Source organism: Telluria sp. LT2P80, assembly GCF_059685955.1.
Window position 1 is genome coordinate 230,228 of the sequence record NZ_JCASIO010000004.1, and the last position, 56,655, is coordinate 286,882.

The window sequence follows — 56,655 nt, forward strand, 5'->3', positions numbered from 1 at the left end:
TGAACGAACGGGAATGCGTCTGCATGAGCACACGCGTTAAAGCGCGCCGCCAATTTGAATCTTATTCAATATAATCAGACTGCTGAAGCCAGACTATATTAGCATCGCGACGAACGTTATTCCATTTCCTCCGCATATCAGCCAAATATATAAATTACATGCTTCGAGCATTATTTAATATTATGAGAGATTATATTCAGCAAGAATCAAGCGTCCAGAGTCGAATGCCGCACCCGTGCTGCAACGGCGGTCTTTGATAACGAGAGCAAAGCAAGGAACGGGGACATACGAGCCGGCACAGAGGATCGTCGCGCAGGGAGCACGACGGCTGCGGGGTCAAGGGAGGGGTTCCGCCGACATTGCTGCGGCGGTGTATGAGACGATGCGACCTGCCTTCGCCGGCACGTGATGGCCGGCTGAAGGCAGTTTGGGGCAGCTTACGCCGCCACGCCCGCGTTGTGCGCCTGCTGGTCGGCGTGATACGACGAACGCACCATCGCACCGACCGCTGCGTGCACGAAGCCCATCTCGTAGGCTTTTTCTTCGAACATCTTGAAGACATCCGGGTGCACGTAGCGGCGCACCGGCAGGTGCGAATTGGTCGGCGCCAGGTACTGGCCGATCGTGAGCATGTCGATGTCGTGATCGCGCATGTCCTGCATCACCTGCAGGATTTCTTCATCGGTCTCGCCCAGGCCGACCATGATGCCCGACTTGGTGACCGCGCTCTGGTACATCTTCTTGAAGTCGCGCAGCAGCACCAGCGAGTGCGTGTAGTCGGCGCCCGGACGGGCTTCCTTGTACAGACGCGGCACGGTTTCCAGGTTGTGGTTCATCACGTCGGGCAGGCCGTCGGCGAAGATGTTCAGCGCTTTCTCGAGGCGGCCGCGGAAGTCGGGCACCAGCACTTCGATCTTGGTGCCCGGGCTCGAGGCGCGCGTTTTCTGGATGCACTCGACAAAGTGGCCGGCGCCGCCGTCACGCAGGTCGTCGCGGTCGACCGACGTGATCACGACGTACGACAGGCGCAGCGCGGCGATGGTCTTGGCCAGGTTGGCCGGCTCGTTGATGTCCAGTGGGTCCGGACGGCCGTGGCCGACGTCGCAGAACGGGCAGCGGCGGGTGCACTTGTCGCCCATGATCATGAACGTCGCGGTGCCCTTTCCGAAGCATTCGCCGATGTTCGGGCAGCTCGCTTCTTCGCACACGGTCACCAGGTTGTTGGCGCGCAGGATGTCCTTGATTTCGTAGAAGCGCGACGAGGCGGTGGCCGCCTTGACGCGGATCCAGTCGGGCTTTTTCAGGCGTTCCATCTCGGCGATCGGCACGATCTTGATCGGGATGCGCGAGGTCTTGCTGGCGCCTTTTTGCTTTTCGCTGGCGTTGTAGGCGGCTGCGGCGGCGACGCCGGTATCGATTTCGGAAGTCATAGGCTCGTTGCCCTCGCGGGGCTGTCAGTTGGTTTGTTCGGGTCTGGCTGGACGCCCTCGGGTGCCAGCTGATCGACCAGGGCCTGGGCCAGCGCCCGCTGTACATCGTGCAGCGGCGCCTCGACGCCCATCGTGCGCATATCGACTGTGACCAGTCCGGAGTAACCGCACGGATTGATCCAGGTGAACGGGGCCAGGTCCATCGCCACGTTCAGCGATACGCCATGGTAGGTGCAACCATTGCCGCGTACTTTCAGGCCCAGCGCAGCGATCTTGGCGCCTTTGCGCGGACCGTCTGCGATATAGATGCCGGGTGCACCGGCAACGCGCTCACCGCCAAGATTATACGCCCCTAACACATCGATCACCGCCTGTTCGATTTTTTCCACAAACTGGCGCGCGTACAGCTTGCCGCCCGGCTTGTTGCGGCGCAGGTCCATTAACAGATAGATCACGACCTGGCCCGGGCCATGGAAGGTCACTTCGCCGCCACGGTCGGTCTGGATGACCGGGATGTCGTGCGGGGCCAGCACGTGTTCGCGGTCGGCGCCCAGGCCCAGCGTGAACACCGGCGGATGCTCGACGATCCACAGCTCGTCGCGCGATTCGGGCGTGCGCGCATCGGTGAAGGCGCGCATCGCGGCGAAGGTGGGCTCGTAATCGGCCTGGCCGAGGTCACGAATCAGGGGGGAGGTCGCTGACATCGAGGCGAACGCCGTTACAGGACCATCTTGACCATCGGATGCGTCGACAGCGTGCGGTACACCTCGTCGAGCATTTCGCGGCTGGTGGCGCGGATGGTCACGGTCAGGCCCGTGTAGTTGCCCTTGGCCGACGGCCGTGTTTCCAGCTTGCTCTCGTCGAAGGTGGGATCGAGCTGGGTCACCAGCGCCACGATGGTCGGGGCGAAGTCGATGTGGCTCGCGCCCATCACCTTGATCGGGAAGTCGCTCGGGTATTCGATGAGGGAATCTTTGGGGTCCATGGCTGTAATCCTGTGCAAAAGCGCATTGTAGCCAATACCGGCGGTTTCGCCCTGAGGGTTGGCTGAAAACCGCCGGTTTTGGTCAGCGCTCCACGCGCGACACGCCGCGCGCGTCAGTGTTGGCGCGCTGGTCGTTATTGCGCTGCGCCGGGGTAAAGGCGGGCGCCGACGGCTGCGGACGCGGCGCCGGCGGGGCCACCATCTGCGGCGGCGCGGCGGGCCGCTGCGGTGCGTTCAGCATCGGAGCAGGCTCGGGACGCGGCTGTGGGCGGGGTTCGGGACGCGATTCCGGCCGCGGGTCTGGTCGTGGCTCCGGCCGCGCAAACGCTGGCGCATTGGTCGACATGACCGGTTGCCGCTGAATGCGTTCGGCCTGCTCGCGCATGCGCTCGCGCCCTAACCGCTCACGGTCGTTGCGCTCGACCTGAAAGCGCATGCGGTCCATCTGGTTGCGGTTCTCGAATTCACGGCCCATGCGTTCGCGTTCGCCCTGCTCACGCAGCGCCCGCTCTTGCCCCTCCATGCGTTCACGCGCCAGCCGCTCGCCGTTATTGCGTTCGCGCGTGAGCCGCTCCTGCTCGCCGCGTTCGCGCGCCTGCTGCTCGAACTGCATGCGCTCGAGGGCTGGACGCTCGAGGCCTGGGCGCTCGACGCCGGTACGCCCGACGCCGGTCTGCCCGACATTTGCACGCTCGAGCAGGTCGCGCCGGTCGCGGTTCCAGCCGGCGCGCGCCACCAGCGGTGGCGGCGGCGCGCTGCCCGGCGTGCCCGGCGCCAGCTGCTCCGGACGATTCGGGCGCGGCGCGCGCGGGACGATCACCGGACCGCGCCCGCCGAACTGCTCGCGCGGCACGACGGTCAGGCCATTGTAGCGACCTGGCTGCTGTTGCTCGCGGCGGGTAGCGTGGCGCCAGTCGTTCAGGCGGCGCAGGCGCTCGCTCGACAGGCGATAGCCCGGCACGTAGCGGTCATACGGGCTGAGTGGATACCAGCCATGCGCCGCCAGGTTGTGCGACTGGAAGCCCACATTCCAGTTGCTGCCGCCGACCCAGCCGACCAGCGCCGGCGACCACACGGGCCGCCGCTCGAGACGGCCCGGCGCCCAGGCCCAGCGATTGCGCACCTGCACCCAGCGCCCGTAGTGGAAGGGCGCGTAACCCCACGGCGCATTGTCGACCCAGGTCCAGCCCCACGGGGCGATGAAGGTCCAGCTGCCGTCGCGGTAGGGCGTCCAGTCGGCGGCCACCTGCGGGGTCCACAGGCTGCCGTAGTCCGAACTCGTGCTCCAGCTGCCGTAGCGGTCGAGTTCTTCGTAGCCGGTCATCTCCGTGCCGATATGGCGCGAGGATTGCGCTGCCACGAGGGCCTGGTCGCGCGTGAGCGACCAGTCGTCGAAGTTGTCGCGCTGCGCCTGCAGCGTGCGCACGTCCTCATCGCGCACCTGGGCCGCGCGCCCGCCACGCACGGTCAGGCTGGCGCCGGCGCCGTCAACCTGTGCTTCGCCATCGAGCACACTGACCAGGCTCGTATCGCGTTCACGCTCGGCGTCCACGCGCAGGCGTCCCGGCTGCGTCAGGCGCACGGTGGCCTGCGCCGTGCGCAGTTCGAATTCGGGCACGACGTCGACGTTCATCACGCGCACGCTGACGCTGCCGTAATGCAGACGCAGGCGCAGGCTGTCGTCGTCCAGTTCCGTGACCTCGAGCGAGCTGTCGCTGTCGAGCCGGATGGCGGTGGAACCGATCCGCAGCTCGGTGCGCGCGCCGGGCGCGGTGGAGATCAGGTTGCGCGACGTGATCGGCCAGTTCAGTTGCGCCGGGGACGATTCGGCGCCGACGTCGCCACCGATGTCGACCTTGCCCTGGACCAGCGAGATGCGCCCGGCCCGGCCCGGAGCCTCGGCCAGTTGCGTGTCGTCCAGCACCTGGCCCTGTTCGAGCGCGTCGGTCTGCAGCACCGTTTGCGCGGGCACAGACGTGGAAAACGCCGCCAGTACGAGCAATGCGGCGGTCGGGGCGAAACGATGGGTCATGGTGGTGCTCCGGAGGGGGAACGCAGACGGAAGGGTACAAACGCATTACAACGCGCGCCCGCTGACGGGGCAACGCGGCTTACAAACAGTTGCATCTGCCGACAGACGAAGAAACAAGCCGGCAGACCGGCGCGTCAGCCCGGCTGGCGCTTGACGAAAAACAGCATCGAGCCGATCACCACCAGCACCGCACCGAACACGCGGTTCTGCAGTTTCATGTGGCGCGGATCGCGCATGTAGCGCTGCATCGAGGCGGCCAGCGCCGCGTAGCAATGCATGACGACCGAATCGATGACGACCATCGTCACACCCAGGATCGCCAGTTGCGTGAGCAGCGGGGCGTCTTTCGAGATGAACTGCGGCAGCACCGCGACCATGAAGATGATGCCCTTCGGGTTGGTGGTGTTGGTCAGGAAGCCCGTCAGCACGCGGCGGCCGAACGGCGGGTGTGCTTCCAGGCCGACGGTCGATGCGGCGGGGCCGGGCGCAGGCGCGGCGCGCCACTGGCTCACGCCCAGGTAGATCAGGTACAGCGCGCCGACCACCTTGACGATCGTGAAGGCGACCGAGGACGCCAGCAGCAGCGAGCCGACACCGGCGCCGGCGATGATCAACACCAGCACCAGGCCGAGTTGCAGGCCCAGCACCGTGGCGCTGGCTTTCTTGAGGCCATAGGCCAGGCCGTGCGACATCGACAGCACCGCGCCGGAACCGGGCGAAATGGCGATCAGGGAACCGGCGATGACGAAAGCGATCCAGGTGGCGAAGCTCATGGTGGCGGGTAGAAAATGGGGAACAGCGGGGAGGGTGGACGACGGGACGTTACTGCATCAGCCTCGCGCGCGCGACCCGCACAGGGGCCGCGGCACAAGGCCGTGGAATGGTGCTTACTTCTTTTTGGTCGGGTTGACCGATGCTTTCAGGGTCGCGCCAGCCGAGAAACGCGGGCTCTTCGACGCCGCGATCTTGATCACTTCGCCGGTGGCAGGATTGCGGCCCTTGCGTGCAGCGCGCTTCGTCACCGAGAAGGTGCCAAAGCCGGTGATGCCGACCGTGTCGCCTTTTTTGAGGCGCTCGGTGATGATCTCGATGATCGTGTTCACGGCCACGCCAGCGGCAGCACCGGACATCTCGGTACGCTTCGCGAATTCTGCGATCAGTTCGCCTTTTTTCATAAATCCCTCCGGGGTTAAAAGAGCGGGAAGATTAGCATAAATATTGCCAAGTGCAATGCCGCGCCAGGAGGGAAATCTGAAAGGAAGCCTTATGCGACGCCGGTTTCGCCGATCGGGCCGTTCAAACGGTTGCGCAGCGCGGCGTTGATCAGGGTCTGGTATCCGGTGCCGCAACGCTCGGACAGGGTGCGAAATTCGTTGAGTACTTCGTCGTCGAGATAGATGGTGATGCGGGTCTTGCGCTTGGGAGGACGGACACGGCGAACGGGAGCGGCGGCCTGGATCGAATCGGTGTTCATGGGATCTCCTTCGTGATGGGGGACGAGGCTGCAGCACCGCAACCTTCAGCATGGACGATACGTACAACGCATCCGCTCCGCGCGGCAAAAGCGACGAGATGCAGATTGGCGGGGTTGAAACGCAAAAACCGGCGCTGAACCGTGTAGGTACTTTACGGCGCCTCGGTTACTATCATTGCAACTTAATTTTGAAGGAGCACGACCCATGGCTGGAGCAAGTTTACTGACCTTACTGGACGATATCGCCGCCGTCCTCGACGACGTTGCCGTGATGAGCAAGGTCGCCGCAAAAAAAACCGCTGGCGTCCTGGGCGACGACCTGGCGCTCAATGCGCAGCAGGTCACGGGTGTGCGCGCCGATCGCGAACTGCCCGTGGTGTGGGCGGTGGCCAAAGGCTCGTTCGTCAACAAGGCAATCCTGGTGCCGGCCGCGCTGGCGATCTCGGTGTTCCTGCCGTGGCTCATCACGCCGCTGCTGATGATCGGCGGTGCGTTCCTGTGCTTCGAGGGCGCCGAAAAACTCGCGCACAAATTCCTGCACAGCCCTGAGGAAGATGCGCAGCACAAGGCCGCGCACGTGGCGGCGGTGGCCAATACCGAGGTCGATCTGGTCGCGCTGGAAAAGGAAAAGATCAAGGGCGCCGTGCGCACCGACTTCATCCTGTCGGCCGAGATCATCGTGATCTCGCTGGGCACCCTGGTAGGCGTCGCCTTCGGCCAGCAGGTTGCCGTGCTGGTGGCGATCGCCATCCTGATGACGATCGGCGTGTACGGCCTGGTGGCGGCGATCGTCAAGATGGATGACGCCGGTCTGCACCTCAGCAAGAGCCAGAACGGCGCCGCGCGCGGCCTGGGCAAGGGCTTGCTGGCGTTTGCGCCGCGCCTGATGAAGGTGCTGTCGGTGGTCGGTACCGCCGCGATGTTCATGGTCGGCGGCGGCATCATCGCCCACGCCATCCCTGCCGTGCACCACTTCGCGCAAAGCATGGCCGCCAGCGTGGCCGACATACCGGCGGTCGGCGGCGTGCTGGCGTTCCTGGTCCCGACCCTGATCGACGCGCTCGTTGGCGTGCTCGTGGGCGCGATCATCGTCGCCGTGGTGACGCTGATCCAGCGCATGCGGGGCAAGAAAGGCTGACGTGCTGGCGCAGCTGCGGGCATTGATGCAACCGCCGGCCGGCATGGCGTTCGACTTCAGCCAGCCGGCCGGCGAACCGGCGCTCGCACCGGCCGGCGGCATCACCTGGCAGGTGTTCGCCAACCCGGTCGCGCTGTTCGTCGGCGGGGTGACGGCGGTGCTGCTCGAACTGGCCGAACCATCGGTGCGTACCGGCGTCTGGGACCACAGCAGCTTCCGGCGCGACCCGGGCCTGCGCCTGCGCCGCACCGGTTTTGCCGCGATGATGACGGTGTACGGCCCCCGCTCGGCGGCCGAACAACTGATCGCGAACGTGGTGCGCATCCACCGCCACGTGCAGGGCACCACGCCAGCCGGCGTGCCGTACCACGCGAACGATCCGCGCCTGCTCGACTGGGTCCAGGCCACGGCCACCTTCGGCTTTACCGAAGCGTTTCACCGCTACGCGCGCCGTTTGTCGGCGCTTGAGAAGGATGCGGCGTTCGCCGAAGCGCAGGCTGCGGCGCGCTTGTATGGCGCGACGGGTGCGCCGCGCTCGTGGCGCGAGTGGGAAGGTACGCTCGCCAGCACTGCGCCTGGCCTGGAGGGGTCGGCCATCCTGGCCGATTTCATTCGGATCATGGGCGAGGCGCCGATCCTGCCGGCGCCCCTGCGGCCGCTCCAGCGTTTGCTGGTACGCGCCGCCATCGAGATCACACCGGAGCCGGTGCGCTCATTGCCGCAACTTCGCGGCCACGGCCTGCGCCTGGGCGAGGCCACGCTGGTGCGGGCCCTGGCGCGCGGCGCCGGCTTGCTGCCACTGGGCGACACGCCACCGGCGCAGGCCACCCGGCGGCTGGCGACAGCCAGGCCGCACCACTAACACACCATTACTTCGGTGGCTGATTGCGCCGCAGGAACATCGAGCCCAGGGCCATGCCGACGGCAATCGACGTGTAGACCACACCCAGCGACTTGTTCGACAGGCGTTTCTGGTACCCCGGCTGCAATGGCCGTGGCGTGAGCTTGTGATCGGTGAAGGCGGCGAAGGCCGACGTTGCCGCTGCCGAGGCCAGGACGGCCGACGGGTTCTTCTGATCGAGCACGCCGCCCATCACACGCTCGAACACCAGTGCCCAGACCGTGGCGCTGGCATGGTGAATCAACAGACCAGGCACCGTGTAGCGCAGCGAGAAGCGGTCACGGAAGCTGGCCTTGCGACCGTGTACATAGTGACTGACAGCATTGGTTGCGGCATAGGGGCTGCCGGTTTCTTTCTTTGCGACCAGCGCCATGGCGACCGTCGAGACAATACTCGAGGCCGCACCGGAGACGAGTGCGCGCTGTATTACCGTATATTTCATACAATCCTCTTTTCGATCGCGTAAAGGGAACATCGGATGCGGATTCTGCTGACGGGTGCAAGCGGGTTTGTTGGGCAACACTTGTTGCAAGCGTTGCTGACCGAAGGCCACCACGTCGTCTGCGCGGTGCGTCATCCCGAAACGAGCGACGACCCGCGCCTCAGCTATATCCATGCTGATTTCACTAACGATAACAATAAATCAACCTGGCTGTCGCGCCTCTCGGGAATCGACGCCGTGATCAACACGGTCGGCATTTTTCGCGAGAGCGGCCGCCAGACGTTTGTCCGTCTGCACAAGGAAACGCCGCGCGCCCTGTTTGCCGCCTGCGCCGAATCGCACGACGTGCAGATGGTGGTCCAGCTGTCCGCGCTGGGCGCCGATGGCGAAGGCACCACGCCGTATCACGTGTCCAAGCGCGAGGCCGACGACTACCTCGCTTCGCTGCCGCTACGCTCCTACATCGTCCAGCCGTCGCTCGTGTATGGCCGCGACGGCGGCAGCGCGCGCGCCATGCGCACGCTGGCCAGCATGCCATTCACGCTGCGCTTCGGCAGCAAGCCGCAGCTGGTGCAGCCGATCCACATCGACGATCTGGTAGCGGCCATCATCGGCCTGTTCAAGCACCGGCTGCCGATGGCGCCGGACGGCGGCGCGACGATGCGCGTGCCGCTGGTGGGGCCGCAGGCGATGCCCTTCACCGAATACCTGGCCACGCTGCGCCGCGCGATGGCGATGGGCCGCCAGCCGGTACTGCACTTGCCCGGGCCGGTGGCCCGCTTCGCGGCCGGCGTCGCGGGGCTGCTGCCAGGCTCGCTCCTGGATCGCGACGCCCTGAAAATGCTCGATCACGACAACAGCGCCGACGCGACGCTCACGGCCAACCTGATCGGCCATCCGCCACGGCCCGTCAGTGCCTTCATCCAGGACGCCGAGTGCGAGCGCGCGCGCGCCAAGCTTGGCTGGCTGCTGCCGGTCCTGCGCTACAGCATTGCCGCGGTCTGGATCATCACGGCGATCGTTTCGCTCGGCCTGTACCCGATCGAGGACAGTCTCGCGCTACTGGCGCAGGCGGGCGTGCCGCCAGAGCTGCAGCTGCCAGCGCTGTACGGCGCAGGGGGCCTGGATCTGCTGCTGGGACTGGGCACGCTGTTCCTGCCGCGGCGCCGCTGGCTGTGGGTGACGCAACTGGGCGTGGTGGCACTGTGCAGCGCCGTGATCGCTTTCACGCTGCCCCAGTTTCTGGTGCAGCCGTTCGGCCCCTTGCTCAAGAACCTGCCGCTGTTAGCGGCGCTCTGGCTGCTGTACCACCTCGACGAAAAATAACGATTTCAACTGACACAGGAGCACCCATGCAGGCTTACCAAATTCTTCACGGCGCCACCATCGACGGCTTGCAAGCCATCGAGTATCCGGTGCGCGACCTTGGCCTGGGCGAAGTGCGCATTCGCGTGCACGCCGTTGCGCTTAACTATCGCGACCTGATGGTCGCGGCCGGGAACTACCTGGTCTCGGTCGACGATCCGATCATCCCATGCTCGGACGGCGCCGGCGAAGTGCTGGCCGTCGGGCCGGGCGTCACGCGCGTGCAGGTGGGCGATCGCGTGGCCGGTTCGTTCTTTCCGTTCTGGCACGAGGGCGGCCCCACGCCCGCCAAGATCCGCAATGGTCTGGGCGGCGACATCGACGGCATGCTGGCCGAAGAAGTCGTGCTGCACGAGGATGCGCTGGCGATTGTCCCGGCGGGCCTGAGCTTCATCGAGGCGGCCACGATGCCCTGCGCAGCCGTCACCGCGTGGAATGCCATCTTCGTCTCGGGCAATCACGTCAAACCCGGCGACACCGTGCTGCTGCTGGGGACGGGCGGCGTGTCGATCCTCGGTCTGCAACTCGCGCGCGCCGCCGGCCTGCGCACGATCGTGACGTCGTCGAGCGACGAAAAACTGGCGCGCGCACGCGAACTGGGCGCGCATCACACGATCAACTACACCACGATCCCGGAATGGCAGGACGAAGTGCTGCACCTGACTCATGGCGTGGGCGCGCAGGTGGTGCTGGAAGTGGGCGGCCAGGGCACGGTGAACCGGTCGGTGGCGGCGGTGGCGATGGGCGGCACGGTGGCCGTCATCGGTGGCGTGAGCGGCTTTGGCGGTGAAGTCAATCCGGCGACGTTGCTGGCCAGCGCCAAGCGCCTGGTGGGCGTGCACGTGGGCAGCCGCGCGATGCTGGAAGACGTGATGCGCTTCGCCGACGCCAGCGGCGTCAAGCCGGTGATCGACCGCGTGTTCCCGTTCGGCCAGGCGCAGGACGCGTACCGCTATCTTGAATCCGGTGCGCACTTCGGCAAGGTCGTGATCGACGTGACCAACGCCGCGTGATCAGCGGCGCAGGCGTGGCACCAGCTCGATCTCAAACAGCTTGGGCCACAGCTTGCCGGTGACGAACAGGCGCTTGCCTTTGTCGTCCCAGGCGATGCCGTTCAGGACGGCGTCGACGGAGGTCGTGCCGCGCGCTTCCGGCGGCAACAGGCCGGTCAGGTCGATCAGGCCGAGGACCTTGCCGCTGTCGGGATCGATGCGCAGGATAAGGTCGGTGCCCCAGACATTCGAATACAGCTCGCCGTTGACGAATTCGAGCTCGTTCAGGCGCGGCACCGGCTGGCCTTCGGCCGTGACCTGGATGCGGCGCAGCTCTTTCATCGTCTTCGGATCGAGGATGCGGATGGCGGCGCTGCCATCGCTCATGTACAGCTGCTTCGCATCGCCCGCCAGGCCCCAGCCTTCGCCTTCGTACTTGAATTGCTGTTTGAGCTTGAAGGTCTTGAGGTCAAACACATAGCCGACCTGCGACTGCCAGGTCAGGCCGACCAGGGTATTGCCCACTGCGGTGGAGCCTTCGCCGAACACGTTGGCCGGCAGATCGGCCTTCTGCACCACCTTGCCCGTCTTGATGTCGACCTTGCGGATCGTCGAGTGGCCGATCTGGCCCGTGCTTTCGTACAGGTAGCCGTCGCGGTAGGACAGGCCCTGCGTGAACGCCTGCGGATCGTGGGGGTAGGTGTTCTTGACAACGAAGCCGTAGACCGGCGGCGCAGCGTGGGCGCTGCTGGCGACGACGAGGGCGGCGATGGCAAAGGTGGTGAGCTGTTTCAGCATGGCGGGTCGGGAAGAAAGCGGCAGGAGACTGTAGCACGAAGGCCGGGTGGCTGTTCGACAGGCTTGCTACACATACGCCAGCAGCCGTCCGCAGGCGATGACGCCGATCCAGAGCAGCAGCGACAGCGCCGCATGCAATCGGGCGCGCAGCGGCGCTTTGGCAGGCCAGCATGCGGCCGTGCGCCAGGGCCCGACGTGGAACGCCAGCGCATTGCCACCCGCCGCACCGATCAGCGCCAGCTTGAGGAGAAAGGCCTGGTTATCCAGCAGCTCGGGCTGGGTCGCGAACAGCAGCACGCCACTGGGTACGATCAGCAGCAGCGCGGCCCACGTCCAGGGCAGCAGGTGGCGCGCCAGCGCCTGTACGGGCAGCGCCTCAGCCGGCCGCGTACGCCCAACGCCGAGCAGGCGCAGGTCGAACATGGCCACCGCGCCCACCAGCACCGTGAAACCCACGATGTGGACGATCTCGACGAGCGGGTACAACCAGGCGCCGTCGCGCAGCGCTTGCGCCGGTGGGGTCGATGCGAGCCACTCCGCCGCCGCGTGCGCGGCGCTCAGCGCAGCTCCGTGACCTTGTCGCCCACCGTGATGCGTTCGGCGCGCAGTTCGGCGGGCTTGGTGCGGTTGGGATAACCGACGACGGTGACGGTGCCGCCGACGGCCAGCATGGCCCTGGCCAGGCCACGGTTTTCCATCCGGCTGGGTGGCGCCAGCACGACGAGCCAGGTTTTGTCCGGCGTCTTGAGGCGGACGTAGCCGTGAGGCTGGCGGTAACCCGATTCCTCGATGGTCCCGGTCAGCTGCTGCGGGCGGTTGGCGTCGTACTCGCTCCAGCCGTGGTGGGCGGCGGCGCTGGCGGACATGGCGAGCAGCAGGGCGGCCAAAGCAGGTGTGCGTTTCATGGGCGACTCCGGTGAAGGTAACTCGACGAATGCAGTGCCAGCATATGCCTGCGACGGGGATTCGGGCGCACGGTTTCTGCACGCGGGTGCGTGTACGATGTGCTGACACCACCGCATCAGGAGTGGGTCATGCTGATATGCCGTGCGGCCACCGCAGCCGATCTTGCGGTCTTGTGGCCGCTGCGCACACGGGCCGTGCGCGCCAGTTGCGCGGCGCACTATCCGGCGGCCGTGATCGAGACCTGGTCCGCCAGCGCCGCGCCGGCATCGTTGGCGGTACTGGTGAATCTTGGGAGCGCCGTGGTGGCGGAAAAAGACGGCGCGCTGGCAGGCTTCGCGGTGCTCGACCTGGCCAGCGGCGAAGTCGATGCGGTGTTTGTCGATCCGGCGCATCAGGGACGCGGGATCGCGCTGGACTTGCTGCGCTGGCTCGAGGGACTGGCGCAGGGGCGCGGCGTGCGACGCCTGTTCCTGTCGGCCTCGCTCAATGCGGTGGCGTTCTACGAGCGCGCCGGATTCTTACGGGTGCGCGACGAGGTGTATGCGCATCGCAGCGGGATCGGCATCGCGTCCGTATTTATGGAAAGGATGCTGTCACCCGCATGCGATGGCGCAGCACCGCTCAAGTGAACGTGAACGTCGCCTCCTGAGCTGTTCCAGCAGGACTGGTCGGGAGGAAGGCACCATCAGATCATGCAGGATGCGTGGACCTAGCCAGGTAGCGGTCTTACACTGGCCTGGTGATTACTGCCATCGAGGATATGGATGCAGAATTTTTTGAAGGCTCTGGGCGTCGCCATTGCTGCTACCCTGCCTTGCGCCGCGGCGCAGGCGGCCTGCGAAGACTACACAAAGGAACTGCGCACGATGGTCAGCGCCGATCAGGCCCTGCGCTCCCGTCTCGACTTCAGCAAGATCAACACCCCGGCCCAGCAGAAAATCGGGGCGCACATGGCCGTGATCGACCGTGCCAACACGGCACGTCTGAAAGTCCTGTTTGCACAGTGCGGTTTTCCTGACGCCGAAAAGCACGGCGAGCGCGCCGGGCGCGATGCCTGGCTGCTGGTGCAGCATGCCGATCACGACAGGGCATTCCAGAAGCAGACGTTGGCCTTGCTCGAGAAGATCGCCGCAGAGCGGGGCGAACCGGTAGGGCGCAACTTTGCCTATCTGTCCGACCGCGTGGCGGTGGCCGAGCGCAGGCCGCAGCTGTATGGCACCCAACTGATGTCGCTGCCAGAGAAGCCGTGTGATGTTGACTTCGATCCGCTGGACGATCGCCAGAAAGTCGAAGCGCGCCGTGCCGCCCTGGGAATGCCGCCGCTCGATATCTACAAGAAGATGATCATCAAAAACGCAAACTGCCAGGTAGATGTGCCGGAGACCAGGCCAGCGTCGCCATCGCCACAGTGATTGGTGCACAGGCCGCAGTGCACGCAGGGGCGACGCAAGACAAAAAAAAGGCCCACCGAAGTGGGCCAGTCTTGCGCTCGCATCAATCGATGAAGGTGAACGTCGCTTCCTGCGTCAGGCGCGACTTCGGCAAGCCCGCATTGAAGTCGGCTGGCGACGAGTAACCGAAGCTCACCAGCACCAGGCTGGTCAAGCCCTTCTCGTTCAGGTCGAATTCGGCGTCGAGGATCTTCTGGTCGAAGCCTTCCATCGGCGTCGCATCGATCTCCAGTGTGGCCGCGCCGAGCAGCGCGGTGCCCAGCGCCAGATACACCTGTTTCTCGAGCCACTGGGCCACGTCCTTGGTACCGTAGCGGTGCTGGTTGACATAGCCGCGGCGGGTGGCGTCCTGGCCGGCACGCGCCTGCGCATCGCGGAAGCGCCCGTCGCGCTCTTCCTGCTCCAGCAGCGCGTCCATGTGCGCTTCGTCCATGTCGACGCGGGCGCACAGCACGATCACGTGTGACGCGTCGTTGACCTTGGCGGCGTTGTAGACGTAGCCGCCCTGGGTTGCCTTGGCAATGCGCGCGCGGCCTTCGGGCGTGTTGGCGACGATGAAGTGCCATGGCTGCGAATTGACCGACGACGCGCTGTTACGCAGCAGGTCATATACTTTCTGCATCACGTCTTCAGGGATCCGACGCGCGCTATCGTAGGCTTTGGCGGTATGGCGCTTTTTGGCGGCCGACAGAATGTCCATGGTGTTCCTTTCGCTTTCGCTGGGTGATCGTGGGATTTTTCAACCCCACGATGGTAAGCGATTCCGGCGTCAGAAGTTTTCGAGGACGATTTTTCCGACCGCCTTGCCGCTTTCGATCAGCGCATGCGCGCGGCGCAGGTTATCGGCGGTGATCGCGCCGAAATGCTCGCCCAGGGTCGTCGTCAGGCGGCCATCGTCGACCATGTCGGCCACGCGGTTCAGCAGCTCGTGCTGACGCACCATGTCGGGTGTGCCGAACAGCGAGCGCGTGAACATCAGCTCCCAGTGCAGCGAGATCGACTTGCGCTTGAGCGGCACTGCGTCGAGCGTGGCCGGATCGTCGATCAGCGCCAGCTGGCCCTGCGGCGCGAGCGCCTCGATGATGTCGGCATAGTGATGATCGGTGTGCGTCAGGCTGATGACGATGTCGACCTGGTCGAAGCCCAGTTCGGCCAGCTGCGGCTGCATCGGGCGCGTGTGGTCGACGGTATGGTGCGCACCCAGTTTGGTGACCCACTCGCGCGTGGCATCGCGCGAGGCGCTGCCGATGACGGTGAGCCCCGTGAGCTGGCGCGCGAGCTGAATCAGGATCGAGCCAACACCGCCGGCCGCGCCGATGACCAGCAGCGACTTGCCAGCCCCGCCGCCTTCGGGCACGCGCAGGCGGTCGAACAGCAGCTCCCAGGCCGTGATCGACGTCAGGGGCAGGGCAGCCGCTTCGGCAAAGCCGAGCGTACGGGGCTTCTTGCCAACGATGCGCTCATCGACCGCCTGGAATTGGCTGTTGGAGCCGGGGCGAATAAGCGATCCGGCATAAAACACCTCATCGCCCGGCGCGAACAGCGTGACACTGTCGCCAACCGACTGCACGACACCACTGGCATCCCACCCAAGCACACGCGGCTCAGTCACCGCCACGCCAAGGCGGATCTTGGTATCGACCGGATTGACCGACACCGCGCGCACCTCAACCACTACATCATGCGGCCCCGCCACCGGCATCCCCAATTCCATTTCGACAAGCGCCTTCGGATCATCGATCGGCAACCCATTCTGCGTATAAACAATTGCTTTCATTTCTTCTCCTAAAAACAAACAATGAGGGTCAGAGTCGAATTGTTTGACAACTTCATTTAATCAATTTCTTATTAATTCGACTCTGACCCTAATTGATTGGCAAGACGTGCAGCCGAGCTCAGGGTTGAAGCGAGATTGGACGGAAATTGAATCAATTGCTCATTAATTCTACTCTGACCCTAATTGTTCAAGGCCGTAATTCGGCACAAAACCATGCCTATAAGATACTAATTTAAATCAGGAAATTAATTCATCCCTGAGCACATAAAATTCAAAGAAAACAATTAGGGTCAGAGTCGAATTGTTTGTCAATTTTTGAAAATAAATTGAAAATTAATTCGACTCTGACCCTAATTAAAGCTGGCACACATTCAAGTAATTCAATACTGTTGACGCTGCAACATTTACTGGCTTGATATTGGGCTATTGCTCATTAATTCTACACTGACCCTCATTGTTGGGGGGTGAGGCGTTTGACGATGAGGCCGTTCTGGATGACGACGGCGGGGGCTTCCAGCAGGCGGACGTTGACGGTTGGGTCGCCTTCGACGGCGACCAGGTCGGCGTAGCGGCCGGGTTCGATGATGCCGACGTCTTTGCGTGCCAGTGCTTCGGCGGCGTTGATGGTGGCGCTCTGGATGGCTTGCAGCGGCGTCATGCCGTACTGGACCATGACGGCGAACTGCTTGCCGTTGCCGCCGTGCGGGTGGACGCCGGCGTCGGTGCCGAACACCATTTTCACGCCGGCCGCATGCGCGCGCTTGAAGTTCTGACGCTGCAGTTCCGTCACTTCGCGGTCCTTGCGCAGATTGTCTTCCAGCACGCCGTTCTTCTTGCCCTCAAGCGCCGTGTAACTGCCGTTGTAGATGTCCATCGACAGCCATGCGCCATGCTTCTTGGCCAGGGCGATGCCTTCGTCGTCGATCAGGCTGGCGTGTTCGATCGTGTTCACGCCGGCGCGGATGGCGTCCTTGATGCCGGCGGCGCCGTGCGCGTGCGCGGCGACCTGCAGGCCCCACTGGTGCGCTTCTTCGACGGCCGCGCGCAGTTCGGCGAGGTTCATCTGCTGCTGGCCCGGCTCGGTGTTGCGCGAGAAGACGCCGCCCGTGGCGCACACCTTGATGACTTGCGCGCCGTACTTGCGCAGCGAGCGCACCGACTTGCGCACTTCGTCCGGCCCGTCGGCGTTGTACGGGCCTTTCTGGTCCATCGATGGCGGGAAGTAGGTGCTGTCGCAGTGGCTGCCGGTCGGGCCGAACGACCAGGCGGCAGGGATGATGCGCGGGCCGCGCACCTTGCCGGCGGCGATCGCCTGGCCCAGGCCGACGTCGTTCCAGTCGGCTGCGCCCAGATTGCGCACCGTGGTAAAGCCCGCGTCGAGCGTCTTGCCCGCATGCGCCACGGCCAGCGCCGACCAGAAGCGGTCGTTGTATTCCAGGTTGCTGTAGCCGCCGTAGGTGGGGTCGGAGTCGAGGTGGACGTGCATGTCGATCAGGCCGGGCAGCAGCGTCATGCCGGGCAGGTCGATGCGCGTGGCGGCTTCGCCACCGGCCGCCGCGCCAGCTGCGCCGCCCACTCCACCTGCGCCACCTGCACCACCTGCGCCACCCGCGCGCCCGATGCTGACGACTTTGCCGTCGCGTACCAGGATCTCGGGCTTGTCGATCATGCGCCCGGATTTCACGTCCAGCAGCCGCTCGGCGCTGATGATGACGTCGGCGGCGTGTACGCCGGACCAGCCCACGGTGGCCATGCACAGGGCCATCAGTTTCAGTGCCAAACGGTTCTTGCGGTTCAAGCCAGCTCCTCGAAAATTGAATGGACAAAATGCAACTTTACACCGCCATGCACCGTGTCCATCCACTTTTTTTGCAGCCTCACGTGTCGACCACGAGCAGCACCGCCAGCACCAGCATCACGGCGCCCGTGAGCGCCTCGATCACGCGCCATACCCCAGGGCGCGCCAGCGTCGATGCGAAGCGCCGCGCTCCCAGCCCGATCGCCGAGAACCACAGCGCCGACGCCGTGATCGCCCCCAGCGCAAACGAACTGCGCTCGCTCGCGGCCAGGCTGCTGCCGACAGCCCCGAGCAGCACGACGGTGTCCAGATACACGTGCGGATTGAGCAGCGACAGCGCCAGCACGGTTGCCAGCGCCGCGCCCAGCGTCTGCGCCTGCGCAGCTGCGTCGCCGGACAGGGTCGCGCCGCCACGCCAGCTGCTCGACCAGCAGCGCAGCCCGTACCAGACCAAAAACGCGGCGCCGCCGTAGCGCGCCAGCGGCATCAGGATCGGCGACGCTTCGATCAGCGCGCCCAGGCCACTGGTGCCGGCCGCGATCAGGATCGCATCGACGACGATGCAGGTCGCGACTGTCGGCAGTACGTGCCGGCCCCGCACTGCAGTGCGCAGCACGTGCGCGTTCTGGGCACCGATGCCCACGATGAGACCAGCGCCCAGCCCCAGCCCCTGAAGATAGATCTGTTGCGAGAACATGGCAGCCTCCTGGCGAAAGCCGCCACTATTCCAGCCCATGGACTCGACTTCAATTATATTCATGATTATTCAGGCCACGTAAGAAGCGCTAATCATGAAGCTCGACCCTCGCCGCAGCGCCGCCTTCCTCGCCGCCATTGACGCCGGCAGCCTGGAAGCCGCCGCCGCCCAGCTCAGAATCACGCCGTCGGCCGTCTCGCAGCGCATCTCGGCGCTGGAGCAGGACATGGGCACGCCGCTGCTGGTGCGCAGCCGGCCCTGCCGCCCCACCGCACCCGGCGCGCGGCTGCTGCAATATCTGCGCCGCTCCACACTGCTCGAATCGGAGTTCCTGGCCGAGATGACGGGCGATCCGGGCCCGGCGCGCGTGACGCTGGCGGTCAACAACGACACGCTGGCGACCTGGCTGCTGCCCGTGCTGGCGCCCATCCTGATCGACGAACAGCTGCTGGTCGAATTCATTCTCGATAACCAGGGCCACACGTTTTCGCTGCTCGAAGGGGGGCATGCCGTGGCCTGCATCTCGGGCGAGCCGGAGCCGATGCGCGGCTGCTGCGCGAGCCTGCTCGGCGTGATGCGCTACCGGCTGGTGGCCTCGCCCGCGTTCGCGCAGCGCTGGTTCCCGGCCGGAATCACGCGCGCCACCGCGCAGGTCGCGCCGCTGATGGTCTTCGATCGCAAGGATGCGATGCAGTCGTCGTTCCTGCTCACGCAATTCGGGCTGCCGGACGGCGCGTACCCGTTTCACTACGTGCCGTCCAGCGATGCGTTCGCGGAGGCAGTGCGCCTGGGTCTGGGCTACGGCATGCTGCCGCACGAGCAGTGCGCGGCGCTGCTGCAGAGCGGCGACCTGGTCGACCTGTCGCCCGCCATCGCGCACGACGTGCCGCTGTACTGGCACGCCTGGCGGATCCAGCCCCCGCGCCTCGAACGCATGGGCGCGGCGCTGCTCAAGGCCGCGCGCGCCGCGCTGCTGCCGCTTGCGCCGCATTGAAGAGCGCCGCAATAAAAAAAGGCCGGCTGCGCAAGCAGCCGGCCCCTCAGGTCAGGTACACCTCAGATCAGGCGATCACGAACCGATACGGCCACCGTCGTTCTTGGTGATGACCAGCGTCGCCGAACGCGGACGCTTGCCGCCGCCGTAGCCGGCATTGGCTGGCCACTGGCTCGTGTACTTGGTGACGTCGCCGATGTTGGCAGCAGCCGTGTTTTCGCCCGGGTGCTGGATGTTGACGAACAGCGCCTTGCCGTCCGGCGTTTCAGCGATGCCGGTCAGCTCGCAGCCTTTCGGGCCCACCAGGAAGCGCTTGAGCGTGTCCGGCGTGGCGGCCTTGCCAACGTAGGTGTCGACGTTCAGGACCGAACCGTCGGCCTTTGCATTCGGCACGGTGACCTTCTTGCCGTCGCCGACCGAGCCTGGCAAGCCGGCGAGCATCATGCAGTTGGTGACGTCGGTGTAGGCGCCATCGTCGGTCTGGAACCAGCAGATGCCGGTCGAGACGGTGAAGGACATGCCGTCCGGGCTCGAGAAGTCCTGGTCAGCAGTCAGGCCCGACAGGTTGATCGTGCTCGCAGCGGCCGCCGCTTCGGCGCCGAACAGGTACACGTCCCAGCTGAAGGTGGTGGCGGTCGAACCGGCGGCATCTTCCTTCATGCGGATGATGTGGCCGTTCGGGTTGCCCGGCTGGGCGGTGGTGCCCTTCATGTCGGTGTAGGCGCGCGGGTTGGCCGCGTCCACGCCGACCTGGCTTGAGCCGCTTGGTTCGGCGCGGCGGTTGCTGTTGTTGGTCAGCGTGTAGTAGATCTCGCCGTTGGCCGGGTTGACCGAGCACCATTCAGGACGGTCCATCTTGGTCGCGCCGACGGCATCGGCTGCCAGGCGGGCGTTGACGAACACGTCGGCCTGGTCAGCGAATTTGTAGGTGGCGTAGCCGGCAATCGCGGCGTTGGTGATGTTCAGTTCGATCCAGCTGCCCTTGCCGTCGGCGTTGAACTTGGCCACATACAGCTTGCCGCTGTCGAGATATTTGTCGCCGGTGGCAATACGGTCGGTGGCAATGGCATCGGCCGGATTCCACGGTGCGGTCGAGACGAATTTGTAGATGTACTCGCCGCGCGAATCGTCACCCATGTAGATGGCCAGCGGCGCGCCGGCCAGCAGGCGGCCGAAGGCGGCGCTCTCGTGGGCGAAGCGGCCCAGCGCGGTGCGCTTTTTCAGTGGACGGGTCTTGTCGTAGGCATCCATCTCGATGATGTAGCCTTCGCCGTTGAGTTCATTGCGGTAGTCATCGCTGCCGTCGATCGACGTGCCCTTCTTGCTGATGTTCCAGCGTGCGTACTTGTCGTCCGTGCCGCCCGTTTCCCAGCCGTGACGCGAAGCCGCGCCCTGGGCCACGCCGTAGCGGTTCAGTGATGCGACGCTCTTGTCGCCGCGTGCTGTGTTGTCGGTGGCCGAGCGGGTGAAGTAGCCGGCCCAGTTTTCTTCGCCCGACAGATAGGTGTTCCACGGGGTGCGGCCGGTGCCGCAGTTGTTGAGCGTGCCGCGGAACTTGGTGCCGTCCGGCGAGTACTTGGTCTTGACCAGCGCATTGCCGCGCACCGGGCCCGAAATCTGGACCTCGGTCTGCTGGTGCACGCGGCGGTTGAAGTTCGAATTCTGCAGGTATTCCCACTTGCCGTTGGTGGTGCGGACTTCGACGACGGACAGGCCGTGCAGCGCCATCTCCTTGTCGACTTCCAGCGCCGGGCGCGGCAGCGTATTGGTGCCGCCATTGGCATGCACGAAGAACGAGGCCAGGCCTTCGTTGGTGGTCGCTTCGTGGTTCATGGCCAGCAGACCGCGCGTGACGCCCGTGGTCGAGACGGCGCCGTCGGCGGACAGCGAGAAGAATTCCATGCCGTCGTGGTGGTCGCCCGCGCGGTTCTCGAAATCGGTGTCGGTGCCGTCGTTCTTGTAGGCGGGGGTGCCGGCTGCGAGCGGATCGCCCAGTGCATATATTACGCTGGCGGTGTAACCGGCCGGGACGACGACGGTGTCGGCCAGGCTCTTGCCGACGGCGGTGAAACCGAGCAGCTTTTCGACCGGCGCCGGCGAAGGCGTGTTGCCTACTGGTGCCGGGGCCGTCGCGACAGGATCATCATCCGAACCGCCGCACGCGGTCAGGCCGAAGGTGCTCAGCAGCGCGGTGGCAGCCGTGGCGGCGCCGCCGCGCAGCATGTTGCGGCGGCTCAGGCGGGCGTTCATGACAGTGCTGAATTGCTCGTTCGACGAAGTATTCAGGTCGATATCGTCATGGTCGATGCCATGGCGGGCGAGATCGGTCGGCTTGTTCACGGGATGGATCCTGTATTTGTTGTGTGGATAAGGGAAAGCCCGTGAATAGTAGTAAGACAAGATGACGCCGGCGTGACAGTTTGGTCACAGTTTGATGACATGAGGGGGAATACGCCCATCCCGGATGCACGACGTATGCATCATTACTGCAAGGTCACGCCGATCTGGGTAAAATTTCCTGTTGAAATTGTTTTAACGTTCTCCGTGTCTGGAGACATAGCCGGAAGGTCATACATGCAGGAATCCCGCGACACCATGCCGGCACAGGACGCCGTTTCCTTCGGCTGGGCATTGTTCGAAGCCATCCCCGACTGCGTGAAACTGCTCGACACGGATGGCACGATTCTCGCAATGAACTGCAATGGCGGCAGCGCGATGGAGATCGACGATATCAGCCTGCTGCGTGGCCAGTCATGGATCGCGTTCTGGCCGGCCGAGTCCCACGACGCCGTGCGCGCGGCGCTGGAGACGGCGCGCGCCGGTGGCACCGGCCATCTCGTCGCCGCCTGTCCCACCGCCAAAGGCACGCCCAAGTGGTGGGACGTGATGGTTACGCGCACTGCCAGCAGCGATGGGCTGCGCGCGCACCTGCTGGTGATCTCGCGCGACATCACGCAGCAGCGCAAGGCCAGCGAAGAACGCGAACGGTTGCTGCACCAGCTGCAGGCCGCGAACATCGAGAGCAGACGGATGGTCGAGGAGTTACGCGCCAGCGAAGAACGCTACCGCACCCTGTTCGAGTCCGTCGACGAAGGCTTCTGCATTTTCGAGATGCTGTTCGACGAGGCGAACCGGCCCGTCGACTACCGCTTCCTCGAGATGAATCCGACCTTCAAGGCGCACACCGGCCTGAAAGACGCCGTGGGCCGCACCGCGCGCGAGATGCTGCCCGGGCTCGACGACTTCTGGTTCGACACCTATGGCCGCGTGGCGCTCACGGGCGACCCGGTGCGCTTCGAGAACGAGGCGCCGGCCATGAACCGCTGGTTCGATGTCTACGCCACCCGCATCGGCGGTGCGGACAGCCGCAAGGTGGCGCTCCTGTTCAACGACATCTCGGCGCGCAAGCAGTCCGAATCGACGCTGCGGCGCCTGGCCGACGACCTGGCCGAGGCCGACCGCCGCAAGACGGAATTTCTGGCCACGCTGGCGCACGAGCTGCGCAACCCGCTGGCGCCGATCAGGAACGGCCTGTCGGTGATGCGCATGAGCGGCGACAATCCGGCAGCCATGGCGAAGGTGCGCGACATGATGGAGCGTCAGGTCGGCCACATGGTGCGCCTGATCGACGACCTGCTCGACATCGCCCGCATCAGCGGCGGCAAGCTGGAACTCAAGCGCGAGCGCACCGGCCTGGCGGCCATCCTGGCCAGCGCGGTCGAAACGAGCATGCCGCTGATCGACGCAGGCCAGCATGCATTGACGGTCGACCTGCCCGATGCGGCCCTGCCGGTCGACGCCGACGCTACCCGCATCGCGCAGGTGGTGGCCAACCTGCTCAATAACGCGGCCAAGTACACGCCAACGAGCGGGCAGATTGCCCTGTCGGCGCGGCGCGATGGCCGTGACGCCGTGATCACGGTGCGTGACAGCGGCGTGGGCATCGCAGCGGATGCGCTGGCCGGCGTGTTCGAGATGTTCAGCCAGATCGGCCGCACGGTCGACCGTTCGCAGGGCGGGCTGGGCATCGGCCTGTCGCTGGTGCGGCGCCTGGTGGAGATGCATGGCGGCTCGGTCGCCGCCACCAGCGCCGGCGCCAATGCCGGCAGCATCTTCACAGTGCGCCTGCCATTGGCCGCCGAGGCAGTACAGGCCGGGCCCGCGCCAGGCGAGCCTGCACCAGCGCCTGATAACGTGGCCGGCGGCCTGAAGGTGCTGGTGGTGGACGACAACGTCGATGCGGCCGTGACGCTGTCGATGATCCTGGAGATGTCGGGCTACACGGTGAAAGTCGCGCACGACGGGTACGAGGCGCTGGCCGTCGCGCAGGGGTTTGGCCCGCACGTGGCGTTTCTGGACATCGGCATGCCGGGCATGAGCGGTTACGAGACGGCGCGCGCGATCCGCGCCACGCCGGGCCTGGAAGACATCGTGCTGGTGGCGCTGACCGGCTGGGGCGCCGAGAGCGATCGCCAGCGCTCGAACGAGGCCGGGTTTGACCACCACCTGACCAAACCGGTGCAGCTCGACGTGGTCGAGGCGCTGCTGGCCGGCCTGTGACGCCGGCGCCCCGCCAGGCCAGTCAGTTGCGGCGCAGTTCGTCCTCGAGATCGCCAATCAGCTGCGCCACGGTGGGCGTGATGCCCTTGTCGCCCGGCGTATAGAACACGCCCGGCAGGACGCTGTCTTCTTCGAGCTGCGGCAGCAGTTCTTCGATCAGTTCTTCCAGCGAGAACGCCTGCGCGTCATAGCCGTCCCATTCGAATTCAGCGCACAGCGTGGCGTACTCGTTGGCCGGCCACATCGGAAACACCAGGGTGCCGTCGTCCGTTTTGGCCAGCGCCCAGCCGTCCTGGTACAGGCCCCATACTTCGCGCGCCTCGGCCGCGCGCCGGATGAAATACTCGTAGCGTTCCGGTCCCGCCAGCGTCACGACGGCCGCCAGCTGCTGGCCGCCCAGCTTGATCGCCGAGATGATCTGTTCGCTCATCACCACTCCAGTCCATCGAGGCGTGATGCCCCACAACCGTCAGGATACGCCATCGGGATGCACGGGGTGCGTTTGTCACCTAACAAACGGCTGCGACGTGGCGGCCGGTGTCTTGACGACCGGGGGCGGTGTGGCGAGCAGGTCGTAGCGCACATCGTGCCGGTCGCGCGGCGGCGCATCGAGTACCAGAAAGGCGTCCCAGCCCAGCCGGCCCGGATTGACGGCGTCCAGCGTGATGTTGTGGACATCGGCCGCGCGCAGCACCAGCTCGACTTCGTATTCGAGGGCGACGCCGGTCAACAGCGCCAGCACGCTCTTGAGCGCGCGCGCGGCAAGCCCGCCCGGGAGGAAGGCCTGGAAGCCCGCATGTGTCAGTGGCCCGACGATCAGGCGCAGGCGCAGCGTGCGCTGCCAGACGCGCGCGCCGGCCAGCGCGCGGGTACCGAGAACGGCGCTGTCGTGGCCCAGCATCGACTGCTGCGCGGCCGGGATGTCGTACCAGGCGCCGATGAATTGTTCGGCCATGATCGGCTGGCCGAAATACTCGGACAGCACGCGCGCAAGCTGCACGGCCGACACCGGCCGGTGCCGGACCGACGCGGCAAAATAGCCGATCGATTCGTCCAGCACGGCGCCGTCGCCCACGTCGCTCAGGCGCCGCCGCAGGGCCGGGTCACCCAGCCCGGCAAGGCTCATCAACAGGGGCAGGAAGGCATCCTGGCCATCGGGCTGGTACTTCAACGGCAGGCGGTACTTGCGCCAGGCTTCGTAGAATAGGGCCAGCGAGCGGTTCGAGAACGCATCCAGGAAGGCGCGCGGGCCGTCGTCTTCTTCCTCGTTCTTGTGGTGCGCCTGGTGCGCGGCGATGCGCTCGGTGTAATGCGCCGGCAGCACGCCGTTGCAGCCCAACAGACCCATGAAGGCCGGCGTCAGGCGCACATGGCGCAGCGTGCCTTCCTGCACCGCGTCGGCCAGCGCTGCGGCGTCGATCGGCAGCGCGAACGGCATGCCGATCGACAGGTCGCGCACATCGGCCTGGATGCTTTCGAGCTGGCTGGCCGGGAAGCCCAGCGACACCGAATTCCGGAAGCGCAGCATGTCCGCCACCAGGCCGTGCGCCGGCTTGCCACGGCGCCGCAGCCACAACTCGAGCACCTGCACTGCCTGGAAAAAGTCGAAGCGCCACGGCTCGCGAAACAGCTGTTCGATTACAGCAGACTCAGATCGCCGCTTCGGGGTGCGCATCGCAGCAGTTCCTCGGACGATTGATGGGACACGATCACCAGCTGGGTAAAGCTGTTGGCGTGCACGTACAGCGCCAGGAAGCGTTCGATGACGTGGGCGAAGAGGTGGATGCCGCTGCCGACAAACGCTTCTTCATCGATAGTGAGCCGCACCTCGATCCCGCGCACCAGGCAATTAAAGGGATTGCCGGACAACCAGGCGCTGGTGGGCGTATAGGCGATCGCGAGGATGCCGCCGATCTGGCGCGTCGAGGCGGCCGAACGGGGCACGTCGTGCAGCGCCAGCATTTCGCGAAAGGCGTCGACGCCGCCATCGGCCAGCGACAGGTGGTTCAGCGACAGCAGCGAGATCAGGCGCCACTGCGCGCTGCGGCCGCGCGCGAAGCGCCAGGTGCGCGTCGGCTTGCGCAGGAACGTGATGGCGCGCGTGCCCGAGCCGCCTTCCGTGAACAGGTCTCCCCCTGCCTGGCCGTATGGCAGCAGCGATGGCAGGTCGCGGTTGGTGCAGGTCAGTTCGAGATTGAGCGTGGTCTTTTCGACCTTGGCCGGATCAAAATCGATGTCGACGATCGTGATCTGGGTTTCGAAGCCGGGGCTGCGTTCGGCCAGCGCTTCATCGCGCGCCATGGCCCAGTAGTGGCCATTGTGCTGCGGCGTCTGCGCATGCTTGAGCGAGTAGAAAGGCTGGAACTTGATGATCGTTTCGCCTTGCGCCGTCTGGCGCACCATATTGACGTCGTTGATCGCATTGACCTCGTAGCCATAGGCGCGGCGCCCGTCGGCCAGCACCGGGTAATTGGCCTTGGCGTGGGTCAGCTGGATCGGTTCGCCGCGCTGGGGGAACAGGTTGATCACCGGCGTGCAGCCGGTGAGCAGGTTGTTGGTCGATAGGGTGCCGAGCATGCGCGCCAGGTTCGAATCGCTGCGAATGCCGGCCAGTGCCAGGTGCACCGTCAGCGCGCGCGTGCCGCGGGGCAGGGCGGCCGTCAGCATGGCCAGGTCGAGGTCGACGAAGTTGAATTTTTCGGGGAAGCAGAAGTACTCGGTCAGCAGGCGATACGCCGCGTGCGAGCGCGCCGGGAAATCGATCAGCGCCTCGTCGTCGCCAAAGCCGGCGCTGCGTACCGGCAGCGCCGGCAGCGCGAGCCAGTGGCCGCCATCGGCCTGCACATAGGCGGCCACCGTGCGCACCAGCAGCGCGTCGCGCAGCGCCGCGCACAGCGACGGTTCGCCATCGAGGAACAGGCGCAGCGCCGGCAGCGCCAGCGCATCGAGTCCGCGCCCGTCGCAGGTCATGGCCACGCGCACGCTGATGCTGGCCGTGGCGCCGGCCGGCAAGCGCACCGTGTCGGGCGCGCCGATGATCGGGGAGAACGCCGCGCGCGTGATCGCCAGCGGCGCGACCGCCACCGGATACACGGTGCGAAACGTGCATTCCACGCCGCGCACGGGCCGCGTGTTGAATGCGGCGCCGCGCCCGATCGTCGTCACGCTCGTCTGCTGGGCGGCAGCAGTGGCAGCGGTAGCAGCGGTGCCGGTGGTGCTGGGGGTGATGGCGGGGCCGAGCTGCGCGATCGAGCACGATGGAAAAGGGCGCAGGTAGTGCGGATACAGCACGCCAAACAGCGCTTCGGTGAACTCGGGATAATCGTCGTCGAGGCGACGGGCGATGCGCGCGTTGAGGAAGGCGAACGACTGGATCATGCGTTCGGTGTGCGGGTCTTCGCAGACTTCACCGCTGATCAACAGGCGCCCGGCGACGCGCGGATAGCGTTCGGCGAATTCGCGCAGGTTGTGGCGCAGGTAAGCCAGTTCGCTTTCGTAGTAGGGCAGGAGCTGGTCCATCTCAGGTCTCCTTCACCGGCGACGCCGCTGTTGCCATTGTTGCTGCTGCGCGGCCGGCCTTGCGGATGCTGTACTGGAGCGTGGACGGCTGAAGCACGGCGTCGAAGTTGACCGGCTCCTGCGACACGCTCCCCACCAGCACTGCCGTGATCGAAAAGCTCAGGCGATTGATCGACGGGCCGGCCGCCTCGTCGCGCAGCGCCAGCTGCGCCTTCACACCGGTCAGGCGCGGCTCATGGCGCGTGATGGCCGCTTCGATGCAGGCGCAGATGTGGGCCCGGTCCGAAGGACTCGAGAGCGAGCGGTCGGCGAAATCGCACAGGCCGTAGTCGACCATCGATGTCTTGCATTCGGTGTAGCCGGCAAGTTCGCCTTCCTGGATGATCGAGCGCGTGTTCAGGAGCGCCTCGAGGTCGCGCGCCACCGCATCCTTCAACTCGTCGACATTCAGGCGCACGACGACAACGCCCTGGCGTACCGGCTGGCCAAGCAGACGGTCGAACAGATCCGGCGTGTATCCCTTCATGGAGCGTTCCTTCGCGGTGGAGCAGAGGGAGGGCGTGCGGAATGTTGCGTGATGAAAACCAATCGCATGTTGCCATGCGGTTCGTCGCCAAACGTTGATGAACTTCACGTGGGCAACTCTATGTCGTCGTTATTGTTTCTTTCCGGCCATAACAACTGGGAAGACAGCACCATGACGAGCAAAGTTCTCTGGGGCGAAGGTCTGCTGCTGCGCCCCCAGCACTTCCAGCGCCAGGATGCGTACCACGAGCATTGCCTGTTCAAGAGCGTCAAGGCGGTCCATCCCTATGCCTGGGGCGTGGAGCTGTGCGAGATCGACCGCGAGGCGCTGGCCAGCAGCATGCTGCGCGTGACCGGGCTGGCGCTGCGCTTTCAGGATGGCGAGCTGTACGAGGCGCCGGGCAGCGACGAGCTGCCCGCCACGATCGACCTCAGCACGCTGGCGCAAACGGTGCAGGCGGTGACGTATTACGCGGCGCTGCCGGGCCTCAAACCCTTCAATGCCAACTTCGTGCAGCCGGGGCAGGGCGCGACGTCGGCCGACAATGCGGCGCGCTTCATGCAGGCGAACCTGGAAGCGCCCGACCTGTTCACACAGGCCGCGCCGGTGCAGCTGGCCTATCTGCGGCGCGCGCTGCGCCTGGTGGCCGAGTTCGAGCCGCGCGACGCCTACATCCACTTCCCGCTGCTGCGCGTGCGGCGCACGCCCACCGGCGGCTTCGAACCCGATCCGGCCCTGGTGCCGCCGGCCCTGTCAGTGGGCGCATCGCCGGTGCTGTTCCAGGGTTTGCGGCGCCTGCTCGACGCGCTGCAGGCCAAGGTCGGCGCGCTCTACGGCCACCACCGCGAACCGACCCGCAACGTGATTGAATTCCGCTCGGGCGACATGTCGTCGTTCTGGCTGCTGCACACGGCCAGTTCAGCCTACGCAGCGCTGACGCACCACTTTCATCATCCGGCGCTGCATCCGGAGCGCCTGTTCCAGTCGCTGCTGGACGTGGCTGGCGGTTTGATGACGTTCTCGAAGAGCTGGACCCTGGCCGACCTGCCGGCCTACCAGCACGGCGACCCCGGCCCGGCCTTCGCCAAGCTGCACATGATCATCCGCGAACTGCTCGACACAGTCATCTCGGCCAAGTACTTCGGGATTGCACTCAACGAGGTGCTCCCGTCGTACCACATCGGGATGCTCGACTCGGGCAAGATCGACGACGACACCACGTTCTATATCGCGGTATCGGCCGACATCGCGGCGCTCAAACTGGTCGAAATCGTGCCGCTGCGTTTCAAGGTCGGCGCACCGGACGATGTCGAGAAATTCGTGCTCTCGGCGCTGCCCGGCGTTCGCCTGCAGTATTCGCCGCAGCCGCCGGCCGCGATCCCCGTACGGCCCGAAACCTGCTACTTCAGCCTGGAATCGAAAGGGCCGATGTTCGAGCGCATGCTCAAGGCGCAGTCGATCTCGATCTACGCGCCGGAAGGATTGAGGGAACTCAAGCTGGAATTGCTGGCCGTGGTGGCGTGAAGGGGCGCTGCTGACCCGGTGGGGATAAACCTGTGGATAAGTCTGAATACTCAGCCGTGCCGCTGTATGCACGGGTTTTTGCACTAGCAAAGGCGCAACACATCGGCGCAATTTAGCGGTGCATTTAATTCCCGATGGAAACTGTGGCGTATGATAAACCCCTCTTCACGACACGATTTGACGCGCAATGACCACTGCCATGGCCACCCCACCAAAGGCCGAGATGCCGCCAGCCCTGCTCGCTGAACTGAGTGCCTGGGCCCAACAGTATGCGCACGACGCCGGCGCCGGTCTGCGCGACGCACTGGCAACGGCCGACAGCGAGAAGCTGGCGCTACAGGCCGATCTGGACGAAGCCCGGGCGGCGCGCGATCATGCCCAGTCGATGGCTGAAGAGCGCGACGAAGAAATCCAGCGCCTGACGGCCGAGCTGCGCAATGCGCGCCAGATCGCCACCGACGCCCTGGTCGGCAAGGCCAAGGACCAGCTGGCGATCGACGGCAAGGATGCGCAACTGGCCGATCTGCGCCAGCAGCTCGAACGCAATGTGACGGCCACGGCGGCCGAATCGGATGCGCGTCTGCAGGCGCAGATGGACCTGATCGGCGCCACGACCGAGCGCGACAACCTGATGGGCGAGCTGAAGGATTTGCAGGCGAAACTCGACACGTCGCGCACCGAGCGCAGCGCACTGCGGGCCGAGCTCGAAGCCCTGCGTTCACGCAAATAACACCCTCTGCACCGCACAACGACAAAGGCCCCGGCGCTGTGAAGCACCGGGGCCTTTGTCGTTGTTACTGCGGTCTTGCTTACTCTTGCGATGCGGCCGTCACGTCGAGCGTGATGGCTTTCAGGCCCAGAACAGCGCTGCTCTGCTGACGGATCTGGTTGGCATACGCTGCATCACCGTTGAGCTTACGGCCGTACGAAGGAATCATTTCCTTCATCTTGGCTTGCCACTCTGGCGTGGCCAGCTTGTCCTTGAACGCCGATGCCGCGATCACTTTCAGCATGATCGGCGCAGCGGTCGAGGCGCCTGGCGACGCGCCCAGCAGGGCAGTTACCGAACCGTCGTTCGATGCCACGACTTCGGTACCGAACTGCAGCAGGCCGCCCTTGGCCGGATCGTCCTTGACAATCTGCACGCGCTGACCTGCGTTGACCAGTTTCCAGTCTTCGTTCTTGGCTTCCGGCAGGTACTCACGCAGGGTTGCCACGCGGTCTTCCTGCGACTGCATCACTTGCTCGACCAGGTACTTGGTCAGCGGGATGTTGTCGATACCGGCTTGCACCATCGGACGCACGTTGCCAGTGTTGACCGAGGCGGGCAGGTCGATCCACGAACCATTTTTCAGGAACTTGGTCGAGAACGTGGCGAACGGGCCAAACAGCAGGGCTTTCTTGCCATCGATAACGCGGGTGTCCAGGTGCGGCACCGACATTGGCGGCGAACCGACCGATGCCTTGCCATACACCTTGGCGTTGTGCGCCTCGATCAGCGCCGGATTGTTCGTGACGAGCCACTGACCACCGACCGGCACGCCGCCGAAGCCCTTGGCTTCAGGAATACCGGTCTTTTCCAGCAGTGGCAGTGCGCCGCCGCCAGCGCCGATGAACACGAATTTCGTGCTCACGGTCGACAGCTTGTTGTCCGCCAGGTTCTTGACGGTGACGTTCCACAGGCCATTTTCGCCGCGCTTGATGTCTTCGACTTGGGTACGCAGGTTCAGCGTCATCCCGTGCGAGTCGGTCAGGTGCTTGACCATGCTGCGGGTCAGGGCGCCGAAGTTGACGTCGGTACCGATTTCCATGCGGGTGGCAGCCACTTTTTGCGCTGCGTCGCGGCCATTCATGACCAGCGGCGCCCACTTGCGGATTTCTGCCTGGTCTTCGCTATACAGCATGCCCTTGAACAGGTTTTCCTTCTGCAGTGCGGCGTAGCGCTTGCGCAGGAAATTGATGTTGTCGTCGCCCCAGACAAAGGCCATGTGCGGCACATTGTTGATGAAGCTCTGCGGCGCGCCAAGGTACTGCTTTTGCACCTGGTAGGCCCAGAACTGCTTCGACACTTCGAACTGCTCATTGATGTCGACCGCCTTCTTGGTGTCGATCGTACCGTCCGGCATTTCCGGCGTGTAGTTCAGCTCGGCGAAACCGGAGTGACCGGTGCCGGCGTTGTTCATGGCATCCGAACTTTCGGCCGAGACCGAGTCCATGCGTTCGTACATCTGGATCGTCAGTTCCGGATCGAGTTCCTTGAGCATCGTACCGAGCGTGGCACTCATGACACCGGCACCGATCAGGACAACGTCAACCGGCTTGTCATTGGATGGAGCGGGCGCTTTCGAGCACGAAGCAACGATGAAGCAAGAAAGGACGACTAATAGCGAGTTGCGCATACGAGTATCACCTGAAAAAATGTGTGCGATGGCCTGGCATGCAACATCTGATTTAAAAATTCGACGGCTCGGTAGTGACGCATTCCGGAAGTAACCGGAAGCGCCACCAGAGAACGGGTTGTCGGGATCTGTCGCGGCAATCCACCGCAACAAGCCTCGACAACCGACGCAATAGCAACGGCGATGCATTGCTGCGACCGGGTCTCGATCGTGGCTGCATCGCGGGTTGGCAAACAAGGATATAACGCGTTGACAGGAGTGTCAGGCGGGCCAGTTAATATCCCTGGCGTCCATCGAAACTGGGGGTAACTCTTGTATAGGAGTTGGGTAAGTATAGCCCAAACAAAGTAGCCTTGCTTGGGGCTGGCCCTCTTAAAAGGCCGTCTCAGTATTCAAGCGGTAGCGTTCTGCGTACTACTACTGAGGCGGTGGCGCGACGTTTTTGCGGTGGGTTTGTTGGGGTGTGCGATGGGGGTTTTGAGCCGCTTTTGAACGAGCGATTGAATCCAGCCGATATGGACACATGTAGGATGTTTGGTCCGGGATTCGATGAACATGACCCACGCTACAAGCGTTGCTACCCCGTCGGCGCCGCAAATCCTGATGATCGACGGCGCCAGCATCCGCGACATTGCCTCGTTTTATGACGAGATCAACCGCGTCTTCATGGTGGGGGAGGATTGGCAGCTTGGCGCCAGCCTGGATGGCCTGGATGACATGCTATACGGTGGCTATGGCGTCTTGCGCGGCAAGGCCCCGGCAATCGTCGTGTGGGACCAGATGGACAGCAGCCGTATTGCTCTGGGGGTCGAGGCGACTCGTGCTTACTATCTCGCAAAGCTCGAGCATCCGCAGGTGTTCAAACCTGGTCCGATTCACGCTGCACTCGCGCGCCTTGGGCAGGGTGGGCCGACCTACTTTGATCTGGTGATGCAGGTATTTGCTGATCATCCAAACATTACGTTGCGCGCGGCTGAGTAATTATTGGTACAGCTAAAGCTTTGCGCCAGGTTTTATTGGTTTGTGGCGCGCTTTATGGGCGCGCCACAATAGTGCTTTTACCAGTAAACGTTTATTCCACCGTCACCGACTTCGCAAGATTACGCGGCTTGTCCACATCGGTTCCACGCGCCAGCGCCGTGTGATACGCCAGCAACTGCAGCGCCGCCACGTGCAGGATCGGTGACAGCAAACCGTAGTGCTCAGGCAAACGAATCACGTGCAGGCCATCGCCCGACGTGATGCGCGAATCGACGTCGGCGAACACGTACAGCTGACCGCCGCGCGCGCGCACTTCCTGCATGTTCGACTTCAGCTTTTCCAGCAGCGCATCGTTCGGGGCGATCGTGACCACGGGCATCTCTTCGGTGACCAGCGCCAGCGGGCCGTGCTTGAGTTCACCGGCTGGATACGCTTCGGCGTGGATGTACGAAATCTCCTTGAGCTTCAGCGCGCCTTCCAGTGCGATCGGGTAGTGGATGCCACGGCCCAGGAAGAGGGCGTTTTCCTTGCGGGCGAAGTCGTCGGCCCAGGCGATGATCTGCGGTTCGAGCGCCAGCACGGCGGCCAGTGCGACTGGCAGGTGACGCATCTGCTTGAGGTGTTCGGCTTCTTCGGCATCGGTCAGGCGGCCATTGACCTGGGCCAGCGTCAGCGTCAGCAGGAACAGGGCGGCCAGCTGGGTCGTGAAGGCCTTGGTCGAGGCCACGCCGACTTCGACACCGGCGCGGGTGATGTAGGCCAGCTTGCATTCGCGCACCATGGCGCTCGTCGAGACATTGCAGATGGTCAGCGTGTGTTCCATGCCCAGGCTGCGCGCGTGCTTGAGCGCGGCGAGGGTGTCGGCCGTTTCGCCGCTCTGGGTGATGGTGACGACCAGCGTGTCCGGATGCGGCACGCTGTCACGGTAACGGTATTCGCTGGCGATCTCGACGCTCACGGGCACCTTGGCCACCGATTCGATCCAGTACTTGGCGGTCAGGCCTGCGTAGTAGCTGGTGCCGCAAGCAAGGATCAGCACGCGGTCGATTTTCTTGAACACCGCGAAGGCGCCGTCGCCGAACAGTTCCGGCATGATGCCGGTGACGCCTTCGAGCGTGTCGCCGATCACGCGTGGCTGCTCGAAGATTTCTTTCTGCATGTAGTGGCGGTATGGGCCGAGTTCGGCCGCGCCAGTGTGAGCGTGCACGGTCTTGACCTCGCGCTCGACCGGGCGGCCGTCGACGTCGACGATCCAGTAGCGCGCCAGTTGCAGGTCAACCACGTCGCCTTCTTCCAGGTAGATGATCTGGTCGGTCGTGCCGGCCAGCGCCATCGCGTCGGAGGCGACGAAGTTCTCGTCCTTGCCCACGCCGACGATCAGCGGCGAACCCTGACGCGCGGCGATCACGCGGTGCGGTTCTTCGCGGCAGAACACGGCGATGGCGTAGGCGCCGTGCAGGCGCTTGACGGCTTGCTGCACGGTCTCGAACAGGTCGCCGTTGTACATGTGGTCGACCAGGTGAGCGATGACCTCGGTGTCGGTCTGGCTCATGAAGACGTAGCCCAGGGCGGTCAGTTCGGCGCGCAGTTCGTCGTGGTTTTCGATGATGCCGTTGTGAACCAGTGCGATGCGCGCATTGTCTTCGCTTGGCGAGAAGTGCGGGTGGGCGTTGTGCGATGCCGGCGCGCCGTGGGTCGCCCAGCGGGTGTGGGCGATCCCGGTGAAGCCGTCCAGATGCGCTTCCTTGACCTGTGCTTCCAGTTCGGCCACGCGCGAGGTCGAGCGCGAGCGGGTCAGGCGGCCGTCGAGATGAACAGCCACACCGCAGGAGTCATAGCCCCGGTACTCGAGGCGCTTGAGGCCCTCGATCAGGACAGGGGTAATGTTGCGTTTTGCGACTGCTCCGACGATACCGCACATGGCTAACCTCACTTCAAAGTATTCAATGAGTATTATCGTAGAGCAAGTACGATGAAATAAGCGTACAGTGTGCAGCTATATTTGTCATATTATTTCACGACCGCTACGCCGTGAAATCTTGTTTCATATAGCAGCATTAAATACTCTTAAATTTCATGCCAATCAATGCTCTCCCTGTCCTTGACGACATCGATCGTCGCATTCTGACCATTCTGCAGACTGACGCATCGCAGACGAACGCACAACTGGCGGAGCAGGTGCATGTGTCGCCGCCGACGTGCCTGCGCCGCGTGAAGACCATGACGGACAACGGCGTCATCCAGCGCCAGGTGGCCATTGTTGCGCCCGACAAGGTGGGGGCGGGCCTGAGCGCCATCGTCGAGATCACGCTGGACGTCCAGGCCGCCGAGCGCATGGTCGAATTCGAGAAATTGGCGGACACGGAAGCTGCAGTGCTGCAGTGCTACCGCGTGTCGCCCGGGCCGGATTTCGTGCTGATCGTGCAAGTGGCCGACATGCCGGCCTACCACGAGCTGGCGCACCGGCTGTTTACCGCGCACGCCAATGTGCGTAACGTGAAGACCTATTTTGCGACCCACCGCAGCAAGTTCGAGACGCGCATCGCCGTGTAAGCGGGCCAGACAGGCACGCCAGCACCTGTGGATAACAATGTGGATGACCACAGGGAAGAACATGGGATAAGCAGGGTATTACCCTGTGTTTATCTTGTTCATTTCCTGTGATTAGCTTGTGGTTAGCCTGTGCGCGGCCAGTGGATTACTTCTTGATTTTCACTGGACGCTTCCAGCTGTCGATCGTGACTTGCTTCGATCGCGAGATGGTCAGCTTGCCGGCGGGCGCATCCTTGGTCAGCGTCGTGCCAGCAGCCAGCGTCGCGCCCTTGCCAACCGTGACCGGTGCGATCAGCTGGGTGTCGCTGCCAACAAACACGTCGTCTTCGATCACGGTGCGGAACTTGTTCGCGCCGTCGTAGTTGCAGGTAATGACGCCGGCGCCGATGTTGACGCGCGAGCCAATCGTGGCGTCGCCCACGTACGCGAGGTGATTGGCTTTGCTGTGCGCGGCGACCGTGCTGTTCTTGACCTCGACAAAGTTACCGATATGGACGTCTTCGCCGAGCGTGGTACCCGGCCGCAGGCGCGCATACGGACCAATCTGCGAAGCAGCGCCGATCGTGGCGTCCTCGATATGGCAGAACGGCTTGATATTGGCGCCTGCGCCCACGGTGGCATTGACCAGCACGCAGTGCGCGCCGATGCGCACGCCGTCGGCCAACTCGACGCGGCCTTCGAATACGCAACCGACATCGATCATGACATCGCGGCCGCAAATGAGTTCACCACGCACATCGATGCGGGCCGGATCCATCAAGGTCACGCCCCGCTCCAGCAGTGCGTGCGCAATGTTCAGTTGATGACGACGCTCGAGCTCTGCCAACTGCACCTTGCTGTTGACGCCCGCCACTTCCCATTCGCCGGACGGCTGGCTCGAGACGACCGGCACGCCGTCGGCCACGGCCTGGGCGACGATGTCGGTGAGGTAATACTCGCCCTGGGCATTGTTGTTGGACAGCGCCGCCAGCCACTTTTTAAGGTGGCGGGTCGGAATCGCCATGATGCCGCTGTTGATTTCCTTGATGGCGCGTTCAGCCTCGGTCGCGTCTTTCTCTTCGACGATGCGCACGATCTTGCCGTCCTCACGCACGATGCGGCCCAGCCCGAATGGATTGGCTTGCTCGACGGTGAGAATGCCCAGCTTGTCGCTACCTGCGGCCTCGACCAGGCGGCGCAGCGTATCGACGGTGGTCAGCGGCACGTCGCCGTACAGCACGATCGTCGGCTGGTCATCGTCCAGTTGCGGCACGGCTTGCATGACGGCGTGACCGGTGCCCTGCTGCGGTTCCTGCAGCGCGGTATCGATCGTGCTGCCGGTGGATTCTGCCACTGTTGCGACCATCTCTGGCACCGCTGCGCCTCCATGTCCATAAATCACGCATAATTTCTGCGGATTCAAGCCACGCGCGGTATCGATGACGTGGCGCAAAAGGGGCTTACCAGCCAGTGGATGCAGTACTTTCGGCAAGGCAGACTGCATGCGTTTGCCCATACCGGCGGCGAGGATCACAACGTTCATAAGCCGTTCTCAAAAAGTTGAATATATGAAAAATTTTAGCATGCGCGATGGCGCGTTCCGACGCGTGTTTGCGCTCCTGCTGCTTGCCATGACGGTCATGGCCGCCGGTTGCAGCTCGATTCGCTTCTCGTACAACCAGGGTGACACTCTACTTTACTGGTGGATGAATTCGTATGTCGACTTCGAAGGTCAACAAGCGGATGTGGCCAAGCGCGATATCAAAGCCGTGTTCCAGTGGCACCGCAAGACGGAGTTGCGTGACTATGCTGCATTGCTGGGCACGTTCAAGCGTCAACTGGCCGGCAACCCGACCCAGGCCGACCTGCTCGGCGACTACCGCGAAATCCGCGTACGCGCCGATCGCCTGGGCCAGCGCGCCGTGCCGGAACTGACGACGCTGGCCATGTCGATCACACCCGAGCAGATCACCCACATGGAGCGCAAGTTCAAGGACAAGAACGACGAATACCGCCGCAAGTTCATGGACGGCAGCGTCGACAAGCGCCAGCGCGCCCGTTTCAAGAAGTCGATGGAACAGATGGAACTCTGGTTCGGCAACTTCAGCAGCGAACAAGAGGCGACCCTGCGCCGCGCGTCCGATCTGCGTCCGCTGGACAACAACCTGTGGCTGGAAGAGCGCCAATACCGCCAGCGCCGCGTGCTGGCCGTGCTGACCGAGATCCAGCAAAAGAAACTCAACCGCGAACAGACGTCGGCGCGTGTCGCAGGCTTGATGCGGGAATTGTCTGCCCGCATGGACTCGCCGGAACGCAAGGGCTTCTATGACGCCAGTATCGATCACACCACAAAGTTCATCCTGACGGCGATCCGGATCGCCACGCCCCAGCAGAAAGCCCATGCGCAGGAGCGCATCCAGGGCTGGATTGGCGACCTTGAGGCGCTGGCTGCAGGTAAATAAGCAAGTAAATAAGTAACTGAAGAAGCACGCAAAGGGCGGCGCGCAATCGCATGTAAACCCCATGCTATAGTGCCGCCCATGCACAGAAAGTCCATCAACTCCAAGCCTGCCGGCCCCAAGCCGCACGGCGCGCCGCGCATGGCGCAGCACCAGGTCCGCATCATCGGCGGCGCCTTCAAACGAACCCTGCTCCCTGTTGTCGACGCCCTTGGCCTGCGGCCTACGCCGGACCGCGTACGCGAAACCGTCTTCAACTGGATCAATCACCAGCTCGCCAATGACTGGGATGCTGCTACCGTGCTCGACCTGTACGCAGGTTCCGGGGCGCTGGGCTTCGAGGCGGCCAGCCGCGGCGCGGCGTCGGTGCTGATGGTCGACAACCATAGCCCGGCGGTACGCCAGCTCGAAGCAAACCGCGACAAGCTCAAGGCGACCAACGTCACCATCCTGCGCGCGGACGCGTTGACGCTCGTGCGCGACCTGGCCACCCGTGGCCAGCGCTTCGACGTGATTTTTCTCGATCCGCCCTATCAGCAAGACTTGCTGGCCAAGACGTTGCCGTTGTGCACAGCGCTGCTGAAAGAGGGCGGCATGGTGTACGCCGAAGCCGAAGCGCCGCTGCTGGCCGAAGGTGATGAGGTTCCCGAGTGGCTGGCAGGCTGGGAAGCGGTGCGTGCGGACAAGGCCGGCATGGTCTACTATCATCTGCTCAAGCTGCAAGAAAAGCAGGCATGAGTTGTTGAAAGGCTGTGAAAACTGCACAGCCATTGGGCAAACCCCGCCCCAGCGTGGGGCGAATGCCGGGTATTTAAGGCATAATGCGCGTTCTATCACGGTGTATTTTTCACAGGAGCCGCAATGGTTGTAGCTGTTTATCCAGGTACTTTCGATCCGCTCACCCGCGGCCACGAGGATTTGGTACGCCGCGCATCCGGCCTGTTCGACCGTCTGGTGGTCGGCGTTGCCGACAGCCGGAACAAGCGTCCCTTCTTCACGCTTGAAGAGCGCCTCGAAATCGCCAATGAAGTGCTGGGCCATTATCCGAACGTGCAGGTCGAAAGTTTCTCGGGCCTGCTCAAGGATTTCGTGCGCAGGCACGACGCCCGTGTGATCGTGCGCGGCTTGCGCGCGGTATCCGATTTCGAATACGAGTTTCAGATGGCGGGCATGAACCGCTACCTGCTGCCGGATGTCGAAACCCTGTTCCTGACCCCGTCCGACCAGTACCAGTTCATTTCGGGCACCATCGTGCGCGAGATCGCCATGCTGGGCGGCGACGTGTCCAAATTCGTTTTCCCATCGGTCGACCGCTGGCTGCAAAACAAGATCGCCAGCCTGCCCCCAGCACCGGTCGCCTGATCTACCTGGAAGTACCATGGCCCTCCTGATTACCGACGACTGCATCAACTGCGACGTCTGCGAACCCGAATGTCCCAACGATGCCATTTCGATGGGCGACGAGTATTACCAGATCAATCCGAACAAGTGCACCGAGTGTGTCGGTCACTTTGAAGAACCGCAGTGCCAACTCCTGTGCCCGGTCGCTTGCATCCCGCTTGACCCGGCCTGGCGCGAATCGCGCGAAGAACTCCTCATCAAGTACGAACGTCTGACGGCCGATAAAGCCGCTGCCTGATCGCCTCTCTGGCCGACGCCCCCTGTCGGCTCACTTCTCCCTCGTGACACCCCTACGCCGCCAGCTGACTTGATCCGCTGGCGGCGTTCGCTCGCGTATTGAATTCGCGTCGTATCCTGGTTGCCCCTCCAACGTTCTACATGGTTAGCTTTATCTTGTACTTTCAGTAGTAAATTTTGCGCCGCTCACTTTGTTACTTATAGTTTTTCTGTAAATTATAGAGAATGTGAACTACATTTAATAGCTGGTATCTTGCTAGTAATTTTGCCTATTACGATTTAAGTTCAGCTATATCCTTCTACATTACGTATTGGATCTGCGCATGCCAGAAATTTACTAAAATCTTTTAAATTTACTAGTTCATGGCATTTATTTACATCAATTGACGCTAAAAATGCATTTATGTTCGATTAGAAAATTTTAAATAATGTAATTCTATGTGAACTTTGTCACATTTTGTGCCCGCGTAAAATCCGGTAACACCAAGTCACCATCGTGAACAAGAGAGTTAAGAGTCGTTTGCCAGAATACGAAGCTGCAGGCGAAAAAAAACGCGGCTACCGTGTCCGGTGCCGCGTTCAGCGAAGGGGAGTGAGTCAGCGATGCATAAACGTCAGGCTGATTTCGACGGGAAGGTCGATTTGCTCGGACGTGGACGTACCGTCAGATACAGCGCGCGGCCAATGCCAACCAGCAGGGGACGGAAAAACAGGGCGATACCGCCGAACAGGGCGAAATAGATGGTCAGGCTGAACAACAGGCTGTATGGCACCGCGCTGGCGGCTTGAACTAAAGTGGCGGTGGAAGACATGATGTACTCGTTCTATGATTGTGGATAACTCTAGTGCATCGCAACATATAAATCTAATTCCCATCGCTGATGGCACTTATACTGTTTGTGAATGAGTTGAGGTACACTTGTATTCACGACAGTTTTATCCTGAATTCCATGAGCTTTCTGACGCTTGACCTGAATTTGCTGCGCGTGTTCGATGCCGTCATGACCGAGCAAAACCTGACGCGCGCTGCCGGCCACCTGGCCATGACCCAGCCTGCGGTCTCGAATGCCATCAAGCGATTGCGCGAAAGCCTGGGCGACGAACTCCTGATCCGCACCGCCTACGGCGTCAAACCGACGCCGCGCGCCGAAGCGCTGTGGCCGGCCGTGCGCCAGGCATTGGCGGCTCTCGAAGCGGCTGTGATGCCGGAAACGTTCGACGTCTCCAAGGCGCAGGCAACGTTCCGGATGGCGATGGCCGACGCGACCGCTGCCCTGTGGCTGCCGTCACTGATGCGCTCGATCGAAGGCGAGGCACCGGGCGTGAATATCCGCATGGTGCCGCTGACCACGCGCGAACCGCGGCCAATGCTGCTGCGCGGCGACATCGATCTGGCGGTGGGCTTCTTCCCCGGGGTGGCAGCCCAGTTGTCGTATGAAACCGGCTCACCGATTCGCCACGAGCGACTGTATTCGGGCGTGTACGTATGCGTGATGCGCAAGGATCACCCGCTGGCCAAGGAAAAGCTCGATCTCGACACGTATTGCAAGGCAAACCACCTGCTGGTGAGCTTTTCGGGCCGCGCCCATGGCCTGGTGGACGAGGCACTGGGCCAGATGGGCCGCGAACGGCGCATCCTGCTGACGGTGAACCAGTTCTTCACGGCTGGCCGGGTAGTGGCCAACTCGGATCTGATCACCGTGTTGCCGAAGCACTTGCTGGTCTCGACCGGCATGGCCGATGTCCTGATCTGGAAAGAATTGCCGCTCCAGCTGCCGGCCGTCCACCTGGACATGCTGTGGCACGAGCGCGACGGCCGTAGCCCGGCGCACCGCTGGCTGCGCAAGAACCTCGAAGGCATGGCCGAAAGCGCTTCTAAAGGCGGCGTGCGCAAGGTCGTCTGATACGTTGTCACCGGGGATGGCGCAGTCGCGTCTCCCTTCTTACCTGTACGCCAACCTCCTTGCTTGGTGGCTCTGCCTACCATGCAATTCCCAAATCCATTTTGCGCGAGATCCGTCACCGGGTTTGCGCTAGCTCATCCTGAATGATTCGTCACGTTCCAGAATGGGCATGCGCCGTGCATACCGCACACGCGCCTACAGGGAGATAGAGAGATGACAATGCGCCATTTATCGACGGGCAAATTCGGTGTGTTTGGGATCACTCTGCTGCTCATGCTTGCGGCCTCAGGCCGCGCTACAGCGGCTGCCGAGGATGACACCACTGATGCCGGGCGCAGTGGTGGTGACATCTACAGCATCGTCAATCTCGCCGCACCAACGAGCTACAACGGCTTTGTCAATGCACGTGGGCAGGCGGCATTCGAGTACCCGGGGCCGGACGGTCGCACGCAGGTGGCGTTTTTCAATGGCGATCGCATTGTCGATATCAGTCCTCCGGGTAATGAGCGTACGTTTGTCGGCGGTCTGAACGAACAAGGTGAGGTGATTTTCAACGCACGCTTCCTTGACGCGCAGAGTCCCGGCGGCCTGCGTTACCAGCCGCTGCGCTGGTCGGCCACAAGAGGCCGGGTCGTGCTACCGTCGCTCAATGCGCGCGAATACGCCTCCCTGGACGCGATCAACAAACATGGCCAGATCGCGGGTCTGTCTGCCACGTCCAGCGACAACAGCAGCGTGCGTGCAGTGCGCTGGACGTCGGCAAACCGCCTGTCATCACTGCCCGGCGTCAGCGGCTTCGTTCCAGGCGCTGCCTACGGCATCAACGATCTCGATGCCGTCGTCGGCTCGGGCAGCGCTGTCAATGGCGGCACGACCACGCTGGTCTGGAACGCTGACGGCCGTCCCACGAATCTGGGAACGTTCGGGGCACGCAGTGCGTATGGTATCCGCATCAATAATCAGGGCGACATTCTCGGTTGGCGGATCGTCGACGCGGCAACCCGTGGCTTCTTCTTGTCGAGCCCAGGAAAACCCGCTGTCAGCATCAATGCTGCCTATCCCACGACACTCAATGAAACGGGCGAGGTCATCGGCGCAGTGCGGGGCCCGACGACGAACGAGTTTCGCGCCTTCCGGTACTCACGCGCGCGCGGTTTTCTCAGCCTGCACCCGGCGGGCATGTTCACGTCCGAGGCCAACGCACTGAACGATGATGGCGTGAGTGTGGGCCTGATCCGCTCCGGCATGCTCGACGAAGGCCGCGCCTATCGCTGGTCGCGCATGGGCGTGGCGACCGATCTCAATCTGCACCTGCACAACTCGCCAACAGGGTTGGTGGTAACCGAAGGGCTTGGTATTGCAGCCAACGGCGATATCCTTGCCCAATCGAACGCCGGCCTGGTGTTTTTGCGCCGCGGTGGCGGCGGTACCGATGCGCCGGTGCTGGGCCCACTACAAATCCCGGCGCTGCGCGAGAACGAGCTTGCCAGGCTCACGCTGTCATTTCGCGACCGTAATGTCCGCGACACCCATACGGCCACCATCGACCGGGGCGATGGCAGCGGGCCGCTACCGGCGGTCGTGCGCGAGCGCAATGGCGCGGGTACAGTCTTGGCTGAATACACGTATGGCGTTGCAGGGGATTACCGCGCGACCGTGATCGTCACCGATTCGGCGCGCAGGCGTACGACGATGTCTGCGTTCGTGCGGGTGGGCTTTACCGACGGCGCGCAGCTGGTGGGCGAAGGGATGCTCCAGTCGGCCGTGGCTCCCGGCAGCGGCGTCAATTCGCCGGCTGCCAGAACAGCCTTCCGGCTGGCAGCGCCACTCGCGCTCAAGACAGATGCAGGCACGCCGTTCGTGTTTCGTCTGCTGGGCAGCACGTCATTCAAAGGGGACACGCTGGATCGGATCACGCTCGACGGCAACCGGGTCAAGCTGGAAGGCACGGGGCAACTGGACAATCGCCCGGGCTACCGCTTCGTGATCGATGCCGTGGCCGGTGAGGGCGACGCGCTTGCCAGCGCCAGCAGGATGGCGGTGCGCATCGAAGAACCGGATGGGGTGGGCCCGATGCGCAAAGTAACGTTCGAAGCAGGCCGCGGCGCCGCTACGCCGCAGGATCTCACTCAGGCCACCAGTCAGGCCGCGCAAGCGCCACCTGCCAGCCTTTTGTACCGCGGCGCGCTACGCCTGACTGGCCAGACCAGCAAGACCGGCCTGGCTGGGCAGCCTTAACTCAGCGAATTGGCAGCTTGGTGGAATTTTTCACTTCTTCCATCACCGCATAGGTGTGCGTCTCGCGCACACCTTTCTGCAGCAGCGTCTTGCCCAGAAATTCGCGGTAAGCGGCCATGTCTTTCACGCGCGCCTTGACCAGGTAGTCGAAGCCGCCCGCCACCATATGGCATTCGAGCACTTCGGGAATCATCTGCACACTCTGCTTGAAGGCATCGAACACTTCAGGCGTGGTGCGGTCGAGCACGACTTCGATGAACACCAGCAGCGACACGTCCAGCAACTGCGGATTGAGCTGGGCGGTGTAGCCCATGATGTAACCCGATTCGTGCAGCTTGCGCACACGTTCGAGACAGGCAGCCGGCGACAAGTTGACACGCGCCGCCAGTTCGACGTTGCTGATGCGGCCGTCGTTCTGCAATTCGGCCAGAATCTTTTTGCTAATCTTGTCCAGCATGCTACATCTCCTTGTAAATTTTATTTGGTCAGATTGTCGCATCAAAAACTATCTATTGCCAGTATCGGTTAAATCCAGAATAAATCCAGAAGAAATCCTTCTACAATCGAATCATTTCCACCAAGTTCCAATCTGCGCCGGCTGTTGCTCACAGCACGGCGCTTTTGCTGTGCGGTGGCCCTCGTTGTGTATTTTTCTTTTGACTAGATAGCCATGCAGATTGCTGCTCACCCGGCCTCCACCTTCGTTCCGTTCGACGCTCTTCACGCTGAAATCAAGCGCGACCAAACTCCCCTGCGCGCTGCCATCACGGCCGCCTACCGCCGCGATGAAACCGAGGCGGTGCAGTGGCTGCTGGCCCAGGGGTCAGGCGCCAGCCATGACGCCCAGGCACTGGCGCACCGCCTGGTCGCCGCCGTGCGCGAAAAGCGCACCCGCTCGTCGGGCGTGGACGCCCTGATGCACGAATTCTCGCTGTCATCGGAAGAAGGCGTGGCATTGATGTGCCTGGCAGAAGCACTGCTGCGCATTCCGGACAGCGAAACGGCCGACCGCCTCATCGCCGACAAGATCAGCAAGGGCGACTGGCGCAAGCATCTGGGCGAATCCCCGTCGCTGTTTGTCAACGCGGCTACCTGGGGGCTGCTCATCACCGGCAAGCTGGTGTCGACCAACAGCGAGCAAGGCCTGGGCTCGGCGCTCACGCGCATGATCGCCAAGGGTGGCGAACCGCTGATCCGCAAGGGCGTCGACATGGCGATGCGCATGCTGGGCAACCAGTTCGTCACCGGCCAGACCATCGACGAGGCACTGAAAAACAGCCGCGAGAATGAAACGCGCGGCTACCGCTACTCGTACGACATGCTGGGTGAAGCAGCCCTGACCGAACTCGATGCGCAACATTACTATGCGTCGTACGAGCAGGCAATCCATGCGATCGGCAAGGCCTCGAATGGCCGCGGCATCAAGGATGGCCCGGGCATCTCGATCAAGCTCTCGGCGCTGCACCCGCGCTACAGCCGCGCGCAGTCGGCGCGCGTGATGGACGAACTGCTGCCGCGTGTGCGCAGCCTCGTGCTGCTGGCCAAGCGCTACGACATCGGCATCAATATCGACGCCGAAGAAGCCGATCGCCTCGAGATCTCGCTCGACATGCTCGAGGTGCTGGCGTTCGACCCCGAGCTGGCCGGCTTCGAAGGCATCGGCCTGGTCGTGCAGGCCTACCAGAAGCGCTGCCCGTACGTGATCGATTATGTGATCGACCTGGCCAAGCGCAGCAACCGCAAGTTCATGGTACGGCTGGTGAAGGGCGCCTATTGGGACGCGGAGATCAAGCGCGCCCAGGTCGACGGCATGCCCGGCTATCCGGTCTATACGCGCAAGGTGCACACCGATGTGTCTTATCTGATCTGCGCGCGCAAGCTGCTCGGTGCGTCCGACATCCTGTACCCGCAGTTCGCCACCCACAATGCGCATACGCTGTCCGTCATCTATACGTGGGCGCGTCTGGGCAACATCAGCAACTACGAATTCCAGTGCCTGCACGGCATGGGCGAGACGCTGTACGACCAGGTCGTGGGCAGCAAGAACCTCGATAAACCCTGCCGTATTTACGCTCCGGTCGGTTCTCACGAAACCCTGCTGGCCTACCTCGTGCGCCGCCTGCTGGAAAACGGCGCCAACTCGTCGTTCGTGAACCAGATCGTCGACGAGAGCGTTGCTATCAACACCCTGATCACCGATCCGTTCGAGGCCGCCCGCGCCAGCGGTGGCAAGCCGCATCCGGCGATCGCACTGCCGGTGGACATGTTCGGTACTGAGCGCAAGAACTCCGCCGGCATGGACCTGGTCAACGAAGACATCCTGGGCGAGCTGGCCATTGGCCTGTCGCAACAGCGCCGGCACGTCGCCGCGCCCCTGACCGCAGCAAAGGTCGACGCCGGCCCGCTCGCCAACGTGGTCAACCCGGCGCAGTCGGCCGATATCGTCGGCCTGGTGCAGGAAGCCTCGCGCGCCGACGTCGACGCCGCGCTGGCAGCGGCCAGTGCCTTTGCCGGCGAGTGGGCCGCCACCAGCACGGCCGAGCGCGCCGCGATCCTGGAGCGCACCGCCGACCTGTTCGAGCACCATGGCGTCGAGCTGATGGCCCTGGCCGTACGCGAAGCGGGCAAATCGCTGCCGAACGCGATCGCCGAACTGCGCGAAGCAGTCGACTTCCTGCGTTACTACGCGGTGCAGATCCGCGCTGCAACAGGAGTCCAAGCAAACGTCCAGGCACTCGGCCCGGTCAGCTGCATCAGCCCATGGAACTTCCCGCTGGCGATTTTCACGGGGCAGGTCGCGGCTGCACTGGCCGCCGGCAACGTGGTACTGGCCAAGCCGGCCGAGCAAACGCCGCTGATCGCCCACCGCGCGGTGGAGCTGTTCCTCGAGGCCGGCACGCCGCGCGCTGCGCTGCAACTGCTGCCGGGCCGCGGCGAAGTCGTCGGCGCCGCGCTGACTGCCGACAGCCGCATCAAGGGTGTGATCTTCACCGGGTCGACCGAAGTCGCGCAGCTGATCAACCGCACGCTGGCCAAGCGCGCGGAACAGGAAGGCATCGACATTCCGCTGGTGGCCGAAACGGGTGGCCAGAACGCGTTGATCGTCGATTCGTCGGCGCTGCCCGAACAGGTGGTGGGCGACGTGTTGAGTTCGGCCTTCGATTCGGCCGGCCAGCGCTGCTCGGCGCTGCGCGTGCTGTTCCTGCAGGAAGACATCGCCGACAAGACCATCAAGATGCTCAAGGGTGCGATGCAGGAACTGCGCGTGGGCAGCCCGGATCGCCTGACAACCGATATCGGCCCGGTCATCGATGCGGAAGCGCAGCGCAACCTGCTGGCGCACATCGAACGCACGAAGGCCACGGCGCGCAGCCACTTCGCGCTCGAGCTGCCGAGCGCCATCAGCAGCTGCGGCACGTTCGTGCCGCCAACGGTGCTCGAGATTGCGTCGCTGTCAGAATTAAAGCAAGAGGTGTTCGGCCCGGTCCTGCACATCGTGCGCTACCGCCGCGCCGATCTGCCGAAGGTGATCGCGTCGATCAATGCCACGGGTTTTGGCCTGACGCTGGGCGTGCACTCGCGCATCGATGAAACGATCGATTACATCGTCAACCATGCGCACGTCGGCAATATCTACGTGAACCGCAATATCGTCGGCGCAGTCGTCGGCGTGCAACCGTTCGGTGGCGAGGGCAAATCCGGGACTGGTCCGAAGGCCGGCGGCCCGTTGTACATCAAGCGCCTGCAGCGCGGCGCGGCGCCATTGATGGACCATGTCCGTCAGGCTGACGTTGCGCTGGAAGCGCTGATCGGCTGGCTGCGCACGAACGGCCAGCAACCCGTGGTGGCATTGGCCGAAGGCTATGCGCGCACGTCGCTGAATGGCGTGGCGATCGACTTGCCGGGGCCGACCGGCGAGCGCAATCGCCTGTCGTTCACGCCGCGCGGCGTCGTGCTGTGCGCATCGGGCACGCCGGCGGGTTTGCTCAATCAAGTGGCAGCTGCGCTGGCCACCGGCAACCGCGCACTGGTGCTGACCATGTCGCCAGAGGCGATTCCGGCCAACCTGCCGCAGGCGGTCAAGGAGCGCGTGCGCTTCATCGGCAAGGACGAAGTCGATGCGGGCGAATTCGCGATCGCCCTGGTCGAATCGGGCCTGGCCGGCTCGCTGCGCACGCAGCTGGCGGCGCGCAGCGGCGCCATCGTCGGGGTGGTCGATACCGAACCACTGGCCGCGGTCGATCTGTGGCGGCTGGTAGCCGAACGTGCCGTCTGCGTCAATACGACGGCGGCTGGCGGTAACGCCAGCCTGATGACACTGGGCCTGTAATTCACACCACATCGGCGACTTCGGTCGCCGATGTGCTTTCTAACCCGCATTCTCGCCAGGAGCAGTAACAGCAGTTGCAGGAACCACACCAACAACAAGGAGACTCACCATGCTTGTAGGCGTTCCAACCGAAATCAAGAACAACGAATACCGCGTCGGCCTCACGCCGGCATCGGTGCATGAACTGGTGGCGCAAGGCCACCAGGTGCTCGTCCAGCAGGGCGCCGGCAACGAGATCGGCTTGCCCGATGCGCAGTACGTCGCGGCCGGCGCCAGCATCGTGGCCAGCGCCCAGGAGGTGTTTGCGCAGGCTGACATGATCGTCAAGGTCAAGGAGCCGCAGGCGGCTGAATGCGCGATGCTGCGCGAAGACCAGATCCTCTTCACGTACCTGCACCTGGCGCCCGATCCCGATCAGACGGCGGCGCTGGTGCGGTCAAGAGCCATCTGCATCGCCTATGAAACCGTTACTGGCCCGGGCGGCGGCTTGCCACTGCTCGCGCCGATGAGTGAAGTGGCAGGGCGCATGTCGATCCAGGCGGGCGCCGCGCACCTGGAAAAATCCAGGGGCGGCATGGGCCTGCTGCTGGGCGGTGTACCGGGCGTGGCTGCGGGCCACGTCGTCATCATCGGCGCCGGCGTAGTGGGCGCCAATGCCCTGCAGATGGCGGTGGGCACAGGCGCACGGGTGACGGTGCTCGACAAGAACCTCGACCGCCTGCGCCAGCTCGACCTGGTCTATGGCAACCGCATCGCCACGCTGCATTCCAACGCGCAGGCGCTCGAAGAAGCCGTGCTCTCGGCGGATCTGGTCATCGGCGGGGTGCTGGTGCCGGGCGCTGCAGCGCCGAAACTCGTCACGCGCAGCATGGTGTCACGGATGAAGAACGGCGCAGTCATCGTCGATGTGGCGATCGACCAGGGCGGCTGCTTTGAAACGTCCCACGCCACCACCCACGCCGATCCGACCTTCGTCATCGACGGCGTCGTGCATTACTGCGTGGCGAACATGCCTGGCGCAGTCGCGCGCACATCCACCTTTGCGCTGAACAACGCCACGATCGGGCACGTGCTGGCACTGGCCGGCAAGGGCTGGCGGCGCGCGCTGGGAGATGATCCCCACCTGCGCCATGGCCTGAATGTCTGCCAGGGCAAGGTCACGTTCGAGGCCGTGGCGCACGCACTGGACTACGACTACATGCCGGCCGAGTCGCTGCTGGACTAGAGCGGCGCTGCCGCCAGATCCCGGCACAGGCGCCGGGTGATGTGGAATGCGTACTGCGCGGCCACGGTCTTCACGAAGCCCATGAAGTCGTGCGCCGCGTGTTCGTTGGCGTTGTCCGAGATCGCCCGGATGACGGCAAACGGCACGTTCAGTTCGTGACACACCTGCGCCACCGCAGCGCCTTCCATCTCCACCGCCACCAGGCCAGGCAGTGCGGCATTCATCGCGTCGATCTTCGCAGACTCATGTACGAACTGGTCGCCGCTGGCAATCAGGCCGCGGTGTACCCGCGGCTGTCTCAAGCCAAATTGTTCACGGTCGGTCTGCGCGATCGCATGCGTCAGTTCCTCGTCCAGGAACGCATGCGCTGCACTGGACACCCGCTGCGACAGCCGGGCGTCCGGCTGAAAATGCGTTTGGCCCGTCAATAGCACCTCGAAACGGGGAAAGAGGGGACTGGCATCCATGTCGTGCTGGACGAGCGATTCAGCCACCACGATGTCGCCAACCCGGATCGACGCGTCCCCTGCACCAGCCACACCCGTGAACAGGATGTGGGTAACTCCGAACTTCTCAACAAGCGTTGTCGCCGTCATGGCGGCAGCAACCTTGCCAATTCGCGACAGAACGCACACGGCGTCGATTTCCCACAGCTGTCCGAGAAAGTACTCACGCTTGCCGTGGATGAGCGTGGAGGGCCCTTGCAAGGCTTCCACGAGCCCTGCCTGTTCTTCGTGCAACGCGCTGATGATGCCTAGACGCATTTTTTTGCTGGGCCGTTGTGCATAAGCGCCGGATTGTACACAGCATTGTCAGCCGTTGGAGACAAATTTGCGGCCCTGGTTTTTCGTTCTGGAAAACGCTTTTTTTTGGCTGCGCTGCTGTTTGCTTATTTAATTAAGAGATCTGTATACAAAATAATAGTAGTAAGTAAACGCACGATTTTCTGTGGATAAGGTTCGTTTACTCAACAGAATCAGCGCGTTAAGTCCTGTTTTTTATGCGGGACAACACCTGCGCGAGTCACGCACGGATCGTGGACAAAAATTTGGTTGTCGCCAAAAGCCGGGGTTCTGCACAGTTGATGCTGTGGATATGCAGGCGCTTGTCCACAGGACGTTGGCGCTTGGAAGCTGGTTGTCAGTGATCGATGCTGATTGGCAATCTCAGATTGCTGCCGTTTTTTGCGGCTGCGGTTTTTTTTTGAAAAACGCTTTTAGAACGATGTTCAGTCGAGCTTCTGGCCGAAGATGCTCGGTGCGCAAGTTATGCAGTTTGTTTACTTAAAAGCTTGTATACAAAATAGTAGTAATAGTAAACGCGGCTGATTGTGTGGATAAGTCCGGATTTTTCCATAACTTCAACGGTTTACCCAGTTTCAAACTGACTGGAGAACCCTGGTGCTCACGGTGCAGCGAAGGTGAACAGATTTGCGGACCGTTGAAAAAAACGGGCTTTTGCACATTCCATCCTGTGGATATGCATTGGGTTCTCCACAGACCTGAAAGCCGGCTTGCAGTGACCGGGTTGCTGCGATCTGCCACGGACAGAAAATTTTTTTTGAAACAGGCATCTCAGGTTTACAACCAATAACTGTATACAACATTGGTAGTAATAAGTAAGGGACACCACCTTCTGTGGACAACCCGGTTAACAAGAACAAAATCATCGACTTACACTACGTATAAGGCAGTGCACTATTGACCGGGCTTCCTGGTGGCAAATCTGGACAAGATTTTTGCTTGTGTACAAAACCCGAGTTCTGCACAAACCGTACCTGTGGATATCCATTTGCTTATCCACAGGTGGGGTCTGGACAGGCGTTTACGTTCTGGTAAGCTGTGTTTCATCGAGTCAGCGCCAAGGGGAGCCGCATGGAATTCGAGTCGCATTACGCCAAGGTCAATGGCCTCAACATGCACTACGTGACAGCTGGCGAAGGTCCGCCGGTGATCCTGCTCCATGGCTTCCCCGATACGCACCAGATCTGGCGCCGTCAGATTCCTGAACTGGCTGCGGCGGGTCTGCGTGTGATTGCACCTGACCTGCGTGGATACGGCAAGACCGATATGCCGCAAGACGTCGGCGCGTATGCCGTGTCGTTTCTCGCCGATGATGTATTGCGATTCATGGACGCGCTGGGTATCGACAAGGCTGTCGTGGTCGGTCATGACTGGGGCGCATTGATTGGCTGGCACTTGGCCATGCATGCGCCGGAGCGCGTCGTGCGTTATGCCGCCCTGTCGGTCGGCCATCCCAAGGCAATCGCTTCTTCAAACCTCGGCCAGAAACTGCGGTTCTGGTACATGCTCGTTTTCAAGACCCCTGTAGTCGCTGAGGCATTGCTGAAAGCAGGGGACTGGGCTGCATTACGAAAAATGATTCGCAGCCGCGAACAGCAAGAGATCTGGATTGCGGCGCTTTCCCCCGAAGGTCGCCTGACGGCAGCGCTGAATTATTATCGCGCCAATTTCAAGCCGTCATCCGCGCGCGCTTGGCTGCCGGTCAATGTGCCGGTGATGGGTGTCTGGAGCGAGCACGATCCAGCATTGGGCGAGCAACAGATGCTCGATTCACGCGAGCAATGTCGTGCAGGTTTTCGCTATGAACGCATCGATGGTGTGGGCCACTGGTTGCAGCTCTCGGGTGCAGATCGGCTGAATGCATTGCTTCTTGACTTCGTGAAATCGCCGATCGCTTGAGCGCCAGGTAAGTACGTACGGCATGCCGTAGAATTGCGGCTTCAGCACTCCTCCCGAATCCTTTCCATGATTGATGTTGTTTGGCTCGGCGGCGCCGCGTTCGCCGCCGGCCTGGTCGATGCCGTTGTCGGCGGCGGTGGCCTGGTCCAGCTTCCCGCGATGTTCTCCTTGTTGCCGAAAGAAGCGCCGGCAACCATCCTCGGTACCAACAAGCTTGCGGCAATCTTCGGCACAGGTTCGGCCGCCTTGGATTACGCGCGGCGCGTGCGGGTAGCGTGGAGTACCGCCGCTCCGGCAGCCGCCGCTGCATTTCTATTGTCGTTCGCTGGCGCTTGGACGGTAACGCGCGTGCCTGCCGATTTCGTCCGCGCCTTGTTGCCGGTCATCCTCGTTGCGGTGGCGGTCTACACCTTCATGAAGAAAGACCTTGGGTCCGTGCACGCTCCGGTGCACAGCGGTCTGGCCGAGCGGTATTGGGCCATCGGGATTGGCGCAGCGATCGGGTTCTACGATGGGTTCTTCGGTCCCGGTACCGGCAGCTTCCTGATCTTCCTGTTCGTGCGTTTCTTCGGCTTTGATTTCCTGAGTGCTTCAGCCGCGGCGAAGATCGTCAACGTGGCGTGCAATTTCTCGGCGCTGATATGGTTCGGTTACAGTGGCCATATTCTGTGGCAACTCGGACTGATGATGGCGGGTTGCCAAATCGTAGGGTCACTGACTGGCACGCGACTCGCAATGAAGTATGGCAGCGGCTTCGTGCGCAAGGTCTTCCTGTTTGTCGTCAGCGCGTTGATTATCAAGACTGCCTACGATTCCTTCACAAAGTTGGGTTGGTAGTCCCCATTGTTCCACGTGAAACATCGTGGAGCCGGGTTAACCCGGCTTCAACAGTCGCGACGTTCCACGTGAAACAATCGTCACGCTCATTTGACTGACGTTCCACGTGAAACAAAATTCGTCGTTTTCTGGCGCTCGAAGAATCAGGCGCTGGAAAAGAATCTATAATCGCGCATTAGTCTCCTCGCCTCACATCCCATCATGCTATTTCCAACTGAATTCGACGTCATCGTCGTCGGCGGCGGCCATGCCGGTACCGAAGCTGCACTCGCGTCTGCACGCACAGGTCAAAAGACCCTTTTGCTAACGCACAATATTGAAACCCTGGGCGCGATGTCCTGCAATCCGTCGATCGGCGGCATTGGCAAAGGACATCTGGTCAAGGAGGTCGATGCCCTCGGCGGCGCGATGGCCATTGCCACCGATGAGGCGGGTATCCAGTTCCGGATCCTGAATTCATCGAAGGGTCCGGCCGTGCGTGCCACCCGCGCCCAAGCCGACCGCGTACTGTACAAGGCAGCGATTCGCTCGCGCCTGGAAAACCAGCCGAACCTGTGGTTGTTCCAGCAGGCCGTCGAAGACCTGATCGTCGAGGGCGACCGTGTCGTCGGCGCCGTCACGCAAGTGGGTCTGAGTTTCCGTGCGCGCGCAGTTGTGCTGACCGCCGGTACTTTCCTCGACGGGAAAATCCACGTCGGCCTGCAAAATTATGCCGGCGGCCGCGCTGGCGATCCACCGGCGACCTCGTTGTCGGCGCGCCTGAAGGAACTCAAGCTGCCGCAAGGCCGCCTGAAAACGGGCACACCGCCGCGCATCGATGGCCGCAGCATCGACTTCTCGCTGCTGACCGAGCAACCGGGCGACCTCGATCCGGTGCCGGTGTTCTCGTACATGGGCAATGTCGCGATGCATCCGAAGCAGGTGCCATGCTGGGTCACGCACACCAACGAGCGCACGCATGACATCATCCGCGCCGGGCTGGACCGCAGCCCGATGTACACCGGCGTGATCGAGGGCGTCGGTCCGCGCTACTGCCCGTCGATCGAAGACAAGATCCACCGCTTCGCCAGCAAGGAATCGCACCAGATCTTCCTTGAGCCGGAAGGCTTGACGACCAACGAGTTCTATCCGAACGGTATCTCGACCAGCCTGCCATTCGACGTGCAACTGGCCCTGGTGCGTTCGATGCGCGGCATGGAAAACGCGTTCATCCTGCGGCCCGGCTATGCGATCGAATACGATTACTTCGATCCGCGCGGCTTGAAAGCATCGCTGGAAACCAAGTCGATCAAGGGTCTGTTCTTCGCCGGCCAGATCAACGGCACGACCGGCTACGAAGAAGCGGCGGCCCAGGGTTTGCTGGCAGGCCTGAACGCCGCGCTGCAAACACAGGGCAAAGATGCCTGGACACCGGGTCGCTCGGAAGCGTACCTTGGCGTGCTGGTCGATGACCTGACGACGCAAGGTGTAGCCGAGCCATACCGCATGTTCACCAGCCGCGCCGAATATCGCCTGTCGCTGCGTGAAGACAATGCCGACATGCGCCTGACCGAAATTGGCCGCAGTCTTGGTCTGGTTGACGATGCGCGTTGGGCGGCGTTCGAGACCAAGCGCGAATCCGTCGCACGCGAACTGGAACGTCTGCGCTCGGTCTGGGTCAACCCACGCATCCTGGCAGCGGCCGAGTCGGAGCGTATTGTCGGCCAGCCACTCGAGCGCGAATACAATCTGGCCGATCTGCTGCGCAGACCGGGCGTGAACTACGACACCTTGATGACGATGCGTGGTCTCGAAGGGCAGAGCCTGGCGGGTCCCGGCGTTGAGGATTCCGCTGTCAAAGAGCAGGTCGAGATTCAACTTAAATATTCCGGCTACATCGATCGCCAGGCGCGTGAAGTCGAGCGTCACGATCACTACGAAAACATGAAGCTGCCCGAGAACCTGAACTATCTGGATATCGAAGCGCTGTCGTTCGAAGTACGCCAGAAGCTCGACAAGCAGCGGCCTGAAACCCTGGGCCAGGCCTCGCGCATTTCGGGCGTAACCCCGGCCGCGATTTCGCTGCTGCTGGTGACGCTGAAAAAACGGGGCGCCAAAGGCTTTGCAACTGCCGCAGCCGAGGTGGCCGAATGAAATACAACTTCGATCACGATGCACTGGCGGCCGTGCTGGACCAGGGCATCAAGGACATGACGCTGGCCATCACGCCCGAGCAGCAGACCAAGCTGATGGGCTATCTGGCGCTGATGAACAAGTGGAATGCTGTCTACAACCTGACGTCGCTGCGCGATCCACAGCAGATGGTCACGCACCATCTGCTCGATTCGCTCGCGGCGGTACCGGCGTTTGCCGATGCCCGCAATGTGCTGGACGTGGGGGCAGGGGGCGGATTGCCAGGCATTGTCCTGGCGATCGTGCGGCCAGACATGAACGTGTCGATGATCGACACCGTGCACAAGAAAACCGCATTCCTGAACCAGGTGAAAGCAGAGCTGAAGCTGACCAATGTCAGCGTGCACACGATGAAAGTGCAGGACCTGGTCGTGAGCGAACCATTCGACGTGATCACCTCGCGTGCGTTTGCCGATCTGTCCGACTTCGTCAACTGGTCGGGCCATCTGCTGGCCGACGGCGGCAAATTCATTGCGTTGAAAGGCGTGGCGCCGAGCGAGGAGCGCGAGCGCTTGCCACAGGACTGGAAAGTCGTGGATCTGCAACCGTTATGGGTGCCAAGACTGCAGGCAGAGCGACACTTGGTATTCATCGAGCGAGCCGCCTAAAAGCTACCAATAGTACATATAATATAAATTATACGAACTGTACTAATCGTATTATCTGTATTAACCGTATAAACAGTTTATATCGTTTATCTCATATAAACCAATGAAACGGTTTTATTGTATGAGCGATATGATGCCTTGTAGTCGCATCCAGGAAAGGAAAAGATGGCGAAGATTTTTTGCGTTGCGAACCAGAAGGGTGGAGTAGGCAAGACCACCACCAGCGTCAACCTGTCCGCAGGCCTGGCCAAACTGGACCAGCGCGTGCTGCTGGTCGACCTCGACCCGCAGGGCAATGCCACGATGGGCGCTGGCATCAACAAGGCCGAGCTGGCAGCGTCGATCTATCAGGTGCTGCTGGGCGAGTCCGATGTGGCCACGGCGCGCGTGCGCTCGGAAGCAGGGCGCTTCGATGTGCTGCCCGCCAACCGCGAGCTGGCTGGCGCCGAAGTCGAGATGGTCGCGCTCGAGAACCGCGAGCGGCGCCTGAAGGAAGCGCTGGCTGCGGTGGCCGATGACTACGACTTCATCCTGGTCGACTGTCCACCCGCGCTGTCGCTGCTGACATTGAACGGCCTGTGCGCCGCAGACGGCGTGATCATCCCGATGCAGTGTGAATACTATGCGCTCGAAGGCTTGTCCGACCTGGTCAACACGATCAAGAAGGTGCACGCCAACCTGAACACCGACCTGAAGATCATCGGTCTGCTGCGCGTGATGTTCGATCCGCGCATGACCCTGTCGCAGCAGGTCTCGGGCCAGCTCGAGCAGCATTTCGGCGACAAGGTGTTCAAGACGATCATTCCGCGCAATGTGCGGCTGGCCGAAGCGCCGTCGTACGGCATCCCCGGCGTGACGTTCGATCCGTCCTCGAAAGGCGCCCAGGCGTATATCGCGTTCGGTGCTGAGATGGTCCAGCGTATCAAGACCATGTAATCAATCACAAAGCTGACAAAGAGATGGCAACCAAAAAACTCAAGGGACTGGGCCGCGGCCTCGACGCCCTGCTTGGCGGCGACCTGGACGCCGCACCGGCCACGCCGAACACGCCGTCCGTGCTTGCCGTGACCCAGATCCAGGCCGGCAAGTACCAGCCCCGCACGCGCATGGACGAAGTGAGCCTGTCGGAACTGGCCGCATCGATCAAAACCCAGGGCATCATGCAACCGGTGCTCGTGCGCCCGTTGCCGCCGGGTAGCAGCACACCTTACGAGATCATCGCCGGCGAACGGCGCTTCCGCGCGGCGCAGATGGCCGGCCTGGATGAAATCCCGGTGCTGGTGCGCGACGTCGACGACCAGGCTGCAGCCGCGATGGCGCT

General features: G+C 63.0%; 53 protein-coding genes (1 of these 53 running past the window's edge). 27 read left to right on the forward strand and 26 right to left on the reverse strand.

Annotated elements, in window-relative coordinates; translation table 11 throughout:
• Nucleotides 1–437: 437 nt before the first annotated feature.
• The 7 genes from lipA to AC56LW_RS12800 form a co-directional block, all read right to left on the reverse strand.
• The gene (gene lipA, locus AC56LW_RS12770) at nt 438–1,430 is read right to left on the reverse strand and encodes a lipoyl synthase (protein WP_499634774.1); all 993 of its coding nucleotides are present in this window, start codon (nt 1,428–1,430) and stop codon (nt 438–440) included.
• A complete protein-coding gene (gene lipB / locus AC56LW_RS12775) occupies nt 1,427–2,134 on the reverse strand; it encodes a lipoyl(octanoyl) transferase LipB (protein ID WP_332531218.1) in 708 nt (235 codons plus the stop codon). Before lipB ends, lipA begins: the two co-directional genes overlap by 4 nt.
• Nucleotides 2,135–2,148: 14 nt before the next feature.
• Entirely contained in the window at nt 2,149–2,415 is a 267-nt protein-coding gene (locus tag AC56LW_RS12780) for a DUF493 family protein (protein ID WP_183554968.1), read from the reverse strand.
• An 82-nt stretch (nt 2,416–2,497) separates the two neighbouring features.
• Nucleotides 2,498–4,447: a DUF6600 domain-containing protein gene (locus AC56LW_RS12785; protein WP_499634776.1), complete on the reverse strand. Its 1,950-nt coding sequence runs from the start codon at nt 4,445–4,447 to the stop codon at nt 2,498–2,500.
• 134 nt (nt 4,448–4,581) lie between these two features.
• On the reverse strand, nt 4,582–5,220 hold the full coding sequence (locus tag AC56LW_RS12790) for a LysE family transporter (RefSeq protein WP_499504188.1): 639 nt from the start codon (nt 5,218–5,220) through the stop codon (nt 4,582–4,584).
• A gap of 114 nt (nt 5,221–5,334) precedes the next feature.
• Nucleotides 5,335–5,622, reverse strand: coding sequence for an HU family DNA-binding protein (locus tag AC56LW_RS12795; protein ID WP_183554962.1), 288 nt, complete (start codon nt 5,620–5,622; stop codon nt 5,335–5,337).
• Nucleotides 5,623–5,711: 89 nt separating this feature from the next.
• Complete coding sequence (locus AC56LW_RS12800) at nt 5,712–5,921, reverse strand: BrnA antitoxin family protein (RefSeq protein ID WP_183554960.1); 210 nt, start codon at nt 5,919–5,921, stop codon at nt 5,712–5,714.
• Nucleotides 5,922–5,971: 50 nt separating this feature from the next.
• Here AC56LW_RS12800 and AC56LW_RS12805 point away from each other — a divergent pair, with 50 nt between their 5' ends.
• From AC56LW_RS12805 to AC56LW_RS12815, 3 genes are read left to right on the forward strand one after another with little or no spacing between them, the layout of a single operon-like run.
• Entirely contained in the window at nt 5,972–6,148 is a 177-nt protein-coding gene (locus AC56LW_RS12805; protein WP_499634779.1) for a hypothetical protein, read from the forward strand.
• Nucleotides 6,127–7,059 carry a DUF808 domain-containing protein gene (locus tag AC56LW_RS12810; RefSeq protein ID WP_499634782.1) on the forward strand — a complete coding sequence of 311 codons (933 nt, stop codon included), beginning with the start codon at nt 6,127–6,129 and terminating at the stop codon, nt 7,057–7,059. The genes AC56LW_RS12805 and AC56LW_RS12810 overlap by 22 nt, the downstream gene beginning before the upstream one ends.
• Before the next feature lies 1 nt (nt 7,060).
• Nucleotides 7,061–7,921: an oxygenase MpaB family protein gene (locus AC56LW_RS12815; RefSeq protein WP_499634785.1), complete on the forward strand. Its 861-nt coding sequence runs from the start codon at nt 7,061–7,063 to the stop codon at nt 7,919–7,921.
• Between the two features lie 7 nt (nt 7,922–7,928).
• Here AC56LW_RS12815 and AC56LW_RS12820 read toward each other — a convergent pair whose 3' ends face one another.
• Nucleotides 7,929–8,402, reverse strand: a complete 474-nt coding sequence (locus AC56LW_RS12820; RefSeq protein ID WP_183554952.1) for a hypothetical protein — start codon at nt 8,400–8,402, stop codon at nt 7,929–7,931.
• A 36-nt stretch (nt 8,403–8,438) separates the two neighbouring features.
• Between AC56LW_RS12820 and AC56LW_RS12825 the strand changes: the two genes are divergently transcribed.
• Together AC56LW_RS12825 and AC56LW_RS12830 are read left to right on the forward strand one after the other, a co-directional pair.
• The gene (locus AC56LW_RS12825; RefSeq protein ID WP_499634788.1) at nt 8,439–9,728 is read left to right on the forward strand and encodes an SDR family oxidoreductase; all 1,290 of its coding nucleotides are present in this window, start codon (nt 8,439–8,441) and stop codon (nt 9,726–9,728) included.
• A 26-nt stretch (nt 9,729–9,754) separates the two neighbouring features.
• On the forward strand, nt 9,755–10,780 hold the full coding sequence (locus tag AC56LW_RS12830) for a zinc-dependent alcohol dehydrogenase family protein (RefSeq protein WP_499634791.1): 1,026 nt from the start codon (nt 9,755–9,757) through the stop codon (nt 10,778–10,780).
• On the opposite strand, the gene AC56LW_RS12835 is transcribed toward AC56LW_RS12830, so the two are convergent.
• The 3 genes from AC56LW_RS12835 to AC56LW_RS12845 all read right to left on the reverse strand — a co-directional run bounded on the left by AC56LW_RS12835 (nt 10,781) and on the right by AC56LW_RS12845 (nt 12,462).
• A complete protein-coding gene (locus AC56LW_RS12835) occupies nt 10,781–11,557 on the reverse strand; it encodes a glutaminyl-peptide cyclotransferase (protein ID WP_332531210.1) in 777 nt (258 codons plus the stop codon).
• 66 nt (nt 11,558–11,623) lie between these two features.
• The gene (locus AC56LW_RS12840) at nt 11,624–12,043 is read right to left on the reverse strand and encodes a DUF6644 family protein (RefSeq protein WP_499634794.1); all 420 of its coding nucleotides are present in this window, start codon (nt 12,041–12,043) and stop codon (nt 11,624–11,626) included.
• A 71-nt stretch (nt 12,044–12,114) separates the two neighbouring features.
• On the reverse strand, nt 12,115–12,462 hold the full coding sequence (locus tag AC56LW_RS12845; RefSeq protein WP_332531208.1) for a DUF6152 family protein: 348 nt from the start codon (nt 12,460–12,462) through the stop codon (nt 12,115–12,117).
• A gap of 129 nt (nt 12,463–12,591) precedes the next feature.
• Here AC56LW_RS12845 and AC56LW_RS12850 point away from each other — a divergent pair, with 129 nt between their 5' ends.
• Together AC56LW_RS12850 and AC56LW_RS12855 are read left to right on the forward strand one after the other, a co-directional pair.
• Nucleotides 12,592–13,092: a GNAT family N-acetyltransferase gene (locus AC56LW_RS12850; RefSeq protein ID WP_499634797.1), complete on the forward strand. Its 501-nt coding sequence runs from the start codon at nt 12,592–12,594 to the stop codon at nt 13,090–13,092.
• A 135-nt stretch (nt 13,093–13,227) separates the two neighbouring features.
• Nucleotides 13,228–13,875: a DUF6624 domain-containing protein gene (locus tag AC56LW_RS12855; protein ID WP_499634800.1), complete on the forward strand. Its 648-nt coding sequence runs from the start codon at nt 13,228–13,230 to the stop codon at nt 13,873–13,875.
• 82 nt (nt 13,876–13,957) lie between these two features.
• Here the strand turns inward: AC56LW_RS12855 and nfsB are convergent, their stop codons facing one another.
• The 4 genes from nfsB to AC56LW_RS12875 form a co-directional block, all read right to left on the reverse strand.
• Complete coding sequence (nfsB, locus tag AC56LW_RS12860; RefSeq protein ID WP_332531205.1) at nt 13,958–14,614, reverse strand: oxygen-insensitive NAD(P)H nitroreductase; 657 nt, start codon at nt 14,612–14,614, stop codon at nt 13,958–13,960.
• A 69-nt stretch (nt 14,615–14,683) separates the two neighbouring features.
• Nucleotides 14,684–15,691, reverse strand: coding sequence for a zinc-binding alcohol dehydrogenase family protein (locus tag AC56LW_RS12865; RefSeq protein WP_499634803.1), 1,008 nt, complete (start codon nt 15,689–15,691; stop codon nt 14,684–14,686).
• Nucleotides 15,692–16,142: 451 nt separating this feature from the next.
• Complete coding sequence (locus tag AC56LW_RS12870) at nt 16,143–17,489, reverse strand: Xaa-Pro dipeptidase (protein ID WP_499634806.1); 1,347 nt, start codon at nt 17,487–17,489, stop codon at nt 16,143–16,145.
• 79 nt (nt 17,490–17,568) lie between these two features.
• Entirely contained in the window at nt 17,569–18,186 is a 618-nt protein-coding gene (locus AC56LW_RS12875; protein ID WP_499635289.1) for a LysE/ArgO family amino acid transporter, read from the reverse strand.
• 94 nt (nt 18,187–18,280) lie between these two features.
• On the opposite strand from AC56LW_RS12875, the gene AC56LW_RS12880 reads away from it, so the two are divergent.
• Nucleotides 18,281–19,180: a LysR family transcriptional regulator ArgP gene (locus AC56LW_RS12880; protein ID WP_499634809.1), complete on the forward strand. Its 900-nt coding sequence runs from the start codon at nt 18,281–18,283 to the stop codon at nt 19,178–19,180.
• A gap of 75 nt (nt 19,181–19,255) precedes the next feature.
• On the opposite strand, the gene AC56LW_RS12885 is transcribed toward AC56LW_RS12880, so the two are convergent.
• Nucleotides 19,256–21,520, reverse strand: a complete 2,265-nt coding sequence (locus AC56LW_RS12885; protein ID WP_332531201.1) for a PhoX family protein — start codon at nt 21,518–21,520, stop codon at nt 19,256–19,258.
• A gap of 234 nt (nt 21,521–21,754) precedes the next feature.
• Between AC56LW_RS12885 and AC56LW_RS12890 the strand changes: the two genes are divergently transcribed.
• Nucleotides 21,755–23,740, forward strand: a complete 1,986-nt coding sequence (locus AC56LW_RS12890; RefSeq protein WP_499634812.1) for a PAS domain-containing hybrid sensor histidine kinase/response regulator — start codon at nt 21,755–21,757, stop codon at nt 23,738–23,740.
• A 22-nt stretch (nt 23,741–23,762) separates the two neighbouring features.
• Here the strand turns inward: AC56LW_RS12890 and AC56LW_RS12895 are convergent, their stop codons facing one another.
• From AC56LW_RS12895 to tssE, 4 genes are all read right to left on the reverse strand, one after another.
• The gene (locus AC56LW_RS12895; RefSeq protein WP_183554928.1) at nt 23,763–24,170 is read right to left on the reverse strand and encodes a DUF2750 domain-containing protein; all 408 of its coding nucleotides are present in this window, start codon (nt 24,168–24,170) and stop codon (nt 23,763–23,765) included.
• 75 nt (nt 24,171–24,245) lie between these two features.
• Nucleotides 24,246–25,415 (reverse strand): type VI secretion system baseplate subunit TssG, encoded by a 1,170-nt coding sequence (gene tssG, locus AC56LW_RS12900; RefSeq protein WP_499634815.1) that lies wholly within the window; start codon nt 25,413–25,415, stop codon nt 24,246–24,248.
• The gene (tssF, locus tag AC56LW_RS12905) at nt 25,379–27,259 is read right to left on the reverse strand and encodes a type VI secretion system baseplate subunit TssF (RefSeq protein WP_499634818.1); all 1,881 of its coding nucleotides are present in this window, start codon (nt 27,257–27,259) and stop codon (nt 25,379–25,381) included. Before tssF ends, tssG begins: the two co-directional genes overlap by 37 nt.
• Before the next feature lies 1 nt (nt 27,260).
• The gene (gene tssE, locus AC56LW_RS12910; protein WP_499634821.1) at nt 27,261–27,785 is read right to left on the reverse strand and encodes a type VI secretion system baseplate subunit TssE; all 525 of its coding nucleotides are present in this window, start codon (nt 27,783–27,785) and stop codon (nt 27,261–27,263) included.
• Nucleotides 27,786–27,956: 171 nt separating this feature from the next.
• On the opposite strand from tssE, the gene tssK reads away from it, so the two are divergent.
• Nucleotides 27,957–29,309, forward strand: a complete 1,353-nt coding sequence (gene tssK, locus AC56LW_RS12915; protein WP_499634824.1) for a type VI secretion system baseplate subunit TssK — start codon at nt 27,957–27,959, stop codon at nt 29,307–29,309.
• Nucleotides 29,310–29,508: 199 nt separating this feature from the next.
• Complete coding sequence (locus AC56LW_RS12920) at nt 29,509–30,039, forward strand: DNA-binding protein (protein WP_499634827.1); 531 nt, start codon at nt 29,509–29,511, stop codon at nt 30,037–30,039.
• A 79-nt stretch (nt 30,040–30,118) separates the two neighbouring features.
• Here the strand turns inward: AC56LW_RS12920 and mqo are convergent, their stop codons facing one another.
• The gene (gene mqo, locus AC56LW_RS12925) at nt 30,119–31,708 is read right to left on the reverse strand and encodes a malate dehydrogenase (quinone) (protein WP_499634830.1); all 1,590 of its coding nucleotides are present in this window, start codon (nt 31,706–31,708) and stop codon (nt 30,119–30,121) included.
• Between the two features lie 549 nt (nt 31,709–32,257).
• Between mqo and AC56LW_RS12930 the strand changes: the two genes are divergently transcribed.
• Nucleotides 32,258–32,689 carry a barstar family protein gene (locus AC56LW_RS12930; RefSeq protein WP_332531193.1) on the forward strand — a complete coding sequence of 144 codons (432 nt, stop codon included), beginning with the start codon at nt 32,258–32,260 and terminating at the stop codon, nt 32,687–32,689.
• Nucleotides 32,690–32,780: 91 nt separating this feature from the next.
• On the opposite strand, the gene glmS is transcribed toward AC56LW_RS12930, so the two are convergent.
• A complete protein-coding gene (glmS, locus tag AC56LW_RS12935) occupies nt 32,781–34,610 on the reverse strand; it encodes a glutamine--fructose-6-phosphate transaminase (isomerizing) (RefSeq protein ID WP_332531192.1) in 1,830 nt (609 codons plus the stop codon).
• A gap of 155 nt (nt 34,611–34,765) precedes the next feature.
• Here glmS and AC56LW_RS12940 point away from each other — a divergent pair, with 155 nt between their 5' ends.
• A complete protein-coding gene (locus tag AC56LW_RS12940) occupies nt 34,766–35,242 on the forward strand; it encodes an Lrp/AsnC family transcriptional regulator (RefSeq protein ID WP_499634833.1) in 477 nt (158 codons plus the stop codon).
• A gap of 145 nt (nt 35,243–35,387) precedes the next feature.
• Here the strand turns inward: AC56LW_RS12940 and glmU are convergent, their stop codons facing one another.
• Nucleotides 35,388–36,764, reverse strand: coding sequence for a bifunctional UDP-N-acetylglucosamine diphosphorylase/glucosamine-1-phosphate N-acetyltransferase GlmU (gene glmU / locus AC56LW_RS12945; protein WP_499634836.1), 1,377 nt, complete (start codon nt 36,762–36,764; stop codon nt 35,388–35,390).
• A 25-nt stretch (nt 36,765–36,789) separates the two neighbouring features.
• On the opposite strand from glmU, the gene AC56LW_RS12950 reads away from it, so the two are divergent.
• From AC56LW_RS12950 to AC56LW_RS12965, 4 genes are all read left to right on the forward strand, one after another.
• Nucleotides 36,790–37,683 (forward strand): DUF6279 family lipoprotein, encoded by an 894-nt coding sequence (locus tag AC56LW_RS12950; RefSeq protein WP_499634839.1) that lies wholly within the window; start codon nt 36,790–36,792, stop codon nt 37,681–37,683.
• A 78-nt stretch (nt 37,684–37,761) separates the two neighbouring features.
• On the forward strand, nt 37,762–38,418 hold the full coding sequence (rsmD, locus tag AC56LW_RS12955; RefSeq protein ID WP_499634842.1) for a 16S rRNA (guanine(966)-N(2))-methyltransferase RsmD: 657 nt from the start codon (nt 37,762–37,764) through the stop codon (nt 38,416–38,418).
• 123 nt (nt 38,419–38,541) lie between these two features.
• Nucleotides 38,542–39,042, forward strand: coding sequence for a pantetheine-phosphate adenylyltransferase (gene coaD / locus AC56LW_RS12960; protein ID WP_332531188.1), 501 nt, complete (start codon nt 38,542–38,544; stop codon nt 39,040–39,042).
• A 16-nt stretch (nt 39,043–39,058) separates the two neighbouring features.
• Nucleotides 39,059–39,319, forward strand: a complete 261-nt coding sequence (locus tag AC56LW_RS12965; protein ID WP_183554890.1) for a YfhL family 4Fe-4S dicluster ferredoxin — start codon at nt 39,059–39,061, stop codon at nt 39,317–39,319.
• Between the two features lie 613 nt (nt 39,320–39,932).
• Here the strand turns inward: AC56LW_RS12965 and AC56LW_RS12970 are convergent.
• Nucleotides 39,933–40,130 (reverse strand): hypothetical protein, encoded by a 198-nt coding sequence (locus AC56LW_RS12970; protein ID WP_499634844.1) that lies wholly within the window; start codon nt 40,128–40,130, stop codon nt 39,933–39,935.
• Between the two features lie 138 nt (nt 40,131–40,268).
• On the opposite strand from AC56LW_RS12970, the gene AC56LW_RS12975 reads away from it, so the two are divergent.
• Both AC56LW_RS12975 and AC56LW_RS12980 read left to right on the forward strand, forming a co-directional pair.
• On the forward strand, nt 40,269–41,222 hold the full coding sequence (locus AC56LW_RS12975; protein ID WP_183554886.1) for a LysR family transcriptional regulator: 954 nt from the start codon (nt 40,269–40,271) through the stop codon (nt 41,220–41,222).
• Between the two features lie 273 nt (nt 41,223–41,495).
• Nucleotides 41,496–43,460: a hypothetical protein gene (locus AC56LW_RS12980; protein ID WP_499634847.1), complete on the forward strand. Its 1,965-nt coding sequence runs from the start codon at nt 41,496–41,498 to the stop codon at nt 43,458–43,460.
• Nucleotide 43,461: 1 nt separating this feature from the next.
• On the opposite strand, the gene AC56LW_RS12985 is transcribed toward AC56LW_RS12980, so the two are convergent.
• Nucleotides 43,462–43,917: an Lrp/AsnC ligand binding domain-containing protein gene (locus tag AC56LW_RS12985; protein ID WP_183554882.1), complete on the reverse strand. Its 456-nt coding sequence runs from the start codon at nt 43,915–43,917 to the stop codon at nt 43,462–43,464.
• A gap of 213 nt (nt 43,918–44,130) precedes the next feature.
• On the opposite strand from AC56LW_RS12985, the gene putA reads away from it, so the two are divergent.
• Nucleotides 44,131–47,790: a trifunctional transcriptional regulator/proline dehydrogenase/L-glutamate gamma-semialdehyde dehydrogenase gene (gene putA, locus AC56LW_RS12990; protein WP_499634850.1), complete on the forward strand. Its 3,660-nt coding sequence runs from the start codon at nt 44,131–44,133 to the stop codon at nt 47,788–47,790.
• 109 nt (nt 47,791–47,899) lie between these two features.
• Nucleotides 47,900–49,015 (forward strand): alanine dehydrogenase, encoded by a 1,116-nt coding sequence (gene ald / locus AC56LW_RS12995; protein WP_499634853.1) that lies wholly within the window; start codon nt 47,900–47,902, stop codon nt 49,013–49,015.
• Here the strand turns inward: ald and AC56LW_RS13000 are convergent.
• Nucleotides 49,012–49,779, reverse strand: coding sequence for a 5'-methylthioadenosine/adenosylhomocysteine nucleosidase (locus AC56LW_RS13000; RefSeq protein ID WP_499634856.1), 768 nt, complete (start codon nt 49,777–49,779; stop codon nt 49,012–49,014). The two genes, ald and AC56LW_RS13000, sit on opposite strands and share 4 nt — an antisense overlap.
• A gap of 1,110 nt (nt 49,780–50,889) precedes the next feature.
• Between AC56LW_RS13000 and AC56LW_RS13005 the strand changes: the two genes are divergently transcribed.
• The 6 genes from AC56LW_RS13005 to AC56LW_RS13030 all read left to right on the forward strand — a co-directional run.
• The gene (locus tag AC56LW_RS13005) at nt 50,890–51,717 is read left to right on the forward strand and encodes an alpha/beta fold hydrolase (RefSeq protein WP_499634859.1); all 828 of its coding nucleotides are present in this window, start codon (nt 50,890–50,892) and stop codon (nt 51,715–51,717) included.
• Between the two features lie 66 nt (nt 51,718–51,783).
• Entirely contained in the window at nt 51,784–52,554 is a 771-nt protein-coding gene (locus tag AC56LW_RS13010; RefSeq protein WP_499634861.1) for a sulfite exporter TauE/SafE family protein, read from the forward strand.
• Between the two features lie 201 nt (nt 52,555–52,755).
• Entirely contained in the window at nt 52,756–54,687 is a 1,932-nt protein-coding gene (mnmG, locus tag AC56LW_RS13015) for a tRNA uridine-5-carboxymethylaminomethyl(34) synthesis enzyme MnmG (RefSeq protein WP_499634864.1), read from the forward strand.
• Nucleotides 54,684–55,334, forward strand: coding sequence for a 16S rRNA (guanine(527)-N(7))-methyltransferase RsmG (gene rsmG / locus AC56LW_RS13020; RefSeq protein WP_332531179.1), 651 nt, complete (start codon nt 54,684–54,686; stop codon nt 55,332–55,334). Before mnmG ends, rsmG begins: the two co-directional genes overlap by 4 nt.
• Before the next feature lie 165 nt (nt 55,335–55,499).
• Entirely contained in the window at nt 55,500–56,270 is a 771-nt protein-coding gene (locus AC56LW_RS13025) for a ParA family protein (RefSeq protein ID WP_332531178.1), read from the forward strand.
• A gap of 23 nt (nt 56,271–56,293) precedes the next feature.
• Nucleotides 56,294–56,655, forward strand: partial view of a ParB/RepB/Spo0J family partition protein gene (locus AC56LW_RS13030; protein ID WP_499634867.1) — the 5' end (the start) only. The gene runs 517 nt beyond the window's last position; only the first 362 of its 879 coding nucleotides appear in the window; the start codon lies at nt 56,294–56,296; its stop codon lies beyond the right edge, outside the window.

Coding starts and splice junctions, on each gene's coding strand:
- AC56LW_RS12820 (WP_183554952.1), bottom strand. CDS start 8,402: ATGAAATATACGGTAATACAGCGCGCACTCGTCTCCGGTGCGGCCTCG.
- coaD (WP_332531188.1), top strand. CDS start 38,542: ATGGTTGTAGCTGTTTATCCAGGTACTTTCGATCCGCTCACCCGCGGC.
- lipB (WP_332531218.1), bottom strand. CDS start 2,134: ATGTCAGCGACCTCCCCCCTGATTCGTGACCTCGGCCAGGCCGATTAC.
- tssK (WP_499634824.1), top strand. CDS start 27,957: ATGACGAGCAAAGTTCTCTGGGGCGAAGGTCTGCTGCTGCGCCCCCAG.
- AC56LW_RS12890 (WP_499634812.1), top strand. CDS start 21,755: ATGCAGGAATCCCGCGACACCATGCCGGCACAGGACGCCGTTTCCTTC.
- AC56LW_RS12855 (WP_499634800.1), top strand. CDS start 13,228: ATGCAGAATTTTTTGAAGGCTCTGGGCGTCGCCATTGCTGCTACCCTG.
- AC56LW_RS12810 (WP_499634782.1), top strand. CDS start 6,127: ATGGCTGGAGCAAGTTTACTGACCTTACTGGACGATATCGCCGCCGTC.
- AC56LW_RS12795 (WP_183554962.1), bottom strand. CDS start 5,622: ATGAAAAAAGGCGAACTGATCGCAGAATTCGCGAAGCGTACCGAGATG.
- AC56LW_RS12825 (WP_499634788.1), top strand. CDS start 8,439: ATGCGGATTCTGCTGACGGGTGCAAGCGGGTTTGTTGGGCAACACTTG.
- rsmG (WP_332531179.1), top strand. CDS start 54,684: ATGAAATACAACTTCGATCACGATGCACTGGCGGCCGTGCTGGACCAG.
- AC56LW_RS12950 (WP_499634839.1), top strand. CDS start 36,790: ATGAAAAATTTTAGCATGCGCGATGGCGCGTTCCGACGCGTGTTTGCG.
- nfsB (WP_332531205.1), bottom strand. CDS start 14,614: ATGGACATTCTGTCGGCCGCCAAAAAGCGCCATACCGCCAAAGCCTAC.
- AC56LW_RS12850 (WP_499634797.1), top strand. CDS start 12,592: ATGCTGATATGCCGTGCGGCCACCGCAGCCGATCTTGCGGTCTTGTGG.
- lipA (WP_499634774.1), bottom strand. CDS start 1,430: ATGACTTCCGAAATCGATACCGGCGTCGCCGCCGCAGCCGCCTACAAC.
- AC56LW_RS12940 (WP_499634833.1), top strand. CDS start 34,766: ATGCCAATCAATGCTCTCCCTGTCCTTGACGACATCGATCGTCGCATT.
- AC56LW_RS12805 (WP_499634779.1), top strand. CDS start 5,972: ATGGACGATACGTACAACGCATCCGCTCCGCGCGGCAAAAGCGACGAG.
- putA (WP_499634850.1), top strand. CDS start 44,131: ATGCAGATTGCTGCTCACCCGGCCTCCACCTTCGTTCCGTTCGACGCT.
- mqo (WP_499634830.1), bottom strand. CDS start 31,708: ATGCGCAACTCGCTATTAGTCGTCCTTTCTTGCTTCATCGTTGCTTCG.
- ald (WP_499634853.1), top strand. CDS start 47,900: ATGCTTGTAGGCGTTCCAACCGAAATCAAGAACAACGAATACCGCGTC.
- AC56LW_RS13010 (WP_499634861.1), top strand. CDS start 51,784: ATGATTGATGTTGTTTGGCTCGGCGGCGCCGCGTTCGCCGCCGGCCTG.
- AC56LW_RS12920 (WP_499634827.1), top strand. CDS start 29,509: ATGGCCACCCCACCAAAGGCCGAGATGCCGCCAGCCCTGCTCGCTGAA.
- AC56LW_RS12980 (WP_499634847.1), top strand. CDS start 41,496: ATGCTTGCGGCCTCAGGCCGCGCTACAGCGGCTGCCGAGGATGACACC.
- tssF (WP_499634818.1), bottom strand. CDS start 27,259: ATGGACCAGCTCCTGCCCTACTACGAAAGCGAACTGGCTTACCTGCGC.
- AC56LW_RS12895 (WP_183554928.1), bottom strand. CDS start 24,170: ATGAGCGAACAGATCATCTCGGCGATCAAGCTGGGCGGCCAGCAGCTG.
- AC56LW_RS12865 (WP_499634803.1), bottom strand. CDS start 15,691: ATGAAAGCAATTGTTTATACGCAGAATGGGTTGCCGATCGATGATCCG.
- glmS (WP_332531192.1), bottom strand. CDS start 34,610: ATGTGCGGTATCGTCGGAGCAGTCGCAAAACGCAACATTACCCCTGTC.
- AC56LW_RS12930 (WP_332531193.1), top strand. CDS start 32,258: ATGAACATGACCCACGCTACAAGCGTTGCTACCCCGTCGGCGCCGCAA.
- AC56LW_RS12780 (WP_183554968.1), bottom strand. CDS start 2,415: ATGGACCCCAAAGATTCCCTCATCGAATACCCGAGCGACTTCCCGATC.
- AC56LW_RS12835 (WP_332531210.1), bottom strand. CDS start 11,557: ATGCTGAAACAGCTCACCACCTTTGCCATCGCCGCCCTCGTCGTCGCC.
- AC56LW_RS12845 (WP_332531208.1), bottom strand. CDS start 12,462: ATGAAACGCACACCTGCTTTGGCCGCCCTGCTGCTCGCCATGTCCGCC.
- AC56LW_RS12875 (WP_499635289.1), bottom strand. CDS start 18,186: ATGTTCTCGCAACAGATCTATCTTCAGGGGCTGGGGCTGGGCGCTGGT.
- tssE (WP_499634821.1), bottom strand. CDS start 27,785: ATGAAGGGATACACGCCGGATCTGTTCGACCGTCTGCTTGGCCAGCCG.
- AC56LW_RS12965 (WP_183554890.1), top strand. CDS start 39,059: ATGGCCCTCCTGATTACCGACGACTGCATCAACTGCGACGTCTGCGAA.
- AC56LW_RS12970 (WP_499634844.1), bottom strand. CDS start 40,130: ATGTCTTCCACCGCCACTTTAGTTCAAGCCGCCAGCGCGGTGCCATAC.
- AC56LW_RS12985 (WP_183554882.1), bottom strand. CDS start 43,917: ATGCTGGACAAGATTAGCAAAAAGATTCTGGCCGAATTGCAGAACGAC.
- glmU (WP_499634836.1), bottom strand. CDS start 36,764: ATGAACGTTGTGATCCTCGCCGCCGGTATGGGCAAACGCATGCAGTCT.
- rsmD (WP_499634842.1), top strand. CDS start 37,762: ATGCACAGAAAGTCCATCAACTCCAAGCCTGCCGGCCCCAAGCCGCAC.
- mnmG (WP_499634864.1), top strand. CDS start 52,756: ATGCTATTTCCAACTGAATTCGACGTCATCGTCGTCGGCGGCGGCCAT.
- tssG (WP_499634815.1), bottom strand. CDS start 25,415: ATGCGCACCCCGAAGCGGCGATCTGAGTCTGCTGTAATCGAACAGCTG.
- AC56LW_RS13005 (WP_499634859.1), top strand. CDS start 50,890: ATGGAATTCGAGTCGCATTACGCCAAGGTCAATGGCCTCAACATGCAC.
- AC56LW_RS12830 (WP_499634791.1), top strand. CDS start 9,755: ATGCAGGCTTACCAAATTCTTCACGGCGCCACCATCGACGGCTTGCAA.
- AC56LW_RS12880 (WP_499634809.1), top strand. CDS start 18,281: ATGAAGCTCGACCCTCGCCGCAGCGCCGCCTTCCTCGCCGCCATTGAC.
- AC56LW_RS13025 (WP_332531178.1), top strand. CDS start 55,500: ATGGCGAAGATTTTTTGCGTTGCGAACCAGAAGGGTGGAGTAGGCAAG.
- AC56LW_RS13000 (WP_499634856.1), bottom strand. CDS start 49,779: ATGCGTCTAGGCATCATCAGCGCGTTGCACGAAGAACAGGCAGGGCTC.
- AC56LW_RS12790 (WP_499504188.1), bottom strand. CDS start 5,220: ATGAGCTTCGCCACCTGGATCGCTTTCGTCATCGCCGGTTCCCTGATC.
- AC56LW_RS12800 (WP_183554960.1), bottom strand. CDS start 5,921: ATGAACACCGATTCGATCCAGGCCGCCGCTCCCGTTCGCCGTGTCCGT.
- AC56LW_RS12975 (WP_183554886.1), top strand. CDS start 40,269: ATGAGCTTTCTGACGCTTGACCTGAATTTGCTGCGCGTGTTCGATGCC.
- AC56LW_RS12785 (WP_499634776.1), bottom strand. CDS start 4,447: ATGACCCATCGTTTCGCCCCGACCGCCGCATTGCTCGTACTGGCGGCG.